We start from the raw sequence: 57,671 nt of genomic DNA on the forward strand, positions 1-57,671 counted from the left end.
TTCATTATATGAATACTATTCCATAAAATTGAAAACAGGAAAAATAAAAGGTTTTTTTGCCTATTGCCTATGCTTTTTTGAAAACTTCGTTTTTCTCAACCTACACAACCTACACATATTGTATTAGCTATTATTGTATTTATAGTCAGTATGTTAAATTTAATAATTATATAAAAAGGTGTAGTATAAGTGTAGGTTTGTGTAGGTCGGTGTATTTTCGAAAAAACGTAAACCTACACAAACCTACACAATTTAGCTTGTTTTTTGAGTTAACTTGTTGATTTACAAAACGTGTAGGTTGTGTAGGTTTGTAGGTTTTCGATTTTGCCCGTTTAAGATTTCTAAGCTTTTATTTTTTTCTGTTAAAAAAGTAGATTTTAGTGCGCGCCAGGAAATACTGAAGCTTGAAAATTTCTCAAAATAAATCTACATTTTGTTTTCTGAGTTTTTTTAATTGTCAATGAAGTAAAATAAAGCTTTTTAAGCAAGTTGTTAGAAGTCATAAAGATCAAATCTTTTTTAAGTAAGAAACTGTCTTAAAATTGTTTTTCAATCAAAATAACAAAATGCTATCTATTAAAAACTAGCCCATTAGACAAAACCATCTGTTTAGTGGGTTTATTTTTACAATTTTATTTTGAGTGATATTTTTAATCATGAGAAATTACCTAAGTCTTAAATAATAGCGTTTTATTTTTTTGTATGAAAAACATTATTATATTTGAAAAAATGAATTTGATTTTAAATACTTGATATAATAAAAATATGGCTGCTTTAGGAATATTAAAATTAGACAATATCGAATACAGGTTACTTGCATTTGACTACAAGTCCACACAACGACTCGATAGCACAGGAAAACCTTTTGGAGAGCCTACAGGATGGTTAATTGATTTAACAATTGAATCAGACAGTAGTAGCGCTCTTTTGCAATGGGCGCTAGGTAATGAAGTAAAGAACGGTATTATTACGTTTTACAAGCCTGACGGAATGAGTAGATTCAAAGAGGTAGAATTTAAGAAAGCGTATTGTATTTCACATCATGAAAAGTTTGAAGCTAACGGTACTTTGCCGATGCGTCAAATGATAACAATATCTGAACCTAGACAAGAAGTTGCAAAAGAAGTGATTGCACCGCCTAAAAAGGCACTACAGCAAGAGCCTGAGAAAAAAATCACAGAGATAACTTGGATGTGCGCAAAAATGAAAAATTCTATAAAGGAAGCGGGCATTGGTGAAAGAGCAAGTCTTATGGTGAAAACCGAAAATTACAAACAGGGAGAGACAATTACTATAATAGTTGATGAAGCAAACGGCAAAGACCTTAAAACCGATACTAAAGAAATTACCTATAGTGGAGAAGTAAATGCTGAAGGTATTGCAGAACTAAAAGAAGAAGTAACAATACAAACCGTATAAAATCAATCAAATGGATAGAACTTTTAGAATTAAATCAGTTAACGGAGATACAAGTTTTCAACACGTAACATTGAAAATTACCCCAAATGTCGATGGCGATTATTTTGACATGCAAGGGAATTATTTAGGCTCAACTGCCAATAGCCAGAAAAAAATTTATATTATTGGTCGTGATTCTTTAGCAATGCCATATTCTATGAGTAACATTCCCGAAGACTTCTTCGACAAACAAGTTTCATTTACAGGAACAGGAAATATTGTAAATTTAAGAGCAGGAACAAAATACGGCACTATGATAACTGATTTATCCTTTCAAACAAGAACTAATGTTGCTGAAAACGTTTATAACCATTATTATACAGAGGCAGGCTACAACTTAAACGAGTTGAAGTACAAAACCATTACTGATGCGACAAATGACCCTTCTAACACTGGATACGCTGTTACTAAATTTGGAGGAGTCACTCCGAATTCTGAATACTTGAAAGATAAAGAAGCAGATATCAGGATAGTTTATGGACACATAGGCTTGAATTTTGACACAGGGTATGACATAATGAGTGTTTGCGCTCATGAACATAAACACTTAGAAGAATTAAGAAGATTAGGTGTGAAATTTTATGATGATGAATATTTTGAAGATGTCGCATATAGACATCAGGCATTTGTTGATAAAAACTGGAAATATGTTTCTATTGGTTTTAGAAATGCAATGGTATCAATGATGAATTTGAAAATGAAATATGAATCAGATTTCATAAAAGCAAAAGGAGATATTGAACAATATAAAAATTTAAAAGGATGGAAAGAAGGAAAAAATATAACCTTATAACAGAGTTGATTATTATATTTTTGTTAGTTACGTCTTGTAATAATAAGACAGTAGAGGTGACTAAACCAATCGTTTGTGTTAATCAAATTTGGTATCATGAAGATAAACATTCATTAGGCTCGCCAACTGTAAATTTTACGATTAAAATTGAAGACACTATAATATCTAAAAAAATTAAATCGGGAAAATTAAATGATATTGTCATGTATAATTTAGATAAGCAATATAGTGATTTTGTTCATTTAGAGCCATTTGAAATAGGAAGACAATTTACAGAGAAAAAAAATATATTTTCATTCAAAATATTAACTGTACTTTTTGCACATAGCCCTAACAAGAATAGACATCGATGGACACCCGAAGAAATTAAAAAAGCAATACAAGGCGACGTGGGCTTGGTTTTTAAAAAAGATACTATTAGGGTAAAAATGTGTGAAAAGTAAAAAAATATTATAGTAACAGTTAATGATTAACATAAAGTAAAGCTCGAAAAGATCAATATTTACTTTTTCTGTAGAATATGGCTTTGCTCATAAAAAAAGCTAAACTTTCGGCAAAAATTCGGCAAAAAATAAAATAAAAAACCCTTAAAATATTGATTTTAAGGGTTTTAATTTATTATAAAGTGCGGATAATAGGACTCGAACCTACACGCCTTGCGGCACCAGATCCTAAGTCTGGCATGTCTACCAATTTCACCATATCCGCTCAATTGTGGGTGCAAAGATAAACATAACTTCTAATTTTCAAAGCATTTTTGTAAAAAAATATTAATTCTATTTTTTGTATTTTTGAAATTCTATAAAAATCACATAAATGGAAAATATAAAGTCATATGTTCAACAACATAAAGATCGGTTTATCAATGAATTGATCGAATTATTAAAAATTCCGTCGGTAAGTGCTGACACTGCATATTCGCAAGATGTTATTGATACTGCCGAGGCTGTTAAGGAAAGTTTATCAAAAGCAGGCTGCGATTTAGTCGAAATTTGCGATACTCCGGGTTATCCAATCATCTACGGAGAGAAAATTATCGACCCAAATTTACCTACCGTTTTAGTTTACGGTCATTATGACGTTCAACCACCGGATCCAATCGAATTATGGACTTCGCCACCATTTGAACCAGTAATCAAAAAAACCGAAATTCATCCCGAAGGCGCAATCTTCGCTCGTGGAGCTTGTGATGATAAAGGACAAATGTATATGCACGTAAAAGCTTTAGAGCTTATGGTGCAAACTAATACTTTGCCTTGTAACGTAAAATTCATGATTGAAGGCGAAGAAGAAGTAGGTTCGGCAAGTTTAGCCTGGTTTGTAGAACGCAATCAGGAGAAACTGAAAAACGACGTAATTCTTATTTCAGATACCGGAATGATCTCGAACCAACAACCGTCGATCACGACAGGTTTACGTGGTTTGAGTTATGTTGAGGTTGAAGTTACAGGTCCTAATCGTGATTTACATTCAGGTTTATACGGTGGAGCAGTAGCGAACCCCATTAATGTTTTGGCAAAAATGATCGCTTCTTTGCATGACGAAGACAATCATATTACCATTCCGGGTTTCTACGATAAAGTTCAGGAATTATCTGCAGAGGAAAGAGCCGAAATGGCAAAAGCACCTTTCAGCTTAGAAAAATATAAAAATGCATTGGCTTTAAACGATGTTTACGGCGAAAAAGGATATGTAACAAACGAACGCAACTCGATTCGTCCAACATTAGACGTAAACGGAATCTGGGGCGGATATCAGGGCGAAGGAGCAAAAACGGTGATTGCAAGCAAAGCTTTCGCAAAAATCTCTATGCGTTTGGTTCCAAATCAGGATTGGCATGAAATCACAGAATTGTTCACAAAACATTTCACCAATATTGCACCAGCAGGAGTTACGGTAAAAGTAACGCCTCATCATGGCGGACAAGGTTATGTTACGCCAATTGACAGCATTGGTTACAAAGCCGCAAACATGGCTTATACAGAAACTTTTGGAGTTCCGGCAATTCCGGTTCGTTCAGGCGGAAGTATTCCTATTGTTGCTTTGTTCGAAAAAGAACTCAAAAGCAAAACCATTCTTATGGGCTTTGGTTTGGATTCTGATGCAATTCATTCACCAAACGAACATTTTGGAATCTTCAATTACTTAAAAGGAATCGAAACTATTCCGTTGTTTTACAAATATTTTGTAGAACTTTCTAAGTAATAGTTTTGCCAAGAAGGCTTTAAGACACAAAGTTTTTTAGATTTCAGCTCTTTGTCAAAGTTTAGAATTCTGACAAAGATTAATTTCAAATATATAAATCCGTTCATAAATGAGCGGATTTTTTTTGTTTCAAAAATTTTGTGTCTTTGAATCTTCGTGGCTGAGAAAACCTTAGGTCCTTAGCGACTTAGTCCCTCAGAGCCTTTTAAAAAAAAAACTTGCATAATAAAAATTAATCTCTATATTTGTAGAGCGACATCTATAAATGTAGAAACAAAAAAAAGAAAGTATGCGTTATCTGTTTGTAATATTTTTTTTCGGAGTGATGCTTTTTGGCTGTAAAAGCAAACCCATCAATCAGAAGATCGATCATAAAAAAGAAGGGGTCTGGGTTGACGACTATACGCAAGATAATGTCAGATACAAATCGTTTGAATATTACAAGCACGATGAACCAGTAAAAAAGTGGAAATCCTTCATTGGAGGAAAAATCTACAAAACAGAGAAATACAAAAACGGAATCTGTACGGTTAAATATTATTATGAAAACGGAAAAGTTCAATCAACTGGGAAAACAAAAATGGAAACTAATTCAAAAGAAACCCATTGGTTCTATTTCGGAGATTGGAAATTTTATTCGGATAAAGGAAAATTAATTGAAGTCAAAAAGTATAATAATGGCGATTTGATCTCGGAACAAAAAATAGATTAGCCCACGGGTTTTTATGGATTAAACGGATTGACGCGGATTTTTTTTAGTATTAAGAAGTAAGAAGTAAGAAACAAGACGCAAGAATAAAGAAGTAAGACGCAAGAAGGCATAAATAATCAAAATTCGAGAAAATTAGTGTAATTCGTGGCAAAAAACCTTAGAATCTTAGCATCTCAGCAACTCAGAACATCAAAAATAAAAACATGCAACTATCAAACTCAGAAGAACAATTAATGGAACATCTCTGGAAGCTTGAAAAAGCTTTTATGAAAGATTTGCTTCAAGCATATCCAGAACCAAAACCCGCTACAACAACCGTTGCAACGCTTTTGAAACGAATGATCGACAAGAAATTCGTCGCGTATAACGAATTCGGGAATTCAAGGGAATATTATCCTTTGGTCGAAAAAACCGTTTATTTCTCTAAACATGTAAACGGATTAATTAGCAGTTTCTTTAATAATTCGGCGTCACAATTTGCTTCTTTTTTTACAAAAGAAACCAATTTGTCAACTTCAGAATTAGAAGAACTCAGGAAAATAATCGATTTAGAAATTCAAAAAAAGAAAAAATGATACTCTATCTTTTAAAATCAGGAATACTGCTTTTGATTTTTTATGCAGTATATAAATTAGCATTAGAAAACGAGAAAATGTTTCGTTTTAATCGCGCTTATCTGTTGGCGAGTTTGGTTTTTAGTTTCATGATTCCGTTGCAGATTATTTCGTTTGGTGCGGCATTTTCAGATAAAATTGGATTGATTCAACTGGACGAATTGGTAATTCAGAAAAACAATCAAAATATAGAAATGATTTCAATAAATGATTTTATAATTGTTTTAACTGGAGTTGTTTACACTTTTATGGTTTTGTTGTTGATGATTCGGTTTGTGTTTAATTTGTATTCATTTCATAAGAGAATAAAGAACAATGAAACGCAATTTATAAACGGAGAAAAAATAATTTTAACCGAAGAATCTATTTTGCCGCATTCGTTTTGGAAATCCATTTTCATCAATAAAAATGAATTCGAAAACGGAAAAATCCCGTCAGAATTAATAGCGCATGAAAAAGCACATTTAAAGCAAAAACATACTTTAGATATTCTTTTTATCGAAGTTTTGCAAATTGTATTTTGGTTCAATCCGTTGCTTTTGCTTTATAAAAAATCGATTAAACTCAATCACGAATTTCTTGCAGATGAAGCTGTAAATAAGCAGTTTAATTCTGTTAGAAATTATCAAAATTTATTACTTGACTTTGCATCCAATACAACCACTATTGCTCTGGCAAGCAATATTAATTATTTAATAACTAAAAAACGTTTACTGATGATGACCAAAAAAGAATCCCCGATTAAAATTGTATTTAAAGTATGTAGTGTTGGTGTTATTTCGGCTGTATTATTGATTGCCTTTAGTACAAAATCGATTGCCCAAAAAGTGACAAACAAAGCCGAAGTTAAGGACAAAGACCTTTATGAATTAGCCGATGTTGAAAAAATGCCTGAATTCCCAGGCGGTATTGCAGAGTTCTATATGTTTGTTGGCAAAAACTTTAAAATGCCAAAAGAAGTTGGTAACAATAAGATTGAAGGTAAAACCAATATGCAATTTATTATTGAAAAAGACGGAAGTTTATCAGATATTACAATTCTAAAAGATGCCGGTTACGGAATAGGTAATGAAGCAATTCGAGTCCTGAAACTTTCCCCAAAATGGATCGCTGCCACTCAAAAAGGAAAAGCCGTTCGAGTAATGTATAGTTTGCCAATTACGATTCAGCCTGAAAAGTAAAAAAAAAGGTTCAGAGGTTTAGAGGAACAAAGGTTCAAAGGTTTCTTTTAAGGATGAATAGGCTCCAGCTTTTGCTGGAGTTTTTTTATGGGAAGAATTGGCTTAGCCGAAATTTTAATCAGCAGATGTGTTTATTTGGCTAAAGCCATTTCCTGTTATTCTTTATTAAACCCCAGCTAAAGCTGGAGTCTATTCAACATTCAGCAAACTTGAAACTTGAAACAAAAAAACCTTTGAACCTTTGTTCCTCTGCACTGAACCTTTTTAAAAAAAAATCCGCTTCTAAAATGTAGAAGCGGATAAATAAAAAACTAAAAAAAAAATTCTAAAAAACTAACAAAACCAGAGCCTAAAAAAGGTCTGGATTATATCCAAAATAAGGCATTTCCTGTTCATTAAAAATAACCCCATATTCTTCTAACTCCTGTAAAATAGGTAAATACACTTCTTTTTTTATAGGAAGTTGTACGCCTGGAGTTGTGATTTTTCCGTTTAAAATCAATAATGTCGCCATTGCAACCGGTAATCCAACGGTTTTTGCCATTGCGGTATAAGTTTGATCGTCGCCGGTACAAACCATTTTTGAATCTATTTGCTGTTTTTTGCCATTTAATATGTATCCAAATTTGTGATACATGACAATCATATCCTTATCGTTGGGTTCTAAAGTCCAACTGTCTGATAATATTTTTTCTAATATTTGTGCCGGAGTTGCGTTTGGCAAATTCACCTTTTTGTCCGGATTAAATAAATCTAATTCCAAAAGTTTATCCCACATAATATCATCCTGATCAATTTTTAAAATCAGTCTGGTTTTGATTTCTACAGAATCTGTTGGATGATAAGGTAAAAACGAATTCACAAACTCACGATAACTCATGTTTTCAGAACCTTCCATGATATAACTATCATCGGTCATGCCTAATTGCACAAACATATTCCAAGCTTTTGAATATCCCACTCTTCTAATTGTTCCGCGATATAAAGTCAGGATATCATCTAAACCATAAATCGATCTGTATTTAAGCGAATCGCGGTTAGAATACGCTTCGAATTTTCCGTAACCTTCCACTTCAAGAAATTCAGTTCTGCGAAAAACCGTTCCGTATGGGATATATTTATAAGTGCCTTCCTGAATAAATTTTGCTGCGCCGCCTTGTCCCGCTAAAACCACGTTTCTAGGTGCCCATGTAAATTTGTAATTCCATAAATTGTTGTCACATTCCGGAGCTACTAATCCGCCGCAAAAAGATTCAAAAAGCAACATATTGCCGCCTTTTTCTCTAATCTCGTCAATAACTTTCATGGCACTCATATGATCGATTCCTGGATCAAGACCAATTTCATTCATGAAAATTAAATTGCTTTTCTTAACCTCTTCATCAAGTCCTTGCATCGCATCACTAATATAAGATGCGGTAACAAGATGTTTTTTGAATTCAAGACAATCTTTTGCAATTTCGATATGTAAATGAGCAGGCAACATCGAGATTACTATAGAGGCTTTTTCAATAGCCGATTTTCTTTCGCCCGTATCAAAAATATTCAAAGCAATTGGAGTCGCATTCGGGTGATTCTGTGTCTTTTTTTCGGCTAAAGCCAAAGATAAATCCGCTACAATAAGATGTAGATTTTCAGCTTCTGATTTTGATAGTAAATAACGTATCAGCGACGAGGCAGATCTACCGGCTCCAATGATTAAAATGCTTCTCATATTTTAAATATATAACACAAATATATTAAATTGTTAAATATGTAACAATTTTAATTTTGTAAAAATGCATTATTTTTTATTTTGAAGCCAAAACACAATGAATTTCTTTTTCCGTAAAAGTTTTTTGAAAACTAAAATGCTTTTTAAAATGTATTGAAGTATTTTTGCTGAAGAAATAAAGTATAGAAAACATGAAAAGAAAAATTGTTTTAGCAGGAGCTTTTATGGGAATGATCTCCATCATTTTTGGTGCTTTTGGCGCGCATTTGCTAAAGAAATATTTAGCCGTTGAAGAGTTAAATACTTTTGAAGTTGGTGTTCGTTATCAAATGTATCACGCCTTGTTTTTACTTTTTCTTTCTACCAGAAAAGACATTGCCGAAAAGACGGTTAAAACAATCTATAATTTAGTTGTTTCAGGCGTAATTCTGTTTAGTGGATCAATCTATTTATTAGCAACTAAAAGTCTTACATTATTCGATTTTAAAATTATCGTATTCGCAACTCCTTTGGGAGGATTTCTATTAATTATTGCTTGGGCAGTATTATTTGTCACAATTTTTAGGAAAAAATCATAAAATGCCGAATAAAAAATTCTATCTAAAAATTAATCTTTAATTTTGTCTCATAAATAACATATAATCTTATTTATGTGAATTTATTTTGTTTTTTGCTTTAATGGGTAAATAATATAACAAATTCACATACTGGATTATAAGAAAACAAATTAGAGGCGGTTATTTTTTTGTTTTACTAATTTAAAGGTCAGATTTTACTTTATTGATATAAATAAAAGTAAAATCTAAATATTTTTAGATGATTAATAATAAATCTATAATTTTGCATCTTATAAATTATCACACACAACTAAAAATTTATGGACAGTCACACAGTTTTCACGCAATCGATTTCGTTAAATAAATTAGGAATTGAAAATGCAAAAGTTCGTTACCAATTATCTGCTGATGAATTGCATGCGATCACTTTGCAATCAGGCCAAGGTGTTGAGAATTCTACAGGCGCATTGGCAATTAATACGGGTGAATTTACAGGACGTTCTCCTCAGGATCGTTTTATTGTAAAAGACAGTATTACAGAGGACAAAGTTTGGTGGGGAAATGTAAATATTCCGTTTTCATCTGAAGCTTTTGAGAAACTATATAATAAGGTAACTCAGTTTTTATCAAACAAAGAAGTTTTTGTTCGTGACTCTTATGTTTGTTCTGATGCCAATTATAGATTAAATGTTCGTGTAGTTACAGAAACTGCGTGGTCAAACTTGTTTTGCTACAATATGTTTTTAAGACCGGAAGAATCGGAATTAGCTAATTTTACACCGGAATGGACTGTAATTTGTGCTCCAAGTTTTATGGCAGATCCTGCTGTAGACGGAACGCGCCAGTCTAACTTTGCTATTTTGGATTTTACTAAAAAAGTAGCACTTATTGGCGGAACAGGTTATACAGGAGAAATGAAGAAAGGGATTTTCTCTGCTTTAAATTTCATTTTACCGGTTTTTGAAAATACATTGCCAATGCATTGCAGTGCCAATGTTGGTGAAGGGGGAGATACAGCAATTTTCTTCGGATTATCAGGAACAGGAAAAACAACTTTATCAGCGGATCCTGCACGTAAATTAATTGGAGACGATGAACATGGTTGGACTTCAGAAAATACGGTTTTTAACTTCGAAGGCGGTTGCTATGCAAAAGTGATCAATTTATCTGAAGAAAACGAACCGGACATTTTTAGAGCGATCAAAAAAGGAGCTCTTTTAGAAAATGTGGTTTTCAAAGCAGGAACAAACGAAGTTGATTATGATGATGTTTCAATCACTCAAAATACACGTGTAAGTTACCCAATAATACATATTGATAATATTCAGCCAGGATCTATTGGTCATAATCCAAAAAATATATTTTTCTTAACAGCAGATTCTTTCGGAATTTTGCCTCCAATCTCAAAACTAACTCCAGGTCAGGCAGCATATCATTTTATCTCAGGATATACAGCAAAAGTTGCAGGAACAGAAGCAGGAGTTACAGAACCACAACCTAATTTTTCGGCTTGTTTTGGCGCACCATTTATGCCATTACACCCAACGCGTTATGCTGAAATGCTAACGAAAAAAATGAAAGACGCAGATGTAAAAGTTTGGTTAATCAACACAGGTTGGACAGGTGGAGCCTACGGAACAGGAAGCCGTATGAAACTAAAATATACCCGCGCCATGATTACCGCTGCATTAAACGGAGAATTGGATAATGTAGAATTTAAAAATCATGCAGTATTTGGAATCGCAAAACCACAATCTTGCCCTAATGTTCCAAGTGAAATTTTAAATCCTAGAAATACTTGGGAAGATCCTGAGTTATACGATAAAAAAGCAATCGAATTGGCTCAGAAATTCAAAGCTAATTTTGCCAAATTTGAAGAGTTTGCCAATGCTGAAATTCTAGCCGGCGCACCGATTACAGAATAAGGAAGATTACTAATTCAAATTAAAAAAAGCTGTTCAGTGATGAACAGCTTTTTTGTTATGTCTCAGTTTCCAGTCACAGTTTCAGTTTTCAGTCTCAATTTTCAGTCTCAGTTTCCAGTCTCAGTTAAGAAATTGAAAACTGCGACTGAGACTGAAAACTATTTCTTAGCGTCGATACGTTTCTGCATTAAATCCCAGGCATAATAATGAAACGTCATTCCGTTGCTCATGGCTACGAAAAGTCCGTTTTTGAAATTTCCTCCCAAATTGATATTTGTAACATCTGCACCATCACATTCAATTGTTGATGTTGGGATTTCGGCTAATAAAGGATACTCGTTTGGATTGCCTTTTGAACCTTCTCTAGGATACACCATAAAAGTATTGGCTTGCTGATTCGATACTAAAATATATCCCGTAGAATCTGTTTTTTTGTAAATAGCAATTCCTTCGTTATCAGCTTTAAAACCGGTTTTTCCAAAAAGAGCCAGTTCTTTGTTGTCATTTAAAGCAGGATCAGCTTTGTATTTTCTGATTCCGAATTGTTCGTCGCAATACAAAATAGTTCCTAATTCGTTATCAACGGCAATCGCTTCTATTTCTTTCTTTCCGCTGTAAGCGCCAAATTTCCTAACAACTTTTGCTATAGCAAATTTTCCATTTCCGGAAAGTTCATATTGCCATAAATAACTTCCTGATGGTCCTGATTTTCTTCCTACGATAGCAAAAATTTTATGGTCGCTTGGGCGTGTGTACAAAGCAATTCCCATTGGGTCACGTAATTCTTCACCATCAAAAACTGAAATTCCACCATTGTCAATTGCCTTTAGATCAGGCAAACTAAAAATTCTGATTTTGTTTGATTCACGTTCAGTAGTTACAGCAACGTCAACTTTTTTTCCGTCGATTATTAGACCGTAAGCGATATCAACATTGTTGGGGCGTTTTAAAACTTCTGATTTTGCAATGATTTTTCCTTTTAAATCAAAAGCGTACAAACCTCCATCAGTATCTTTATCAGTTCCCACAATTATACTTTTTGAAGCATCTGTTGGGTGAATCCAGATAGAGGGATCGTCAGTATCGTGTGGCAAAGCTTCGGTAACAACAGTTGGTTTTACTGCATTTACAGCAATTGGCGCCAATTTATCATCTTTACAAGCAATAATTAAAGTACTTAAAAGTAAAAAAGCTATAAGAGATTTATTTTTCATTATGGATTTGATTTGAATAAAATTAGACAGAACCGCAAAGTCCTGTCTAATTTAAGAATTTTATAAATTGATTATTACAAGTCAAGTTTCAAACCAAAATTGTATCGGGCTTGGTAATATTCTGCTTGTTTAGTGTGCGCTTCAACTCCCTGATAGTAACGTAAAGGCTGATTAGTTAAATTGTTGGCTTCGGCAAAAAGACGAAGTTTTGGTGTAATTTTGAAAGAAGCATTTGCATCTAAGAAAAATTGTTTGTCGTAATAACTGTCTTTGTAAGATTCTGAACCTAATTCATCTAAATAATCTGAAGTAAAGTTTGTTGAAACTCTCGCAGAAAAACGTTTGTTTTCCCAAGATAATGATCCGTTAAACATATGTGGCGTTGTTCCCGGAAGACTAATATTATTTCTTTCATTTCCGTCTTCATCAGCAATTCCTTTAGCTTTTGATTTTGTGTAAGTATAATTCAAATAGATACCAAATCCTTTAAGAAATTTCCCCGGAAGAAAATCTAACTGACGCTGAAAAGCAAATTCAAAACCATATACATCAACTGTATCTCCGTTTCTTGATTGTAAAAACGACCAGTTTTCACCTGCCGGAATTGGGTTAGTCTGAGTTGGAAAATCAGCAGCAAATTTTGCATCGGTATATTGATTGTCGCTATAATTGTAAATGAAATTATCTAATCTTTTGTAGAAAATACCTCCTGAAATTAAACCAACAGACTTGAAATAATTCTCGGCCATGAAATCATAATTGTATGAATATGTGGCATCAAGATCCGGATTTCCGGCTGTAATTTCCTTGTCAGCAGCAATATTGTTTACGTAAGGAGCTAATGCGTAATAATTTGGTCTTGCCAATGCAGTTGTAGCAGCAGCCCTTAAAACTAAATCTTTTGTAGCATTATATTGCAATGTAATACTTGGTAATAAATTAGTATAGGAGTTTTTAGTGTTGATTTGGCTTTCTAATTCTTCTTCATCTAATACACGATTTCCTGTGTAATCAATATGGGTATTTTCAACTCTGAAACCTAGAACCATAGATAATTTATCATTAAAATCCTGATCCCATCGTACATAAGCTGCATAAATACTTTCTTTGGCATTATAATTTACCGCTAAAAATTCTTCAGGATTTGATGATTTATCAAATAAAGTGCTATTATTTAAGTCTAAACTTCCTAAGAAATTTGCCGACGCAAAACTTCCCGGAACATATTTACTTCCCGGATTAAAGTTAGTACCATCATAATTACTTGTTTGAACTTGCGATAATAAAGCCATATCATCATTTACAGGTTCGTACGAATAGAAGTTGTTGTTTCTTTCTTTTTCTTTTAGACGAAGTCTCAGACCGGTTCTTAATCTTCCTTTTTCTGATGGAATAATAGTAAAAGGAAAACGAATATTCACCTTTGCGCCAAATTCACTTTCGCTGGTTTCATCTGTGTTTTCTGTAACCGAATCAAATTTGAATTTATCCAAAGATTCTCCAACAGTTGTCATTAAAGGAAATCTTGGATCAGATAAATCTTCGGTCATTTCCAGACCTTTCTGGCGGTATTCGATATAACGTTCTCCCGGACGATATTCTCTGGCTTTTGCATAATTAGCAGACCAGTCTAAATCTAATTTTGAGTTGATTAAATGCTCTCCACGAATCGAATAATTCTGAACACGTTGATCTTCTAATCGTCTGTTTTTATCACGATTGTTATCAATTCCTCCTTTTGTCTGACGTTTTACACGACCTTCAAAACCAGTAATTTCTTCACCGTTATAAATAGGTTCGATATCATCATAAGTAGTTCTGAAACGGTTTTCTCTGTCGTCTCTCCAGTTATAAATAGCATTGGCAAAAATGGTGTTGTTCTCATCAAATTTATAGTCTAAAGCTATAGATCCGCTGCGGCGAATACGCTGTACGTCGTATTTTCTAATTTCTGATGCCTGAAGATATTCATTTCCAAAATCATCCTTTACCCATTCGTTTTCGATATTATCAGATCCGTAATTTACATTGTTATACGATCCACTAAAAACAGCACCCAGTTTATTATCTAAAAAACGATTTCCGTAAACTAAACCTGCTGTATAAGTAGCGTGTTCACGAATTGGCATATAGCCACCCGCAAGAGTTGCCGAGATTCTTTCACCATTGGGCGTTGCTCTTGTTACCAAATTTACCGAACCTCCAATAGCATCGGCATCCATGTCAGATGTCAGCGTTTTGTTCACTTCAATGGTAGAAATCATGTCAGATGGAATTAAATCCATTTGCACGTTTCTGTTATCTCCTTCTGCAGAGGGAATTCGGTCACCATTTAAAGTTACCGAGTTCAACGACGGAGCTAAACCTCTAATAATAATGTTACGCGCTTCACCCTGATCATTTTGCATCGTGATACCCGGAACACGTTTTAAAGCGTCACCAACGTTGGCATCAGGAAAACGACCCATTTGGTCAGATGAAATGATGTTTCCGATGTTTTTACTATTTTTTTGTTGATTCAAAGCTTTGGCCTGGCCTTTTAAAATGTCTCCAACAACTACTTCATTCAACTCAGTTCCTGAAGTTTTAAGCGCAAAATCAAGCACATTATTTTTGCCTTGTTCTACAATAATTTCTTGTGTTATGGCTGTATATCCTATATATTTTACTTCAACTTTATAAGTTCCAACATTGATATTAAGTAATTCAAAACGACCATTATAATCTGAAACTGTGTATTTGTTTTCACCTACAATTTGAATCATTGCTCCCGGTAAAGGAAGTTTGTCGTCAAGATCTAATACTTTTCCTGAAATTATGGCTTTTTGAGCATAACCCGAAAAAGCTAAGAGCATGAATGTTACTACTAAATAAATTTTTTTCATTGTGTTTTAGTTTGATTTGTTGCGAAACTAGAACCTTAATGTTATTAAAGACGTTGAAAAAAATTAAGGTAGTGTTATGATTGACCAACAAAAAACGGAAGAGATTAATGTTAAAATAACATTTGTTAGACTGTAATAATGTAAACGCAAGTAAAAACAAATCAACTAATTAACTCAGAATTAAATTTTTGGCGTTAAATTTGCCCTATCACACGAGCCCTTGGGGCGAACTGACGAAGTAATCATCAATCAAAAATCATCAATCATGTTAAAACAATTTTTTATCCTATGTTCTGGGGCTGATCGGGACTTACTCGAAGGCTGCTCAGAAGGCGAACAAACCAAATATGTTGGTATTGGTGCCACCGTTTTCTTTACGGCAGTTATGGCTTTCCTTGCCAGTGCTTATGCTCTTTTCACTGTTTTTGATTCTATTTATCCAGCTTTGGCTTTTGGTTTTGTATGGAGTTTATTGATCTTTAATTTAGACCGATTTATCGTTTCGACAATTAAAAAAAGAGATCGCTTTTTTGATGAATTTCTACAAGCGACACCTCGAATTATGTTGGCTGTTATCATTGCTATTGTAATTTCGAAACCTTTGGAAATTAAAATTTTCGAAAAAGAAATCAATACCGTTTTATTGAAAGAGAAAAACGAAATGGAATTAGCCAATAAAAAGCAAGTTGGTAATTATTTCAAATCAGATGTAGATAAAAACAGATCAGAAATCGCTGCTTTAAAAGATGATATTCTGAAAAAAGAAAAAGAAGTAAACGCACTTTACTCGACTTATATCACAGAAGCCGAAGGAACTACAGGAACTAAAAAACTAGGAAAAGGACCGGTTTATAAAGAGAAGCGAGAAAAACACGATGCTTCGTTAAAAGAATTTGCAGCTTTAAAAGCAGCAAACGAAGCTAAAATTGCCGAAAAGGAAAAAACGGGGCAAAAACTGCAAGCCGATCTTGATAAAAAAGTTTCACAAACTCAGCCTATTATTGAAGGTTTTGACGGATTAATGGCGCGTATTAATGCACTGGATAAATTACCGTGGCTGCCTTCATTCTTTATCATGTTGTTGTTTTTGGCTATAGAAACGTCTCCGATTATTGCGAAACTTTTAGCCCCAAAAGGCGAATTCGATTTTAAACAAGAAGAAGCCGAAACAGCAATGAAGGCAACTTTAACACAAAATAAATACCAACGTGAATTATTGGTAAAAACAAGTGCTCAAATGCATGATAAAGTATATGCGGATATTGCCGAAGATAAAAGCTTGTATGATCTTCAACGCAGAAAAGCAACGGAGTTATTAGAACTTCAGGCGCATAGTTTTGTGGAAAAACAGAAAGCGACTCTTTAGTCTGAAAGTCTGAAAGTCGAAAGTCTGAAAGTCAATTGGATTACATAAAAATAGAAGCCCGAAATAGAATTTCTATCTCGGGCTTTCTTTTGACTTTATAACTTTAGACTTTCAGACTAAATTACATATAACTCAATATTTCCTTTTTGTAAGCATCATATTCACCTTGCATGATTAATCCGTTATCAAGAAGTTTTTTATAATTCTGTAGTTTATCAAAAAGTTCTTCTTTAGATAAATCACTTAATTTGCGATCTCCTGTTGAAGGCTGAGTTTGTTGAATTGGCTCATAAGTTTCTGTGTAAGATGGAGTAGTAGCGGGCATAATTTCAGCATAATTCGTTACTTCTTCAGCTTCAACTTCTTCTACTTCATCTTCAAGATCGTCTTCTTCTTCGATGATTTGTGCAGTTTCTACAATTGGAGTTTCGGCAAAAGCAGGATTTTTAAGTAAATCTAATTGCTCTTTTGCGTAAGTATATATTTTTCTGGCCTGAATCTTTGGGATATAATCAATAGAAATCGATAAATCAGTATTGGTATTAAATGAGAATTCAGAGCCTAAAATGTTTTCCTTTACAAAAGCACCAGCTACAGTATCCCAGGTATAATCTGTAAAATTCATTGAAAGACCTAAATTTTTAGGTTCACAAATGATAATTCTTTTATTTGTTAATACAATACTATCAGGAAAAACAGTAATTGCCGGTTTTTTTTGAACAGCAATATATCCAACTTCTTCACCTTTCATCAATAAATCATTGAGTTTTGAAGTTATTTTTTCAATCGCTTTTGGATCTTGTTCTTCGTTCAGAAATTTTTTAAATTGTTCTTTCATGTTCTATAAGTTGCTAATTTGCAAATTAATTGAGTGGTTAAGTTTTTTATCTTATGTTACAAATGTAATGCCTAATTTTCTAATTCAATAATTTCATTCTGAATTTTCTTTGTCAAACTTTTGAAAACCAATTCATACGAATGATCGATCAATTCTTTGACAAAAGCAGTCGATAAACTTCCGTTAAGAGCAATTGTGTTCCAATGTACTTTACTCATATGAAAGCCAGGTTTTATCTCATCATATTCGGCTCTTAATTCCTGAGCACGTTCAGGATCACACTTTAAATTGACAGAAGCCTCGTTTTTTTCCCATTGAGATAACGAGGATAAAGCAAACATTTTACCGCCAACTTTAAAGACCAAAGTATCTTCGTCAAAAGGAAAATGTTCGCTGAATCCTTTTTTTGAAAGACAATATTTATAATACATTTCCAGATTCATATCATTTTTTATTTGCCAATTTCACCTAAATGCGTGTATTTAAAACCTTTTTCATATTTCAAACCATAACCAAAAATTCGATCCATTGCTGAATGCGAAAATAGAATAATTCCAATAAGTTGTAAGGTTTGCATTTGCAAATAACAACCTGTTATATAAAGCAAAACCGCGAGTCCTTTATGATGAAAGACATTGTAGAAAAAAGCGCCTGCTTTATTACCAAAGGCATAACCAATCATAGAAAGATCCGGAGCTAAAATTAAAACCAAAAACCACCACCATTGAAAATTTAAAAGGCTAAATAAATAAATTCCCAGAACAAATAAGGCCAATTCTTCAAGTTTAATAACAGTTTTCATCATAGTTTTTTCTCCATTAATTTTTCAGGATGTTCTAATTGTGTAAAACCAAATTTACGATATAAAAAATGAGCATCGGTTGTAGCCAATCTCCAAATTTGAATGTTTTTAAGAATTGGTTCGTTCATCATTGCTTCAATTAAAATAGACGAATATCCTTTTCCACGATGTTCTTCTATAATAAAAACATCCATGACATAACCAAAAACCACATAATCTGTGATTACTCTGGCAAAGCCAATTTGTTTGTCGTTTAAGTAAATTCCAAAACAAACCGAAGCATCAATTGTAGTTTGAACTTCCTCGATAGTTCGTCCCGCAGCCCAATAAATATCCTTTAAAAAGTTTTGTATAAAGGGAACGTCAAGTTTAGTTTTATCTGTAGAAACGTTAATCATTTTAATTGTAGATTTTAGAGTTCAGATTTTAGATTTTTTTTGCAGAAGTAGAAATCTAAGATCTACAATCTGAAATCTTAAATAATAAAGGTTTGCTTGGACTTGCATCATTTTCAAACGATGCGATTTGAAGATTTAGAATATAATTTCCATCTTCGATTTCGTCAGAAACATAAATCATTTCGGTAATTGTTGCATTCAATCTGGCATCTGAATTTAGGTTTACAGTATCTTTTACATTCCAGAATGCTTTGTGTGCCAATAATTTTCCTTCATCATGTTCTTTGTCAACGCTTGGCAAATCAATTAATAAATGCTGAATTTCGCTTTCGCGGATGAAAATTGCAGCCTCTTCAGACAAATAAGGAGGATTTGTATTCGAGTATTTTCTTGATTTTTTTGCTGCCTGATTTGGAATTGTTCGAATAATAATTGCTTCAATTTTCATGCTGAACGCTGTCGAAGTGCGCATTGCTTTTTCAATCTGGCTTTTTGTAATCACTAAATCATCTCCAACCTGTTCTGGTTCAACGGTAATCAATTTTGCAAAAAAGAAAAACTGCTTCAAAGATTGATTGATGCTGTAAAAATCATTCGTAATATGCCCCAAACATTCCGTATGCGTTCCATGACCATGCGGATTAAAGAAAATATTATTGAAGTTTGTCGATGATTTTCCTTCAGAAACTTTCCCAATCCAATCCCCAAAAACCACAGGTTCAATAACTGGTTTTTCAATATACCACGCAATCGGATTTTCGTCTGTATTCGTTAACGGAATTGATATATCAATGGGTTTTGATAAGTCTATTTGATATTTGTTGTCAATAAGTGCTAGCATAATGGAACGCAGATTTTACAGATATTCTAACGCAAGATTTTAACGGATTTTATCAGTGTTGCTTACATCCGTTTTATCAGCGTTCAATTTTTATTCTTCCAAATTTAGATAAAATAAATCTGAAGCAATTCCATCCGTTAAAAATTTTCCTTTTGCAGTTGGTTTTAGAATGTTATTTTCTATTGAAAGCAATTCATCATCCAAGAATTTCTGACTTTGTTTTTTGAGGTAATTCAGATATTCTAAACCAAATTCAGTTTCAATTCGTTTTAGTGAAACGCCCCAAATAGTTCTTAATCCTGTCATTATATATTCGTTATAACGATCAGAGATTGTCAGAATTTCGGTTTCCATAGGAAGAATATTATCTTGAATTGATTTGAGGTAAAGCGAATTATTAGCAATATTCCAGCCTCTTTTTGTACCATCATAACTATGCGCTGAAGGTCCAATTCCGATGTATTTTTTACCCAGCCAATACGCCGAATTATTTTTAGAGAAATAATTCTCTTTTCCGAAATTAGATAATTCGTAATGAATAAAGTCGTTTTTTTGAAGTGTTTCAACCAAAATCATAAAATGATTCGAAGCAACTTCGTCTTGAGGTTCGGCAATTTTTCCGGTATCGATTAGTTTCCTTAAAGCCGTTTTTGGTTCAACCGTTAAAGCATAACTTGAAATATGCGGAATGCCAAATGACAAAGCCGTTTCAATATTTTTTCTCCACATTTCATCTGTCAAACCCGGAATTCCGTAAATTAAATCAAGTGAGATGTTATCAAAATATTTAGTCGCTTCCGTCAAACAATTTATGGCTTCCGCCGAATTATGAGCACGATTCATCATCTTTAAATCTTCTTCATAAAAAGATTGAATCCCAATGCTTAACCGATTTATAGGACTTTTAGATAATTCAAAAATCCGTTCTGTAGATAAATCATCCGGATTTGCTTCAAGTGTGATTTCCGGGTTTTCTGCAACTCTGTAATTTTTGTAAACTTCTGAAATTAGAAAATTTATTTCTTCATTTGTTAATACCGAAGGAGTTCCGCCGCCAAAGTATATTGTTTCTACAACGTCATCTTTAAATTCATTTTTGCGCATAACAATTTCTTTGGCTAAAGCCAAAACCATGTCGTCTTTCTTTTTCATTGAAGTTGAAAAGTGAAAGTCGCAATAATGGCAAGCCTGCTTGCAGAATGGTATGTGAATGTAAATTCCTGACATTTTTTAGTATTCAGTTTTCAGTCTCAGTTTTCAGTCCCAGTATTAACTGTAAACTGCCACTGCGACTGAAAAATATTTTCAACTCGTTTTTTAGTCTTCAGTTTTTCATTCTCAGTATAACTGTAAACTGCAACTGCGACTGAAAACTATTTTCTAACTTTATCTTCATTTTGTTTTACAAAAGCATCCCAACCAGTATAATTTTTTCCTGCAACGATTTTTCCAGAATTAAAGAAATGACAAACCGCGGCCGCCAAACCATCTGTTGAATCCAGGTTTTTGGGTAATTCTTTTAATCCTAAAAGCTGTTGCAGCATTTTGGCTACTTGTTCTTTACTGGCATTTCCGTTTCCTGTAATCGCCATTTTGATCTTTTTAGGCTCATATTCTGTAATCGGAATATCTCTGGAAAGTCCCGCTGCCATTGCAACACCTTGCGCGCGACCTAATTTTAGCATCGATTGTACGTTTTTACCAAAGAAAGGTGCTTCAATCGCAATTTCGTCCGGATGGTGCGTTTCGATTAGCTCGATGGTGCGCTCAAAAATAATTTTTAGTTTTTGGTAATGATTGTCGTATTTAGAAAGTTGCAATTCGTTTAACTGCAAAAATTCCATTTTTTTATTGATGACTTTTATCAATCCAAAACCCATGATAGTTGTTCCGGGGTCAATACCTAATATGATGCGTTCTTTTGTCATTTTTCATTTGGTTACACAAAGTTTCGCCAAGTAGAGACAGAGATTCACGAAGTTTTATTTAATCTCTCCGTGGAACTTTGCGGTTACTTTGCGAATCTTTGTGAAATAGCTTTTTCGCAATAGTTTCCTTTACTTTGCAGCATGATTTCAATTCCTCACAAAGCTAAACAATTCCTTGTTCTTCTGGTCAAACTTTTGATTGTAGGTGGCGCATTTTATTTTATTTATAATCAGTTGGCGCACAACGATAAACTGGACTGGCACAAGTTCATTACGTTGTTTCGTAAAAATCAGTCGGTTTTGGGGATTGGGTTTATATTACTTTTAAGTGTTTTGAATCGCTATTTTGAGATTTTGAAATGGCAGAATTTAGCCAAAGTCATTCATGAGATTTCTTTAGGAGAAGCCACAAAGCAAGTTCTCGCAGCTTTAACTGCGGGGATTTTTACGCCAAACGGAGTAGGAGAATATGCAGGAAAAGCATTGTTTTATCCCAAGACAGAAGCAAAGAAAGTAGTTTTCCTGAACTTGATTTGCAACGGAATCCAAATGATTCTGACGGTTATTTTTGGGATTTTCGGATTGCTGTACTTTAATGCCAAATATGAAGTAATTACAGCCCAAACTGTTGCTATTTTGTTTGGAATTTTTGTGTTGCTTTTTATCATTTTGTTTTCGCTGAAAAAAATAAAAATCAAAGGGTATTCGATTGAAAAATTATTGCATAAGATTAATGAAATTCCAAAACCAATTCATCGAAAAAATATTGTTTTAGGAACTTTGCGTTATTTGGTTTTTTCGCATCAATATTACTTTTTGTTTTTAGCTTTTGATGTCCATTTGCCATATTTTACTCTTATTGCTACAATTGCAGTAGTTTATTTTTTAGCATCCTCATTGCCAACATTTCAGTTTTTGGACTTTGCAGTAAAAGGAAGTGTTGCGATTTATTTCTTCGGTATTTTAGGTGTTAACGAATGGATTGTTGTTTTTATAAGTACTTTGATGTGGTTCCTAAATGTGGTTTTACCAGTGATTATCGGGGCTTATTATGTGCTGAATTTTAAAACAAAAACTGTAGAATGATCTGGGTTTTTACAGCCATATTGACCATTTATGTAGTTGCTATTGCATTGCTTATTTATGGTTTTGCCAAAGTAAAAAAGTATCAAAACACAAATTTAAATCCTCAGACTAGTTTTACTATTATAGTTCCGTTTAGAAATGAAGCCGAAAATTTACCAAATCTTTTAAATAGTTTTTCAAAGTTAAAATATCCAACTGATTTGTTTGAAGTAATTTTTGTAGATGATAGTTCGAATGAAAAGTTTCAAGTTTCTGATTTTAGTTTTCAAGTTTCAATAATTGACAATATTAGGGTTTCAAATTCTCCTAAAAAAGATGCTATTTCAACAGCAATGCAACACGTAAAAACAAATTGGGTCATTACTACAGATGCAGATTGTTTGGTTCCTGAAAATTGGCTTTTGGCATTTGACAATTACATTCAGCAAAATGATGTTTCAATGCTTGCGGGCGCAGTTACTTATCAATGCAAAAACTCATTTTTGCATCACTTTCAGCAATTAGATTTAACAAGTTTACAAGGTGCGACAATAGGAAGTTTTGGACTCAAAAATGCTTTTATGTGTAACGGAGCTAATTTTGCATACACAAAATCATTGTTCGAAAAACTAAACGGATTTGATGGAAATGATAAAATCGCCAGTGGAGATGATGTTTTTTTATTACAAAAGGCAGCAAATTTATTTCCCGATCAGGTTCATTATTTAAAATCTGAAGAAGCTATTGTCGTTACAAAACCAACCGAAAGCTGGAAATCTTTATTTTATCAAAGAGTACGCTGGGCAGCTAAAACAACTGCTTATCAAAGTGGTTTTGGAAAGCTTTTAGGGCTGATTGTTTTCTTTGGGAATCTGAGTTTTGTAATTGGTTTTTTATTTTTTATACTCGGTATTTTGTATTACCAATTCTTCTTTTGGTTTACTTTTTTAAAGTTCACAATTGACTTTATACTGCTTTATAAAACAAATCAATTTTTGACTAAAACTAGAGTTAAAAATTTGGTTTTGAGCAGTTTGCTTTATCCTTTTTTCAGTTCGACTGTGGCTTTTTATAGTTTGTTTGGTTCTTATGAATGGAAGGGAAGAAGATTTGGGAAATAAAGATGGAACGCGGATCACGCGGATTCGCTTCGCGAAGACACGGATTTACACGGATTTTTTCTTTTAGTTTTTCTCGTAATCTTTTATCCTCAATCTTGTTATTTTGACCGAATGGAGAAATCGCAAAAGTAATTCCTGCCTAAATTTCTCTAATATTTGTCGAGTTTCCCTGTTCGAAATGACCAAAAATACCATAAAAACAATGCTTCTTATGAAACCGAGTGCCCTAGCCCTGATAGAAGCGGTATCCTTTTTCTTGCTCCTTTAGCAAGGAAAAGATACAAGCGGATAGCAGGAAATAGCTCCTGAAAACTCTAAGGAAAAAGTGTTTAGCCATTAATTTAAATGAACTTATATCAATTATATGCTTTTAAAAAAGCTATTTTTTCTCTTTAGCTTTTAAAATTACCGGCAAAATAAATTGGGTTTTTACCGGAAGCCCCCGTTTTAGAGCAGGATTTACTTTAGGAAAATCCACTAAACGAGCACGTAAGATACTGTCTATTTTAATGGTATCGTAAGCAACAGAATCCTTAGGGAATTGTGGTTCAAATTCCATAGTGGAATTAGGGAAAACGGTCACTTTTACTTCGATGGTATCCAGTTCCGGATATAATATTGAAAGTGTATCGATATCTAATTTTTCCTGGATAAGTTGTGCCATTACCTGAAAAAAACATTGCTGACGCAGTTTTTTATCGGGAATTTTTTCACAATTGGGTACTGAAGGATATTCATCAACTTCTTTCCAATTGATTGATTTTAATTCTTTTTGAAGTAATTCTTTTTCAGACGGAACCTGCTTCTCAAAATATTGACAAGAATTGAAAAATAAAATAACTAATAAAAGGAAAAACTGCTTCAAGGTATTGATGTTGATTGATGAACGGATTATTGGTATAAAAATACAATTATTTTTTTTGGGAAGCTTTGTATTGCAGATAATCTTCATAGCTTTCTGAAAGCCATTTTTCTTTGTTTTGTGCTGCAACTTCTTTTTGTTCAGGATATAATTTTGCCAATCGGTCTGAGAAAGTGGCAATTTGAACCGTGTAGATATAAAATTCTTTTCTGCTTAAAACAACATTTGGATCAATTTTGCGATTAAAGTATTCAAAGAAAAGTGTATCAAATTCTTTCATAGAAAAATTTAAAACTTTTTTCTTATTACTTTTATAGATGCTATCCTGAAGTAATTGATCGTCGATTGAAAGCTTTTTAACTTGTGCATAGCTGCTATCGTTGATTAAAAGAATCAAAGAAAAGAATAATACAAATTGAAAAAGTATACGCATTGACTGATTTTTTTACTAGACATTTGTAGGTGCAAAATTACAAAAAAATATGGATTTAATTTTATTAGTGCTCGGTTTTATATGTATGATTGTTGGTGTTTTTGGTAGTTTTCTACCAGTTGTGCCTGGTTTGTCCAGTTGTTGGGTTGGTTTGTTATTGTTGTATTTGACAAAAGCTGTCGAAAATAACTACTGGATTTTAGGAATTACTCTTTTGATAACGATAATTATTACGGTTTTGGATTATGTGATTCCGGCAAAAGGAACCAAGAGATTTGGCGGAAGCTCTTACGGGATTTGGGGCACAAATATTGGGCTAATTGTTGGTATACTGGCTCCTATACCCTTTGGAGTTATTATTGGTCCCTTTGTTGGAGCTTTTATAGGCGAATTAATTTACGATTCTAAAAATCATAAGCGAGCTTTAAAAGCTGCTACGGGTTCATTACTTGGTTTTTTGGCATCTAGCTTTATTAATTTTATGTTTTGTATCATTTTTCTTGGAATATTTTTGCACACCACATGGGAATATCGAAACCTTTTGTTTTAATTATGTAACATGTATTAAGCTTTTTTCCTATTTTTTATAATTTTCCTAAAAATTATTTTCACTTTGAATTGATACCTAAAGGGTTATATTTACTGGTTCTAGTTCATTTTTTAGTTAAACAACTGTTAATTGTACAATTGTATTTTTAAGCAGTTTTTTTGGAAATGTTAAAATATTTTATATTTTTATCCTGATAAACGATAAAAAGCCTCACTTTATCGGTTATTTTGAATAGATTTAAATAATTTTTAAAACAATTTAAGTATGACCCCAAACCTACAAATTGAACTTAGACGTTTTATTTCTTCTAATGTTGTTTCAAAGTTGAACAAATTTTATTTTGAAAATGATGCACTTTTAATTAAGGGAATCGATGTTTCAATAGGTACAGTTTTAATGGGTTTGTATAATAGGACCGAGGAATTGGATTTTTGCAAAGGAATTGTTTCAAACCTACAACAAGACTCGACATTTTATCAGGAGGTCGATTTTACATCTGGTAGAATTTTATCAGTAGATGATTGTTATCGTTTAGAAGGAAATGATTTGTTGAAAGAAATTTTTGCCAATAAAAAAGGAAGAATTTCTGAGATGGTTTCAAACGAAGTAGGTATCAAGAGTGAGACCGCAAGAGAGATTCTTAATTTTTCTGCTTTATTAGTTATCTCTTATCTTAAAAATAATATTCAAATTCTAGACAGTTTAAAACTATTATTAGAAGATCAAAAAAGAGATATTTTAAATAGTATTCCCCCTGGAATCAAAATTATCTTAGGTTTTTCCTGTTTCGAAACAGTAGAAGAGAAAAACCAATCCATCGGAAGATCAATTTTTACTTTATTTGGTCATAACTTTTTCAGTTTCTAGATAAAAAAAATCCCATCTTACAAAGTAAGACAGGATTTATATTTAAGTAATTTGAAGCGCGTTTTAAACGTTTTTCAAATTGATAATTTCTTGGTCGGTCAAAAGACGCCAGTTACCTCTGGGTAAATTCTTTTTGGTCAAGCCAGCAAATGATACACGATCAATGCGTAAAACATCGTAGTCAAAGTTTTCGAAAATAGCACGAACCACTTTTACATTTGATGAACGCAATTTAAGACCAACTTCGCTTTTTGCTTCTTTCTCGATATAACTAATTTCTTCGACAAATACACGGTGTCCGTCAAGAACTAAACCTTTGCTTATTTTTTCTAAATCTTCAAATTTCAAGTTTTTATCTAATGAAACCTGATAAATTTTAGATGATTTTTGACTCGGTAAAGTAAATTTACGAATCATATCAGTGTCATTAGTAAACAACAATAATCCAGTTGTGTTTTTGTCCATTCTACCAATCGGAGCAATTTTTGCTGTTGTAGAACCACGAACAAGTTCAAGAACGTTACGGTATTCCTGACCTTCGTCAAGAGCTGTTGTAAAGTTTTTAGGTTTGTTCAACAAGATGTATTCCTTCTTTTCAGGAGTCAAAACGACACCGTCAAAATTAATGACATCATTTAATTTTACTAAATAACCCATTTCAGTTACCGGAATACCGTTTACTTTAACGTTTCCAGACTGAATGTATATATCAGCATCACGACGTGAACAAACACCAGAATTAGAGATGTATTTGTTCAAACGAATTTCGTCTGCAGCTTTTTGTCTTTTTGGAGCCTGATTCTGTTTTTTGATTTTTTCAGCCTTTTCTTCTTCGGCAGCCTTAACAGCAGGTTTCACTTTTTTTGGCCCTTGAGCGCGCTTCGCCATAGGAGGTTTTGGCTTATTAGAGTTTGATCTTGAGCTGTTTGGTCTCGATCCACCCCCTTTATTATTGCCTTCCTTATTGTTCATAAATTCTGTAATTTGTGCAAAGATAGTTTATTCTTGCTAAATAATCATAAGTTCATTGTTCTTAGATTAATAGCTATTATTTTTTAGGGTTGCAGGAGCAGTACAATTGGCTTTTTTTCAGGCATATTGTCCCGCTTTTCGTTTCAATCTTTTATTTTTTTAAAGGAAAAAAATAAAAGGATTTCCACTTCAATCGGGGCTAGGTTCAAACAATTGGTTTCTTTTTAGACATTTCGAGAGGAGGGTTTTACCACAGAGATACACAAAGTTTATCGCCAAGATTCACAAAGAGATAGAAAAAAAACTCAGTGAATCTCCGTGAAACCTTTGTGTAGCTCTTTGGTATAACTATTTCAAACATAAAAATAATCTGTGCAAATCTGTTAAAACCTGTATCATCTGCGAGCTATTTTTAAGGATGTAAAAGCAAATTCTTCCCGTGCCATAAAACACTCGGATTAATCAATACAATGCAGCAAACACCTGAAACGATAAGGAATTTCAGTACGTTATGTAAAAGTAAAAACTGCCCTTTAGAATTTGATTTCCATAAATAAATCAGGAAAAACAATAAAACAGCAAAACATACATAAAAGTAAATATCCATATAACCCACATCATAAATATTGATCAAAATATAAACCGGAATAATTGTTAATAAAGTCAAAACTGTGATAATTTGCTTAGAAACCGTTTCATTATAAATTATCGGGATTGTTCTGTAATTATTAGCTAAATCACCTTTTAAATTTTCAAGATCTTTTATCATTTCCCTAATCAGCAATAATAAAAACAGAAATACAGCATGTGCTGAAATCACCATGAAATGACTCATATGGTCTTCTATTTCTTCAAATAAAATTTTATTATAGAAATACAGTAAAATCGCAAAAAATGGTAAGACTGCTAAAAAAGCTGCTGTCAGATTACCAACAATTGGATATTTTTTTATTTTGTGAGAGTAAAACCAAATTAGAAAAATATAAGCCGAAAAGAATAAAAAAGCACGCCAGGAAACAATTAATGCCATTAAAGCGGCAATAAAATTTAGCGCAAAATAAACTGATAACTTTGTCTTTTGACTCACCAATCGATCCAGCATTGATTTGTTGGGCCTATTAATTAAATCCTTCTGACTATCATAAAAATTATTAATAATGTATCCTGAGGCAATTGTGATAGCCGAGGCAAATACAATAAAGAATAAGTTGAGATCAAGTAAAATGTCAAGTGCTCTTTTTTCGGGAGCTAGTATAAAAATAGCAGATAAATATTGTGCTAAAACAATAATAGGAATGTTGTAACCTCTCACTACTGAGAACAAACTAACAATTTTCATTACTAAAAGTTTATGCTGTCTGCTTAACATTTTTAAAGTTAGTTTGGGGTTTTAATTTAAGGCTTATTTTTAAGGGAAGTTTTTGGCGTAATATTAAAGCTTATCTTTTAGTAATGCTTTAGAACCAAAACCTAATTTCCGAATGCAAGCTAAGGCTTCTTTTTGAGAAATGTCAACTTCTTTGATGTCTTTTTTTTCTACAAAGCAAACAGAGCCACTCCATGGATTAGGTGCAGCGGGGACAAAGACTGCAAAGTTGTTTTCATTTATTTCCTCAATCAAAAAAGCAAATTGCAAACCCGCATCTGTAGGAACTAAGACAACTTTTAAGTTTTCATTAGATTCCAGCCCCATAATGTTTTCATTCGTTTTCTTTATAAACGAATAACCGGGAACGAAGCTCAAAATTCCGTTTTCTAATCTTTGAATTAGTTTTTTTGCATAAGTTGTTCTGGCAATTAAGCCCGCACTAACACAAATAAGGAATATGATTAAAATTGCAACTATTTCCTCAATCGCCAATCCTAAAATTTTTACTTTAGGAAAATGGCTTATAATCGGAAGCGTAATTTTCTGAATTATGTGATAGCCTTTTTCAAGAATAATCAGTAATAAAACTAATGGTGCCAGAAATAGAATTCCACCTAAAAAAGTTGTTTTGATAATCTTTAAAATACTATTCATATTAAATAACTTTCAGGTCGTGATTTCTATTAAAGCATATTCAATAAGCTTGGTTTTTAAAGAAGTTTGAATTTAGAATTGATAGACAACCTCTAATTTATAATCTTTTAAAGATGCTTTTGCGCGCTCTAAATCCTCAGTAAACCCAAGAATGTAACCACCTCCGCCAGAACCACAAAGTTTTAAATAATAATCATTTGTATCAATTCCGTTTTGCCATATCCCATGAAATTGCTCCGGAATCATTGGTTTAAAGTTATTTAAAACGACTTTTGATAGCTTTTTAGTATTTGTAAACAACGATTTCATGTCGCCATGTAAAAAGTTTTCTACGCAAGCATCAGTATATTTTACAAATTGATTTTTAAGCATCGCACGGAAACCTTTGTCTTTCAGATTTTCCATAAAAATGTTAACCATTGGAGCGGTTTCGCCTACAATTCCTGAATCTAATAAAAAGACAGCGCCTTTTCCGTCAAAACTTTGAGTGGGAATTCCGGTTGCTTCAATATTATCTTTAGAATTAATTAAAATAGGAATGCTTAAATAACTGTTTAAAGGATCTAAACCAGAACTTTTTCCGTGGAAAAAACTCTCCATTTGAGCAAAAATATTTTTTAGCTGTAACAATTTTTCACGAGTCAGATTCTCTAAAACTGTTATTTTGTGTGTAGCATATTTGTCGTAAATAGCCGCTACCAGTGCGCCGCTACTCCCAACTCCGTATCCTTGTGGAATACTTGAGTCAAAATACATTCCGGTTTCTACATCATTTTTTAAAGTTAGCAAATCAAAAGTAACCAAATCAGGTTGCTCATTTTGTAAAGCTTCTAAATATGTAGAGTAACGTCTTAAACTTGCGTTTGATGCTATTGCTTCCGGCGAAGGATCTTCGATTTTTTTCAAAGCACCATTGTAAAAATTATAAGGAATAGAAAGTCCTTTAGAGTCGCGAATGATTCCGTATTCTCCAAAGAGTAATATTTTTGAGTAAAATAATGGTCCTTTCATGTTTATTTTATGTCTTTCTTTATTTTGTTTGGGTCTTGTCGTGTGTCAAAAATGGTATGAATTTTAATTTCATTAGAACCAAAACTATACAAGAGACTTGATTGTTTTGTTACAACACATTTTCGATATTTTTTACTTGCTGATGATTTAGGAAAAATTTCAGGATTCATACTTATTATTGAAATTGCTTTTTGAAATTTCACTAAAAATAATTCTTTCGATTTCTTAGACCATCTAGCTTCAATAAAATTTAAAACATTGTCTAAATTTTTCTCAGCTGTTTTTGAAATATTTACTTTAAGATTCACTACCTGTATTTTTTCATCACATCTTCAAAGCTTTTAAATTCTCCTCTTTCAAATTCTAATTCACTTTGAGCAACATCTTCTTTTTGCTCATCACTTAAATCATCCCACCAATCTTTTTTCTTTTTGGTTAACAATTTTTTGACCGCCAAAATGATTGAAAGGTCATCTGTTCCTTCCAGAATATCTATCACTTCACGTTTTTCTAATTGAATGTCCATAATCAAAATTTTAATTAAAGATACGTAAAATTATAATGCAATTGCACCATCTCCAATTTGGTCGCAAATGTACTGACGATTCTGACAAAATACAACTAATTCGTCCTGAATAAATTGTAATACTTTCTCGCTAACGTTTTCGGGATAAAGTACATGTACATTTGCACCGGCATCAAGCGTAAAACAAACCGGAATATGGGTTTCATTTCTAAATTTCCAGATCGCATTTATGATCTGCAAAGTATTTGGTTTCATCAAAATAAAATACGGCATCGAAGTCATCATCATGGCGTGCAAAGTCAAGGCTTCGCTTTCGACCACTTTAATGAATTCGTCTAAATTTCCACTTTCAAAAATGGCAATTAACTGATCCAGATTTTCATGCGCCTGAGCAAAACGTCTTTCGGCATAAGGATGATTGTGCATCAAATCATGACCAACAGTACTCGAAACCTGTTTTTCACCTTTGTCGACTAATAAAATAGTATCCTGATAATTTTTGAAATTGTCATGAATGGTATATGGAAACTCAACTCCAAATAAATCTGAACTTCCTTCAATATTTTTTTGATCTCCCCAAACCACTACATTTCCTTTTACACTTCTACAAGCACTTCCAGATCCCAAACGCGCCAGAAATGATGCTTTTTGATAAAAGTATTCCTCTGTCATTTCAGGATTCAGCATTCTTTCTAAACTCATGAAATTCATTGCCAGAGCTGCCATTCCAGATGCCGATGAAGCAATTCCTGAACTGTGCGGAAACGTATTTTGTGTATCGATCGTAAAATGATAGTCTTTCAAAAAAGGCAAATAAACTTCAATTCTTTCTAAAAACTTCTGAATCTTCGGTTTGAAATCTTCCTTTGGTTTTCCTTCAAAAAGTAAATCAAAAGAAAAACTGTTTGTCATGCTGAGCGATCCCGAGGCTTCGGCAGAAGCATTTTTTTTCACAAAACCCAATTTAGTAATCGTTTTACAATTATTAAGAGTAAAACTTACCGAAGGATTTGCCGGAATTTGATTGTCTTTTTTTCCCCAATATTTTACTAATGCAATATTGCTTGGAGCGCTCCATTCAAAGTTTCCATTTTCTATGGTCGAAGTATATTTTTTTGGAATAAAATCAGTTGCTGTAAACATGAATTATAAAATTTTGGCAAAGATAGTTTTTATAATATTTCACCCTATATGTTCTATAAGAAATTATAAGTTTGGCTTTGACTAAAATGAAGTTATATCACTTATATGGTTTAAACTTTCTTTTTAACTATTTTTGGATAAAAATTGAATAAAATGAATAAAGTTGTCAAAATTATAATAGCTCTGGTTATTTGTTTAATGGTAGGATATTCTGCCAGTACTGTAACAAGACCAAGTGTTGAAACCTGGTATCCAACTATTATAAAACCAGTTTTTAATCCGCCCAATTGGATTTTTATGCCAATGTGGACATTGCTATATATTTTAATGGCGGTTGCTGCCGGATTAGTCTGGGATAAAATAAAAGAACAAAACGAAGAAGTTAAAAAAGCTTTAGGTTTCTTTTTGATTCAATTGACATTAAACGCGATCTGGTCGTATTTATTCTTTGGATTAAAAAACCCGATGTTGGCTTTAATCGAGATTGCGCTTTTATGGCTGATGATTTACGAGACGTACTTAAAATTTATGAAAATAAATAAAACAGCCGGATATTTATTAATTCCATATATGGCGTGGGTTGCTTTTGCAGCAATTTTAAATGCTAGTATTTGGTGGCTAAACAGGTAATTTTTTTAGTTTTGAACTTCTGATTTTGCCTTCTTAAACATTTCGTTTTTAGCGTATAAAAAATCCATTGTAGTAAGAATATTGTTGTTTTCTATAAGTTTTGCAGATCTTGGATCAGCATCACAGAAATCAATAAACAAATCAACTTCTTCAGGTTTTAATTTTAATTCTTTTGTAAAAAAGTCACGAGGAATTGATGCTGCAACCAGCTTTTTGAAAACAGTTTCAGAAGTTTTCTTTTTAAGTTCGTCCTTATTGTCATTTTTAAATAAATTAAAAATTCCTTTACCCATTCTGCCAAAGTCCATACCATTGGCAATAGTTCCGTCGTAAACGCCAGTATATTTTTGTAAAGATTGATTGTCCTTTGCAAATTTTGTTGCATCTATATCTTTTTGAGAAATACGTATTGGATCAAATTTTATATTGGTTACTACAACTTCATTTAACTCAAATGCCTTTGCGCTCATATTGACAACCAGATTGTTTTGATCAATATTTTCCTGAGTTAATTTTAATCTTGTAAAGAAGTAATCTTTAGCAAAAAATAGTAAACTGTCTTTTGCTTGTACCTCAATTGAGAATTCTCCTAAGTAATTTGACGTTGTACTAGTTTTGGCTGTTTTATTTATAACCTCAACTTTATTAAGTGGATAATTGTTAGAAAAGACTCGTCCGTGAATTAATTTTTCTGTTTGAGAAATCGAAAATTGGTAGGTTAAAAAAGAAATTATTGTAAATAATATTACTTTCATTTAGTGGTATTTGTTTAATCTTGGTTTAGTTCTTTGGCTACTTTCTATTTAGATTTTTTCAGAGAAAATTTTTCTTTTTGATAAGTTTTTCTGTTTGAGAAATAGAAGTTGATAAGTCAAAAAATAAATTGTGGTAAGTAATTTTACTTTCATTTATTAGTATTTAACTGAGAGTAAAATTATTAGAATTGTCTTAATGAAAACTTAGGGAATCTGTAAAATCTTGTTAATTCGGATTTTAATAGTTTTCAGTTATATTCGCAGTTTCAGACCGTGACTAAAAACTGTGACTAAAAACTTTTTATAATATCTCAATTAAATCCAAAGGTATATTTATCACTGTTTTTGCACCACTCGCTATCAATTCTTTTTCGGTTCGATAACCCCAAGAAACTCCAACAGGAAACATATTGGCATTTATTGCTGTTTGCATATCAATATCAGAATCTCCTACAAAAAGAATTTCTTCTGGTTTTAAGTTCCAGCCTTTACTTATTTCTAAAGCCTCAAACGGATTAGGTTTTTTAAGAGCTTCGGTACTTAATCCAACGGCATTTTGAAAATAATCAGGAAATATTTCTGCCGTTATTTTTTTAGTAAGTTCATCAGCTTTGTTGGAGAAAACAGCTAACTTAATATTTTGTGAAACTAAATTATCCAATAATCCGATAATGCCTTCGTAAGGTTTTGTTTTGAGCGTGCAGATTTTACGATATTCATCCACCATAGATTCAAAACAGGTTTCAATTTGCTCGTCAGTATTGTTTGATGCCGGTAAAGCTTTACTAACCAGATTTCTGAGACCACTTCCAATAAAATATTGATAGGTGTCGTAAGTATGAGTTGGATGATTTAGACTTGTAAGTACAACATTCATCGCGTCTGAAATGTCTTCTAGTGAGTTTACTAATGTTCCATCTAAATCAAAAATAATTCCTTTAAATTTCATTTTTTATATATTATTTGCCAAAATAAACCCGCTTGTCCAGGCATTTTGGAAATTAAAACCTCCTGTAATCGCATCGATATTGACGATTTCTCCGGCAAAATAAAGATTTTGATGCAACTTGCTTTCCATGGTTTTGAAGTTAATTTCTTTTAAATCAATTCCGCCTGCAGTTACAAATTCTTCTTTAAAAGTACTTTTTCCGTTTACTTGAAAAGTTGCTTTTGTGAGTTGAGAAGCTAAGTTTTGTAATTGTATTTTAGATAAATCTGCCCATTTAGTTTCTGCTTCAATAGCTGAAGCTAAAACCAGACTTTCCCATAAACGATTTGGGAAATCAAAAGGAGATTTTTTTGAAACGGCTTTTTTAGCGTGTTCTTGTTTTAAGTCTTTCAGGATTTTTTCAGCATCTTCAGCATCAACATCATTTAACCAATTGACATAAATCGTAAACTGATAATTTTTATCGAATAAAGTACGTGCGCCCCAAGCCGAAAGCTTTAAAATAGCCGGACCGCTCATTCCCCAATGTGTAATTAATAAAGGTCCTGTTGATTCCAGTTTAGTGTCTTTTACGTTTACGGTAACTTGTGCCGCAACGCCGGGTAATTCCTTTATACGGGAATCTTTGATGTTGAAAGTAAATAAGGAAGGGACAGGGCTTACAATAACGTGTCCTTGTGTTTGCAGCATTTCCCAAATTTTAGGATTGCTACCTGTTGCCAAAACTAATTTTTCGGTAGCATAATTTTCATCCTGAGTATCAATTTTCCAGTGATTCTCAGCTTTAAAAATGGATTGAACACTTTGTCCAGTTAGAACTTTAATACCCAATTTTCCGGTTGCTTCTAAGAAACAATCGATTATGGTTTGCGATGAATTTGAAACCGGAAACATTCTTCCGTCGTCTTCGATTTTTAATTCTACCCCGTGTTTTTCGAACCATTCAATAGTATCTCCCGAACAAAATTGATGAAAAGGTCCACGAAGTTCTTTTTCGCCACGCGGATAAAATTTGACTAGTTCATTTGGTTCAAAACAAGCGTGCGTTACGTTGCATCTTCCTCCACCGGAAACACGAACTTTAGAAAGCACTTCTTTCCCTCTTTCTAAAATGGCAATTTTCAGTTTTGGATTTTTCTCTGCAATATTGATTGCTGTAAAAAAACCTGCTGCGCCTCCGCCAACAATGATTATGTCGAAATTTTTGATCATATTTATTTAGGTTGCCACAAATTACAAGAATTGGCACGAATTTTAAATTTTGGTTTGTATTTTTTTACCACAGATTACACAGATTAAAAGGATTTTGAAAATCTGTGTAAATTCTTTAATCTGTGGCTAAAATTTTAACTTTATAGTTTATCCGGAAAATCACTTATGATCCCGTCTACGTTATAGCTTTTTATTCTTCGAATGTCTTTATCTTCATCTACTGTCCAGGGTAAAACAAGAAATCTTTTTTCTTGCATTTTTTTCGTGTTTTCCAAAGTTAACAATTGAAAATCAGGATGGATGGCGTGCGCTTTTATTAATTCGGCGAAAGCCAAAGCTTTATCCAGATCTTCTTCTGTTAAAACTCCAATGGGAATATTTGAATTTAGATTTGATGTTTCTTGCAGTAAATCCCAATCAAAACTTGAAACAATGAAATCTTCATAACTCCAGTTTTTTTCTAAAATATATTCTTCAATTAGGGCAACAACTTTATTGGCAGTTCCTAATCCTTTTAGTTCTATATTGATCAGGCATTTTTTATCTACTAAATCAAAAATTTCTTTTAAAGTTGGAATTTCATATTTTCCATCAATCAAAAACGTCTTTAATTTGGATAAAGAAAAAGTATTTACAAAACCTTTTCCATTAGTCGTTCTGTCAATTGTTTCATCGTGAATTACTATTATATGTCCGTCAGAACTTAGATGAACATCAAGTTCAATTCCGTCCGCATTTAAGTCTAATGCTTTTTGGAAAGATCTTAAAGTATTCTCTGGTTCGTATCCTTTGGCACCGCGATGCGCTATTTTTAACATGTATGGAGAGTTTAATCGCAAAGGTCGCAAAGTTTTATGCAAAGTGCGCTAAGGATTAGATAAAAAGTTAGCCACAGATTATTGGATTAATAAGGTTTTTGTTTCACGCAGATTTTAAAAAGATTTAAGCAGATAATCTTTATAATTTAAATCTGCTCAAATCTGCAAAATCTGCGTGAAAAAAACTTTGGGACTTTCTATTATGCAAGTTCCAATAAAACAAGCCCGAATTCAGAATCGATGATTGCTTTTCCGTTTTGAACTTCTGTTTCTTTACCCGAAAAAGTATCTCTTAATTTGGTTCCATCCTTAAAAATAGAATCAACAGGAAGTTCTTTAACGCCAATTCCTAAATCTAAACCTATTACAACTTGATCGGTATAATTATCATTAGTATAGCTTCTCGAAAATATATATGGTTTTGCCGAAATTATATTATGTATTCCTGCCCCAACTGCGGGATGATTTCTTCGAAATTGCCCTAGTTTTTGCCAATGCCAAAGTATTCTTTGAGTTTCTTCATTTGAGTTAATATCATCCCAATTCATAAAGGATCTGAATGTTGCATCGCCTTCCGTTCCTTCAATTACAAGCGATCGACCTGATTCATCACCATAATAAACCTGAGACATTCCAAGCGAAAGCAATAATTTTGTTCCAGATTCAAAAGTACGGTTACGATTTGCATCAAAAGGATCGGGATCATCGTGAGAAGACACATAATTAAGAACGCTAAAACCTTTTAATTGATTTTGAAGTTGCTCTGAATATTTTGAAAATATTACTTCATAATCGTTTTGGGCATCTAGTTTAAATTCAAAATTGATCAAGCTATTAAAACCATGTTGAAAGTAATTTACTTTTCGATCTCCAAAATCATAATCTAATCCACCGCTTATTTCATAACCGTAAACTTCGGCAATCGTGTAAAACGCATTTTGATCCAGAACTTCTAAAGGATGATGTTTTTTCCAGGTTGCAAAAGCGTAATCACATTGTTTTTTAAAGTCTAACCAAACAATTTCTTCGGTATGTTTTACGGTATCACATCTGTAACCGTCAATTCCGAATTCCAGAATATAATCTGTTAACCATTTTATGATGTAATATTTTGGAGTTCTTGGATATTTTGTTCTTTCGAAAAATTCATTTAATGATTCAATTTCTTTATCATAACGATTTTCGTTTTTCCACTTTTCAATTAAAAAAGGAGGTAATTCCACTTCCTGCGTACTTTCGGTTCTTACGTCCGGAAGATTATCTACAAGAGTACACATTGTAGTGTTTTCGAATGATTTGTAATCACAAACAACTCCGGTTCTTACCCAGTCTTCTGGCCAGATAGGATCTTCGGGAGTTACGGGACCGGTATGATTGATAACTCCGTCAAGCATAATTCTGATACCTTTTGCGTGTGCTTTTTTAACTAGATTGGCAAGATCTTCTTTGGTTCCGAAATTGGGATCTAAGGTCGTCCAGTCTCTTGCCCAATATCCATGATATCCATAAGTAAGTCCGGTTCCTTCGTCAACGCCATCGTGAATTTGTTCCACAATCGGCGTAAGCCAAATAACATTTATTCCTAATTGATCGAAATAACCTTCGTCGATTTTTTTAATGATTCCGATAATATCTCCGCCTTCAAAACCACGTAGTTTTCCGGCAGTTTTGGTTCGGTTAAATTTGATATCATTCGAAGGATTTCCGTTATAAAAGCGATCGGTAAGTAAAAAATAAACATTTGCGCCTTCCCAAATAAAAGGTGTTTTTGAAGTATTGTCGTTATCCATTGAAATTATTATGAATCTTAAAGATAAAGAAAGAAAATTATAATAAAAAATTCCGCCACGAATTCACGAATTATTGTTTTATAAAATTCGTGAATTCGTGGCGGAAAAGTATGAGTTTAATTTTTAACACATAGAAACATAGATTTTATTCCTTATAAAAAGATTAAAATAAATGACAAATCATTTACGCATAGCTATGTTTGTTAATGTAAGTAAAACGCCTTTACTACGTTCGAAAAGCTATGTCTCTATGTGTTTAAAAAATTATTCCAATTCTAAAACAATAGCCGATTTAGGTTCTAAACTAATTTCAGTAGCTAAATCGAATGTTTTTCCGGTAAGAACATCTTTACCCGATTTAAAGTTTTTGATATTTTCTTTAAAACGATTAGTCTTCACAACCTGTTCTTTTGCGTTGTTATTGAAAACTACCATTACCGTTTTGGCATCAGTATATCTAAAATAAACATAAGTATTATTCTCTGGAATATAATGCGTCATTTTCCCGAAATGAACTGCTTCGTTTGATTTTCTCCAGTTGAATAATTTTGCAGTAAAATCGAAATATTTAGCCTGTTCAGGTGTTCTTCCTGCTGCGGTTAAAGCGTTGTTTTTGTCGCCAGCCCACCCACCCGGGAAATCTTGTCTGATGTCTGCATCGCCTTTGCTTTTATCGCCGCCCATTCCAATTTCTGAACCGTAATACAATTGTGGAATTCCGCGAACGGTTGCTAATAGAGTCATGGCCAGTTTATATTTTGAAAAATCATATTTGAACTTATCATTCATACGATCGGTATCGTGATTTTCGGTAAAAACTAAAATGTTATTCGTATTTGGATATAAATAATCCATTGCAAAATTGTTATAGAATTTAATCAGCCCATTGTCCCAGCTTGGTTCGTCTTCATTGAAAGCAGAAGTAACCTGACTTTGAAGTGTAAAATCCATTACACTTGGCAAATTCGAATTGTAGTTTTCAATCGCGCCAATTTTACTGTCTTTTTGCCAATAGGCTAGATTTGCCTGATTGTGCATCCAGATTTCTCCAACAATATTAAAGTTCGGGTATTCGTTTGTGATTGCTTTTGCCCAATTTGCCATTGCTGCAGCATCAGAATAATTGTAAGTATCAACTCTAAAACCGTCCAGATTAGCAAATTCAATCCACCAGATGGCGTTTTGAGTTAAGTATTTTGCAACTAGAGGATTTCTTAAATTCAAATCGGGCATAGAAGGAACAAACCAGCCATCAACGCAAACTTCCTGATCTAATTTTGATGCGTGAATATCTGTAATTACTTCACGTCTGTGATGCGTTTGTGTATAATTTTCAAATTGATTGATCCATGATTTTGTTGGTAAATCTTTAATCATCCAATGTGTAATTCCCCAGTGATTGGTCACGTAATCCATCACCAGTTTCATATCTTTTTTATGCATTTCTGCAGAAAGACGAGCGTAATCATCGTTTGTTCCATAACGCGGATCTATCTTGTAAACATCAGATTGTCCGTAGGTGTGATACGAATGCTGTTTGTCATTGTCTTCGCATAAAGGTGTGCTCCAAATAGTTGTTGCACCAAGAGATGAAATATAATCTAAGTTTTTAATGATTCCTTCGATATCGCCACCATGACGACCGCTTGGATCTTGGCGATTTCCTTTTTCAGTTAAAGTGGCATCGCTGTCATTTTTAGGATTTCCGTTTGCAAAACGGTCCGGCATGATTAGGTACATCATGTCTGATGCATCGTAGCTTTTTCTTTCTGCAGAATTTGCTCTTCTTTCTTTAAGGGAATATTTCTGCGTAAAAGCAACCTTATTTTTGGTTTTGAAAGAGAAAACCAATTCAGAAGCTTTTAAGTTTTGTGTGTCAATTGTAACAAAAAGATAATTTGGATTCTCTGTTTTTTCTACATTTTTAATTACCACATTATTCGAAACCGAAGCTTCGTATTGTGCAATGTTTTTTCCGTAGAACATAATTTGTACTTCTGGATTTTTCATTCCCGCGTACCAAAATGGCGGTTCTACTTTCTGAATTTGCGCTTTCGCGGAAGCAGAGAATAATAGAACAATAATTATTGTTTTTATTGAAAGGAGCTGTTTTGTAAAAAGTAATATTTTTGAAGTTTTCATAATAACTTTTAAGGTTTTACTATAAATATTTGAACGTGTGACTTCTCAATATTTATATTGTTTTTAATTCATTTTTAAGATATCAGGAAAATCTTCTGCTAAGACTAGTTTAGTCACAGGGAGTTCCAAATAAATCTAAGCCGTCAAACCAGAATTTCTTTATTGGTTTATCTTTTTTTACGATATATATAGTTCTTCCGGGAAATTTGTTTTTGCTTTTTTCAGGATCTTTTCCCCACATAAAATCATCGTTATAGGCAAAATAATAATCTCCAATATTGGCAAATACGTTGGTTTTGATATTGTCTTTATAATCATAATTTATGCTTTCCTTTTCATCATATTCGCGTATTCTTTTCTCAATGTCAAAATAGCTATTTTGATAGTTTATTTTTAATAATTGTGGAGAGCAAAAAATAGGTTTTCCATTTTTAGCGGTATCAAAATTTTCAATTGTAAGAGCAATAATGTTGGTTCGACATTCATCAATTCCACAAACGACGCTCTTTACTGTCATTTTAGAAAAACCCTTTGTGCCATAAACGTAGTAACTCTTATCTATGATTTTTTTTATTTCGCTTTCTAGTGTTTTGTTCTTTATAAGTCTGAAACTTCCTAAAGTATCATAATATTCAAAGTTTTGAATTTTAGTGGTGTCTCTGTATAAAACATTATTTAAAGAATCTTTTGCTTCGATTCGACTGAAAATCTCATCAAACTTAGCTCCGTTGTACGAATTCTCATCATTTAGATTAACTACGATTGCTGTTGTTGTTTTTGATAAATCATAAACAGAAAACAGCGTTTTGTCGATCTCATTTTTTTCTAAAGAATCTGATTTTTTTTCATTGCTTGTTTTAGAAATTGTTTCCTTTTTTTGATTGCAGGAAATAAGAAAGAGACATAAAAATAAGCTGATAATGTATTTCATTTTATATAGATTTAATTACAGCAAATCTAGATTTTTCTTATGGTTTTAAGGCTTCCAATTATAATATTTAATAATCTTAAAAAAAGACAAGTAATCCTGAGTGAATCACTTGTCTTTTAAAGTTTTATTTGGTTTCGATAATGCTAATGGCATAACCTCCGCCCGGAGCAGATAACTGCGATAATTTTGATTTGTTTGTTACAGCAATTTTTTTGATGGTGTAAGCTTGCGGGTTTGTTTTGTAATGCGCATCTTTTGCATCAGCATAAATTGTAGCGGTATATTTTTTACCTTTTTCAAGGAAACTGAAATCAATATTTGATGTACGAGGTGTTTCTCCGTTTACGTTTCCTACGAACCAATTGTTTGTTCCTTTTGCTTTACGGGCAACAGTGATAAAATCTCCTGGTTCAGCTTCGATATATTTACTTTCTGACCAATCTACAGCTACATCTTTAATAAATTGGAATGCATCAGGAAAACGGTTGTAATTCTCCGGAGTATCAGCTGCCATTTGCAACGGGCTGTACATCGTAACATATAAAGCTAATTGATTTGCAATTGTACTGTTTACATGAGACGTGTTTTCAGGATTCATTTTGCTGATATCCATTTCGAAAATTCCAGGTGTATAATCCATTGGTCCACCAATCAAACGTGTAAATGGTAAAACCGTTACGTGATTTGGTTTAGAACCTCCAAAAGCCTGATATTCTGTTCCTCTTGCTGCTTCGTTTCCAATTAAGTTAGGATATGTTCTTGCAATTCCAGTTGGACGAACTGCTTCGTGAGCGTTCACCATAATTTTATAATCTGCTGCTTTTTCGATAGCATATTGATAATGGTTTACAATCCATTGATCGTAATGGTTTTCGCCGCGAGGCAAAATATCTCCAACATATCCGCTTTTTACAGCATCATATCCGTTGTCTTTCATGAATTGATATGCTTTGTCCATATGGCGCTCGTAGTTACGAACAGAACCTGAAGTTTCATGGTGCATGATCATTTTGATTCCTTTTGATTTTGCATAGGCGTGTAGACCTTTTACATCAAAATCAGGATAAGGCGTTACAAAGTCAAAAACATAATCTTTTGAGTGACCAAACCAGTCTTCCCAACCTTCGTTCCAGCCTTCAACCAAAACAGCGTCGAAACCATTTGCAGCAGCAAAATCAATATATTTTTTTACGTTAGCATTGTTGGCTCCGTGAGTTCCGTTTGGTTTTGCTTTTGAGAAATCAGAAACTCCCAATTGTACCGTTGGGAAATCGTTTGTGTACGACCAAGAACTTTTTCCTGTAATCATTTCCCACCAAACACCAATATATTTTACAGGTTTAATCCAAGACGTATTATCAATTTTTGATGGATCGTTTAAGTTATAAGTCATTTTTGAAGCTAAGATTTCTCTTGCGTCATCACTTACCATAATTGTTCTCCAAGGTGAATGACTCGGTGCTTGCATATACCCTTTATCACCTTTTGCATCTGGCGTTAACCAGGATTCGAAAATCATGTTTTTATCATCAAGATTCAAATGCATACACGAATAGTTAATCAGAGCTGCTTCGTGTAAGTTGATGTATAAGCCGTCATTTGTTTTTAACATCAAAGAAGTCTGAACTCCTGTTGGTGAAAAGTTTTTTTGCGAAACATTTGCTGTAAATGCTTTTTCAGATAAACCTCTGATTTCAGATAATTTAGATTTTGTATAATCGTATTCCTGAGTATCATAATCTCCCGGAATCCAAAAAGCCGTGTGGTCGCCCGCCATAGCAAATTGAGATCTTTCTTCTTTAATTACGAAATAAGTAAGATTTTTTTGAGCTGGAAATTCATATCTAAATCCAAGTCCGTCATCAAACAAACGGAAGCGAATTACGATTTGTCTTTCAGTTCCTTTTTGATTCAAAGTAACAGCCAATTCATTATAATGATTTCTGATATTGTCAACTTCTCCCCAAACTGGTTTCCATGTTTCATCAAAAGTGGAAGTTTTTGTGTCAACAACTGTAAAATCATTCAATAAAGATTTTTTGTCATCTTTAAGTTCAAGACCTAATTTACTGGTTTTGATAACGTCTTTATTTTTGTATTTTAAAGTGTAAGTTGGAGTTCCGTCGTTTTGAAGAGAAAATTCCATTACGAACTTGCCTTCGGGTGACTTTAATTGTTGTGCATTTGCGATAGAGCTAAATGCAAACAAGATTAAACTTGCGAAAAATAAGTTTTTCATGTTTTTAAGTTTTAAAGTATTGTAGTTTAATTAATTTGTACAAGTCTACTTGCAATTACAGGATTTCCGTTAACCACAATTGTTAAATCTTGGTCGCCATCTACAGTAAAATTGGTTTCATTGTGATTCACAGACACTTTCAGAATTTGATTTCTGAAATTAATTTTAAAAGAATATCCTTTCCATTCTTTCGGGATTTTTGGAGAAAAATGCAATTGGTCATTTTTAACTCTCATTCCGCCAAAACCTTCCACAATACTCATCCATGTTCCTGCCATTGACGTAATATGACAACCTTCTTCAACTTCTTTGTTGTAATCATCTAAGTCTAGGCGAGAAGTTCTTAAATAAAAAGTATATGCCATATCCATTTTATCTAAAACCGCTGCCTGAATCGAGTGCACACAAGGCGAAAGTGAACTTTCGTGAACCGTAAACGACTCATAAAATTCGAAATTGCGTTTTAATTCTTCTTTAGAAAAATGATCTTCAAAGAAATAAAAACATTGCAAAACGTCAGCTTGTTTAATATAAGGCGAACGTAAAACGCGATCCCAAGACCATTTTTGGTTGATTGGGCGTTGAGATTTATCTAAGTCTTTTACAGGAACTAAATCCTTGTCTAAAAAGCCATCTTGCTGTAAATAAACTCCCAAATCCTCTGATTTTGGGAAATACATATTATCAGCGACTTTTTTCCATTCCTGAATTTCATTCGCAGAAAGATTTACTTTTTCTATAATTCGTTTGTGGTCTGCAGGATATTCGGAAGACACTTTTTTAATTTGTTCCGATGCATAATCAATACACCATTTTGCAATATAATTGGTATAGAAATTATTGTTGATGTTATTTTCGTATTCATTTGGACCTGTAACCCCCAGAATAACGTATTGATTTTTGTCTTTAGAGAAAGAAGCTCTTTGGTGCCAGAAACGTGCAATACCAATTAAAACTTCCAATCCTTTTTCAGGAATATAAGAGTAATCTCCGGTGAAACGATTGTAATTGAAAATCGCAAAAGCAATCGCACCATTTCTGTGGATTTCTTCGTGCGTAATTTCCCATTCGTTGTGGCATTCTTCACCATTCATGGTAACCATTGGGTACAAAGCCGCTCCATCTTTGAAGCCTAGATTGTCTTTGGCATTTTCGATCGCTTTATCTAATTGATTGAAACGATATGTCAATAAATTTCTTGCAACTTGCTGATCTTTAGTTGCCATATAAAACGGAATACAATATGCTTCGGTATCCCAATAAGTAGATCCGCCGTATTTTTCTCCGGTAAAACCTTTTGGACCAATATTCAAACGAGAATCTTTTCCTAAATAGGTTTGATTTAATTGAAAAATGTTGAAACGAATTCCTTGTTGTGCTTTTACATCGCCTTCAATGGTAATATCTGACATTTCCCAGATTTTACTCCAGGCATCGATTTGATTTTGAAGTAAAGTATGATATCCTAAATTAACGGCAGCTTTAATGCATTTTTCGGCTGCAGCCAAAGTATTATCGTGGTTTAAAGAAACAGTATATCCACCAATTTTTTGAATGGATGAGGTTTGTCCTTTTGCGATAATAGTTCCGTATGTAAACTGAACTCTATCTGATGTTGAATCGATTGTTGAAGGCGAAATATTTACGTTTTCTCCGTTTGCAAAAATCGTATTGTGCATGAAAGTCGTAACTTTAAAATGCGTTTTAAAAGTTTGCGCAGTTACAAAAGCGTCGCTATTTGATTTTTTTACCTCAAGAGGTTCCCAGAATTTTTCTTCCCAGTTGGCATCTTCATTCGTTACACCTGCATCAATATAAGGTTTGTAAACAATTTTGGCGTCTTTGTTTAAAGGCGTAATTTCATATTTGATAATTCCTACTTCATCCAAATCCAAAGAAAGAAAACGACGAATGTTTACAGAAATTTCGGTTCCATTTTTTAATGTAGCTTCAAAAGAACGATTGTACCAACCTTCTTTCATATTCAATTCTCTGCGGAAGTTTCTAACCTCGGTACAGGTATTTAAATCAAGATTTTCTTCGTTGATTTCAACGTCAATTCCAATCCAGTTTGGAGCGTTTAATACTTTCGCAAAATATTTTGGGTATCCGTTTTTCCACCAGCCCACTTTTGTTTTGTCTGGGTAATAAATTCCGGCAATATAACTTCCCTGAAAAGTTTCTCCGGAATAGGTTTCTTCAAAATTGGCGCGTTGTCCCATGGCACCGTTCCCGATACTAAAAAGACTTTCAGACGATTTTACTCGTTCGGCATCAAATCCTTCTTCTATGATGGACCAGTTGTCTGGTTTTATATAATCTTGATTCATTTTTCAAATTAGATAATATGGCAATTTGATAATTAGATAATTGCCTTAGTTTTTAATAACTTTTTACATTCATTTAGTAATTGCAGCATTAGAATATTTGTCGATAAGAGCATTATCTCATTGACACATTTTCTAATTATCCAATTAACTGCTCGATAAAGCTTGTTTCGATTTCGGTAAAATCTTTAAAAATATAATCAGCTTCATGTAAAATTGTTTTCTCACCAATTCCCACACTTACCATTTCACCTATGTTTGCTGCCTGAATTCCGGCAACAGAATCTTCAAATACAATTGAGTTTTTTGGATCAATATGGAGTAATTGAGCCGCTTTTAAGAAAACTTCCGGATCTGGTTTGGCATTGGTAACGTCGTTTCCGTCAACAATAACATCGAAATACGAAAGGATTCCGGTTTTTTCAAGGATTGGTCGTGCATTTTTACTCGCAGAGCCTAATGCAATTCCCTGGTTTTTTTCTTTCAATAGTTGTAGAATTTTAAAAACTCCTGGAAGAATCTCGCTTTCGTCCATGTCAACTAAATAAGATAAGTAATCTTCATTTTTTTGAATTAACCATTTGTCTTTGTCTTCCTGCGAAGCCTGAACGTTTCCTAATTCAAGTATAATATCTAACGAACGAACCCGGCTTACGCCTTTTAAAAGCTCGTTGTCTTCATGTGTAAAGTTTATATTTAGCGCCTGAGCAATTTTTTGCCAAGCCAAAAAGTGGTATTTAGCGGTATCAACGATTACGCCATCAAGGTCGAATATGAATGCTTTTTTGTTCATTATATTAGAGATTGTTCTTTATTATTTTTGAATAGTGTCGTCTACATCTTTTACTTTGTAAACTAAAAGAGCCGCGATTAAAAAGCTGACTCCACTTGTAATTAATGCGTAAATAGCGTCTCCATTGTAAAGGTATTTTACAATTGGACCTCCAATAAGTGCGTTTACAATTTGAGGAATAACAACAAAGAAGTTGAAAATTCCCATGTAAACTCCCATCTTTTTAGGGGCAATTGATCCTGCAAGAATTGCGTACGGCATTGCCAGAATACTTGCCCAGGCAACTCCAATGAGAATCATTGGCAATACAACCCAGTCTTCATTTGGCATGAAATAAATGGAGATTAATCCAATTCCTCCAATGATTAATGAAACTGCGTGAGTTGATTTTCGTCCGATTTTTTTAGCGATGTAAGGCAGGAAAAATAATGCGATAATAGCAGAAACTAAGTTGTAAACTCCAAATAAAATTCCAACCCAATCTCCCGCATCCTGATATTGCTGGCTTGAAGTATCGCTTAATGGTAATCCGTAAATGTGATGCGCAATGGCAGGAGTTGTAAAAACCCACATTCCAAATAATCCGAACCATGAGAAAAATTGTACCCAACTTAGCTGACGCATTGTTGTTGGCATTTTTGCAAAGTCGGTAAAAATGTCTGTAAGTTTTGATTTTTCTTCAGAAGGAACATCGACTTCACTTTGAGGATCTTCAAAATTGGCTAATTCTTCAGGAGTATATTCTTTTGTTGTAAATAAAGTTACCAGAATAGAAGCTATTAAAACTGCCGCTCCAATTATAAATGATAATTTCAGATTTAAAGGAATACTTCCGGGAACTGCATTGTTTGAAATCTGAAAATAATTGGTTAAGACATAAGGTAAAGCGGAACCAATTACGGCTCCAAAACCAATTAATGAAGTTTGAATACTAAAACCCGCAGTACGCTGATCTGTTCTTAAATTATCTCCAACCAAAGCACGAAAAGGTTCCATTGCAATGTTGAAAGATGCGTCCATGATCATTAACATTCCGGCTCCAACCCATAAAGCAGGCAAAACTGAAATGAAAATATTAGCTTGTGGCATTAAAATTAATCCAACTGAAGCTAAGATAGCACCAACAAGAAAAAATGGCTTTCGTCTTCCAAATCTTCCCCAGGTTTTGTCACTGTAATGACCAATAACAGGCTGCACTATTAATCCCATAAGGGGAGCAATAATCCAGAACCATGAAAGTTCATGTACATCGGCACCAAAAATTTGAAGAATTCTGCTGGCATTTGCATTCTGAAGTGCAAACCCCATTTGTATTCCCAAGAAACCGAAACTCATGTTCCAAATTTCCCAGAAACTTAATTTACGCTTTTCCATTATCGTAATTAAAAAATTAATTAGACGATAAGCGCTTTGCTTATCAAAACTTACTTATGGTTCGAAGTAAAAGTAAAAGCTTTGAGCAGGCGTAAAAGTATTAATTATTTTTTTAATTCAAATCATAAAAAAACCATAAATAAAATTTATGGTCTTAGAATGTGTTGATTTTAAGAAAATTAATCAGTAGATTCTCTTTTTATCAAATGTGTTTCTATAACTTCTGTAGTGTAATTTTCGTTTTCTTCTTCGTCATCATCGTGTCCTGCTTCTAGTCTTTCGATCAGCATTTTAGCGGCTTTATTTCCCATTTTTTCCCCACTTTGACTTACAGTTGTAATACTTGGCGTAGAATATTTAGATATAATTCCGTCTGTAAAAGCAATTACGGCGAGATCTTCCGGAACTTTTAGTCCCATTTTACTGGCCGTTTTGATAATTGTTACGGCAAAAAGTTCGTTTACAGCAAAAACAGCATCAAAAGCTCTGTCATGTAAAAGTTGGCTGATGGTGATTTCGCAAGTATCTACGTCTTCAATTTTTATGATTAAATCTTCGTTGAATGGTAATTCGTTGTCTAATAGCGCTTTTTCGTAACCATCGGTTCTTAATTTCCCCACACTTACATAATCGACTGTTGTAACAAGAGCAATCTTTTTTCTTCCATTGTCAATCAAACTTTGTACGGCTTCGTAAGCAGCTGCTTTATCATCAATAATTACTTTATCGCATAAAATATCATTTGTAACGCGGTCGAACATTACAACCGGCATTCCTTGATTGATAACTTCGGTAATGTGGTGAAAATCACCTTTGTATTGGGTTTCTTTAGAAAGTGACATGATAAAACCATCAATACTTCCATTGGCTAACATTTCCATATTCAGGACTTCTTTATCAAACGAATCATCAGATAAACAAATGACAACGCTGTAGCCATTTTCGTTCGCGACCTGTTCAATTCCGTTGATTACGGTAGAGAAAAAATAATGTACAATTTCCGGAATAATAATACCAATACTTTTGGTTTTTCGATTTTTTAAACTAAGAGCAATATTGTTGGGTTTGTAGTTGTAAAACTTTGCAAAAGCCTGAACTTTTAAACGTGTTTCTTCGCCTATTTCAAGACTGTTTCTAAGTGATTTTGAGACAGTTGAAATAGAGACGTCAAGTTCCCTTGCAATCTGTTTTAAGGTTATTTTGCGTTTCATAGTTATTATTGAAAAAAATCTAATTGTTAATAAAGGTATCTTTTATTTTTTGATTTGTCATTTTTTGACTGAAAAGATTACAAAATATAGAAAGTTTTCAACACTATCACGTTTTCGTAACTCATTAAAAATTGTAAGTGGTTGACCATGTTAATAAATTCCTAATTTTGAAATTCGAAGTAAAATTAAAAACTTAACTAACATTCAAAAACTCAAACTAATTTAAACAAAAAGTATGAAAACAATTTACAAAAAGTTGTTATTTTTATTCCTTCTGTTACCGTTTAGTGTACTAGCTCAAAGTACTTTATCCGGAACAGTTGCCGACTTGGCAACGGGACAACCAATCCCAGGAGTAAATGTAAGTGTACAAGGTGCTCCGGGTGGAACATCAACAGATTTTGACGGTAAATTTCAGTTATCGAATTTAAAAAATGGAGACAAAATTTTGGTTTCATTTATTGGATATAAAACGTCAACTATAGTCTTTAACGGACAAAAAACATTACCGGTTACTTTAGAAGAAGATACAAACCAACTTAAGGAAGTTGTTGTACAGGTAGGTTACGGTACTGTTAAGAAAAAAGATGCAACTGGTTCTGTATCACAAATTGCTGCTAAAGATTTTAATAAAGGAATTAACGTTACTCCAGAAAGTTTAATTAGCGGTCGTATATCGGGTGTTAATGTAACCGGTGGAGGAGCTCCGGGAGCAAAAGCTGATATTAGAATCCGTGGTGGATCCTCATTAAATGCTTCAAATGAGCCTTTAATTGTATTAGACGGACTTCCGTTAAGTAATGCAGTTCCAAGTGGTGCAACAAGTATATTATCTACAATTGACCCTAATGATATTGAATCATTTACGGTTCTTAAAGATGCTTCTGCTGCTGCAATTTACGGTTCTCGTGCTGCAAATGGTGTAATTGTTATTACAACTAAAAAAGGATCAAAAGGTGGTGTAAAAGTTAACTTTAGTTCTCAAATAGGTATCAATACTGTAGCGAATACTGTTGATGTAATGAGTGCAGATCAATTCCGTGAATTAGTAAATACAAAAGGTTCTCCTGCGCAACAAGCGTTATTAGGAAATGCAAATACAAACTGGCAAGATGAAATTTTTCATACTGCTTTGACAACTAACAATAATATCTCTGTAAGTGGTGCTTTGTTCAACAAATTACCAGTACGTTTATCTGTTGGAAATGTTGATAATCCTGGGATCCTAAGAAACACTTCTTTTGAACGAACTACGACATCGATATCGTTAAATCCGGTTTTATTTGATAATCATTTAAAAATCGATATTAGCGGAAATTTATCTTTCGGAAAAAATCAATTTCAGGATGAAGGTGCAATTATTGGAAGCGCCATCGGATTTGATCCAACTCAATCTGTATATCAGGCAGGTTCTCGTTACGGAGGATATTACGAATGGTTAGAACCAACCGGAAACTTACCGTTATTACCGGCAAGAAATCCTGTTGCAAGATTAAACCAAGATGACAGAAGAGCAACTTCTACCAGAAAATGGGGAAATGTTAGAGTAGATTATAAACTTCACTTTTTTGAAGATTTGAGAGTTGTTGCTGAAGCAGGTATTGATAGATTTGACAGTAGCGGTTATACTGAAGTAAGTACTCAAAGTGCTTTAGGATATCAGCCAAAAGCGTTTAGTGATCCGGCTTATGTTAATTTAGGAAACTACTCAAGTTATACTGATGCGCTTCAAAATAAAAACTTAAATGCTTATTTGAATTATACTAAAGATATTGGTAAAATTAAAATTGATGCAACTGCGGGTTATAACTACCAATTGTTTCAAAAAGAAAAATATTCATCTGGTGAAACAAGACAGCCAAATCCTAATGAGGATGTTGCTACAGATCCTGATGTTAACTTACAATCGTTCTTCGGACGTTTGAATTTAGGGTATGACAGCAGATATTTATTGACTTTAAATTACAGAAGAGACGGAACTTCTCGTTTCTCTGAAGATAACAGATGGGGAAATTTTGCAGGTGGTGCTTTTGCATGGAATTTATCTGAAGAAGCTTTCTTAAAAGATAATAACACTGTTTCAACTTTAAAATTAAGAGTTGGTTACGGTACAACGGGTCAACAGGATATCTCTGCTCAATATGATTATTTACGCAGAGTAACTTTAGGAACAATTAACTCACAATACGTTTTTGGTAATACTGTTTATTCTACGGCAAGACCAGAAGGATATAACGAAAACATCAAATGGGAAGAATTGGCAGAATCTAACGTTGGTATCGATTACGGATTCCTTAACGACAGAATTACAGGATCTATTAACTATTTTGATAAAAAATCAACAGATTTATTAGCAGATATTGCAGTTCCTGATGGTGCGAATCTTAGAAACCAAGGTTTCTTTAATATTGGTAGTGTAAGAACAAAAGGAGTTGAATTTAGTATCGCTTCTGATATTGTTAAAAATGATAATTTGACGTGGAATGTAGCTTTTAATACAACTTACATTGATCAGAATATTTCTGAATTAGGAATTACGGTTCCTGGTTTTCAAGGTTATTTAACCGGAGATAATATCGCGGGTGGAAACGGAAATAAAATCCTTATCAACTCAGTAGGATTTTCACCAAATTCATTTTTTGTGTATGAGCAATTATACGATGCTAACAAAAGACCTATTGCAGGAGCTTATGTAGACAGAAACGCAGATGGAAAAATTGATACAGCTGATCGTTACAGAGCAGGAAAAGCGGCTCCGGATTATACTTTTGGTTTGTTCTCTACTTTAAACTACAAAAAGTTTGATTTTACAATGAACTGGAGAGCAAGTGTTGGAAACAAAATTTTTGATAACGTAAGTTCTAATTTAGGATATTCTGATGCTGGATTAAGAAGACAAACTGATTTATCTAACGTAAGTTCAGATTACTATAATACTGGTTTTACTTTTGAAGATAATGGTACATCACGTTACTTGTCTGACTATTTTGTAAAAGATGCTTCTTTCATAAAATTAGATAACGTTACACTTGGATACACTTTTGATAAAACAATCATAAAAGCAGCTTCTTTAAGATTTACAGCTGGAGTTCAGAATGTTTTCATTCTAACGAAATACAATGGTTTAGATCCTGAGAAATTCAACGGAATTGATAATAATGTATATCCTAGAGCAAGAACATTCTTGTTTGGAGTAAATGCGAATTTCTAATAGTAGACTGAAATCAAAAATTTAAAAACAAACAAAATGAAAATATCATTTAAATATATATCTTATTTTTTCCTATTCGTTTTAGGGATTAGTATGACGCTTACTTCGTGTACGGACGACTTAAACGTGACGCCAAAGGATGATGATGAATTTTTATCTGAAACCTTTTTTCAAGATCCTAAATCGTACAAAGAAGTATTAGCTAAATTATACGCAGGTTTGTACGTAGGTGGTAATGATGGAGATGGAGATGCTACGATTCCTGGAAAAAATCCAGATATTGCAGGACTTGGCGGTGACTTTAGCAGTTACTTAAGATTACTTTTTGTAACACAGGAATTTAGTACAGACGAAGCAATTATTGCTTGGGCCGATGGTACTTTACCAACATTAAACGCTCAAACCTGGTCTCCTGCAAATGAATTTTTAGAAGGAACTTTTTCAAGAGCATTTTACCATATTAGTGTTGCAAATGAGTTTTTAAGACAAACTACAGACGAGAAATTAACTGAAAGAGGTGTTGATGCAAACTTAAAAGCTGAAATCGCTAATTTTAGAGCCGAAGCTCGTTTCTTAAGAGCTTTCTCTTATTACAACTTAATGGATTTATTCGGGAATGTACCAATTACAACTGAGAAAGATCCAGTTGGATTCTTTTATCCGGAACAAAAAACAAGAGCAGAAGTTTTTGCTTTTGTTGAATCTGAATTGAAAGACTTAGACAATAGTTTAGTGGCTTCAAAAGCAAATGAATACGGAAGAGTGGATAAAACTGCTGCTAAATTTTTATTAGCACAAGTTTATTTGAATGCCAAAGTATATGCGGGTGTAGACAAAAATAACGAAGCTGCAATATTATGTAATGAAATAATTACTGGTTCAGGATATACTTTTGCAAATGTTCCTTACAGTTATTTGTTTTCTGCAGATAATAATAGAAACGGTGCTCAATCTGAAGTTATTTTCCCAATTGTTGGTGATGGTAATGCGATTAGAGCAACAGGTGGAGGAATGAGTTTTATCATGCACGCTTCTATTGGAGGCAGCATGGATGCAGCGTCAAGAGGTATGGATGGTGGATGGCAAGGGATTAGAACTCGTAGAGAGTTTGTAAATCTTTTTCCTGACGCAACTGCAACCGGAGATAAAAGAGGTACGTTTTATACAAATGGACAATCTAAGGACATCAATAATGTTTCGACTTTTACAGATGGTTATGCGGTAACAAAATACATCAATAAAAATGCTGATGGTTCTGCTGCACAAAGAAATGATATCCCGGATATCGATTTCCCAATGTTCAGATTAACGGATGCTTATTTAATGTATGCTGAAGCAACTCTAAGAGGAGCTGCAAGCGGTAACATTACTACAGCTTTAGGGTATGTTAACCAAATTAGAGCAAGAGCAAATGCACAAGCAATTACACTTCCTCAATTAACACTTGATTTTATCTTAGATGAAAGAGGAAGAGAGTTATTCTGGGAATGTCACAGAAGAACAGATTTAATTCGTTTTGGAAAATTCTCAGGGGGTTCTAAAATCTGGCAATGGAAAGGTGGTTCTATAAATGGAAACGCTACAGAAGCTTTCAGAGATTTAATGCCTATTCCTGCAAGAAATATCCAGGCAAATCCAACTTTGAAACAAAATCCTGGATACTAACTTTATAAAACATTAAAATGAAAAATATATATAAAATTTTAATCGCATTTATTGGTGTTTTGGCGGTTTCATGTAATGCTGATGATGTTGAGAACAGACCTGTTATTGATGCAGGAACTGCTCCTGTATTATTAACACCAACCTCTGCTTTTAGTATTGTGCTATCAAAAGAAACTGAGAAAAACGTTGCCACAACTGTTACTTGGAATAAAGCAACGTATACCGGACCACAAACAATAGTAAATTATACTATTCAGGTTGCAAAAGCAGGAACTAATTTTGCTAGTCCGGTAACTGTAGTGAGCACAACTGCGGTTTCACAAGAATTGACAGTTGAAGAATTAAATTCAGCATTAGTGAATGGCGGTTTTGTAGAGAAAGAAGTAAACAATGTTGATATTCGTATTAAATCTGTTGTAGGAGCTTCAGGGATTCCTCAATACTCTAATACTTTTACAATTAAAGCTACACCTTATCACGTACCATTAGCTAGTTCTCACTGGTTAGTTGGAGCGGCTACACCGGGAGGATGGTCTTGGGAGGGAGATGCTGAAACTGAATTTCCTTTAGTTGCAGGTCAAACTAATATCTATCAGGTAACTATCGTTCTTAAAAGCGGAGAAGGATTTAGAGAATTTCTAAAAAATGACTTTACAAGCGGAGGGAACTGGGGTTCAGATAACAGTCATAACTTTCCATATTATAAAGATGCTGGTTATGCTATCGATTCAGAATTAGAAAATGCCGGTGATGGAGATCAGAATTTCAAATATACAGGACCAACCGGTTCAAGAGTATTGAAAATTGACAACGTTGCAAAAACGATAACATTAGATTAATTTTTAATGTACATATTAATTAGGGCTATCTATAAGGTAGCCCTTTTTTATACCAACTAACCAATCAACCAACCACATTATGAAAAAAACTGTACTATTATTTTTACTTCTACTGTCTGTTGTTGCAAATTCGCAGCAGATTACAGTTTCGCCAGCTATATTTCAGGTCGATGAACCTGTAACAATTACAGCTTCATTTGCATCGCCAGATTGTAATGAAATGGGAGCTAATCCCACAAAAGTATATATGCATTCCGGAATTGGATCAGAAGCAAATCCGTGGGCATCTGCAAAAGGAAATTGGGGAGCTGATGACGGAATTGGTTTAATGACCAAAAACGCAGATGATACATGGAGCATTACAATTACACCAAGCGTTTATTTTGGACTCACAACTATTCAGCAAAATGAAGCTACAAAAATGGGTTTAGTGTTTAGAAATGCAGCCGGTTCTCAAACATTAAAACAAGCTCCTTCGTGTTCTGATTTTTTTGTAAAAGTGGGATCGTTTCAGGTAAGTTTAACAACTCCTGCCGAAAATAGTGCTATAATTATAACTTCGGGTTCGGGGTTTAATATTACTGCTACAAATACAAATGGAGCAGCAAGTTATTTGTTAAAAGCAAACGGAAATCTAATCGACACAAACGCAAGCACTTCAAATTATTCGTATTCTCATACCGATATTACCAGCAATCAAACTTATGAATTATCGGTAACGCAAGGAGTTACGACAGTTGTAAAAAAGTTTTCGGTTGTTGTGAATCCCAATACGGTTTCAGAAACTATGCCGTCAGGTTTAGTTGACGGAATCAATTATAATGCTGCCGATGTTACAAAAGCGACGTTGGTTCTGGATGCACCTTTAAAAGATTTTGTTTACGTTGCCGGAAATTTCAATGACTGGCAGCCTTCATCGGCCTATGCCATGAAAAAAGATCCTGTTACGGGTAAATTTTGGTTAGAATTAACGGGATTGGTTTCGGGTGAAAATAATACGTATCAATATTGGGTGGTCGAAACAACGCCAATAGCAAATTCACCTTCATTAGTGAAAACCGCAGATCCTTATTCTACTTTAGTTTTGTCACCTTATGATGATGCTACGATTCCGGCAACTTCATATCCTAATATGCCTGTTTATCCAGCAGGACAAAGTTTTGAAGTTTCAGTATTAAAAACAGGACAAACTCCGTACAACTGGCAAGTAACCAATTTTGCAAAACCTGAAAAGGAAAAATTAGTAGTGTATGAAGTTTTGGTTCGTGATTTTGATGCCGCCAGAAATTATAAAAGTTTAATTGATAAGATGGAATATTTTAAAACATTAAAAATAAATGCAATCGAATTAATGCCTGTAATGGAGTTTGAAGGCAACGAAAGCTGGGGTTATAATACATCATTTCACATGGCTTTGGATAAGTTTTATGGAACATCGGATAAATTAAAAGAGTTGATTGATTTATGCCATCAAAACGGAATCGCAGTAATTCTTGACGTGGCGTTAAATCACGCTTTCGGACGAAATCCTATGGTGAGAATGTGGATGAATGATCCTGATGGAGATGGTTTTGGTTCGCCAACTATCGAGAATCCGTATTTTAATACCGTTGCAAAACATGCTTATAATGTAGGTGAAGATTTTAATCATCAATCATTAAAAACGCAGAATTATGTAGAACGCGTGGTCAAACAATGGATTGAGGAATATAAAATTGATGGTTTTCGTTGGGATTTAACCAAAGGATTTACGCAAAATTGTACTGCAAATGATGGTTCCTGTACAGATTCTTACCAACAAGATCGAGTAGATGTACTAAAGAAATATGCTGATTATTCCTGGAGTTTAGATCCTACACATTACACGATTTTCGAGCATTTAGGTTCAGATCCCGAAGAACAGCAATGGGCAAATTACAGAATTGCCGAAACGCCAAGTAAAGGAGTTATGATGTGGGGGAAAATGACAAATCAATACAATCAATTATCAATGGGATATGCATCTGATAGTGATATTTCAAGAATGACAAGTACAAGTCGCGGTTTTACGGCAAATCGTTTAATGGGTTATGCAGAAAGTCATGACGAAGAACGCCTCATGTATAAAAACGTGCAATACGGAAATTCTGGCGGAACTTATAATGTGAAAAATATAGATACTGCTCTGTCAAGAATGTCTGCAATTGGAGCGGTTTCATTATTAGTTCCGGGTCCTAAAATGATTTGGCATTTTGGAGAATTAGGTTGGGAAAATTCAATTTTTACTTGTAATGATAATACAGTAAATTCAGATTTTGATGCCATTTCAGGAGATTGTAAATTAGATAAAAAACCACAGCCTCAATGGTTAAATAATTGGTTAGGAAACTCAAACCGAAATAAAATTTACAACGATTGGGCAAAAATGATTACGCTTAAAATAAAAGAGCCTGTGTTTTCAGGAACTGCTACAATGGCAAGTGTAAGTTCATTGGCAGTCAACATAAAAATAAGCGATAATAATTTATCTGCAACACAATTAAAAGATGTATTAATCCTGGCAAATTTTGATGTAATTGCACAAAATATTCCAACAGCATTTCAATATGCCGGAACGTGGTATGATTTAATGGATAATACAATGATTAATGTTACAGATGTAAATTTGGCTATGAATATTCCTGCCGGCGAATACAGAATTTACGGTAATAAACCAGCCAATTTAGCAATCGCCGATTTCGAAAAAGGAAATTCAGTTAATCTATATCCAAATCCCGTTTCAGATTATTTTACCCTGAATAT

50 protein-coding genes and 1 tRNA gene (1 of these 51 running past the window's edge) are annotated in these 57,671 nt (G+C 33.4%); 19 read left to right on the forward strand and 32 right to left on the reverse strand.

The annotated features are described in order from the left end of the window. The first annotated feature begins 765 nt into the window (after positions 1–765). From tssD to KHA90_RS01845, 3 genes are read left to right on the forward strand one after another with little or no spacing between them, the layout of a single operon-like run. Positions 766–1,419 (forward strand): type VI secretion system tube protein TssD, encoded by a 654-nt coding sequence (gene tssD, locus KHA90_RS01835; protein ID WP_213294388.1) that lies wholly within the window; start codon positions 766–768, stop codon positions 1,417–1,419. A 10-nt stretch (positions 1,420–1,429) separates the two neighbouring features. Then, the gene (locus tag KHA90_RS01840) at positions 1,430–2,251 is read left to right on the forward strand and encodes a hypothetical protein (protein WP_213294390.1); all 822 of its coding nucleotides are present in this window, start codon (positions 1,430–1,432) and stop codon (positions 2,249–2,251) included. Continuing rightward, a complete protein-coding gene (locus tag KHA90_RS01845; RefSeq protein ID WP_213294392.1) occupies positions 2,221–2,694 on the forward strand; it encodes a hypothetical protein in 474 nt (157 codons plus the stop codon). The genes KHA90_RS01840 and KHA90_RS01845 overlap by 31 nt, the downstream gene beginning before the upstream one ends. A gap of 183 nt (positions 2,695–2,877) precedes the next feature. Here KHA90_RS01845 and KHA90_RS01850 read toward each other — a convergent pair. Continuing rightward, positions 2,878–2,959, reverse strand: a tRNA-Leu gene (locus tag KHA90_RS01850). Positions 2,960–3,067: 108 nt separating this feature from the next. Here KHA90_RS01850 and KHA90_RS01855 point away from each other — a divergent pair. The 4 genes from KHA90_RS01855 (at position 3,068) to KHA90_RS01870 (ending at position 6,963) form a co-directional block, all read left to right on the forward strand. Beyond that, entirely contained in the window at positions 3,068–4,456 is a 1,389-nt protein-coding gene (locus KHA90_RS01855) for a dipeptidase (protein WP_213294394.1), read from the forward strand. 289 nt (positions 4,457–4,745) lie between these two features. Next, the gene (locus KHA90_RS01860; protein WP_244860231.1) at positions 4,746–5,168 is read left to right on the forward strand and encodes a toxin-antitoxin system YwqK family antitoxin; all 423 of its coding nucleotides are present in this window, start codon (positions 4,746–4,748) and stop codon (positions 5,166–5,168) included. A 203-nt stretch (positions 5,169–5,371) separates the two neighbouring features. Further along, the gene (locus KHA90_RS01865) at positions 5,372–5,743 is read left to right on the forward strand and encodes a BlaI/MecI/CopY family transcriptional regulator (RefSeq protein WP_213294401.1); all 372 of its coding nucleotides are present in this window, start codon (positions 5,372–5,374) and stop codon (positions 5,741–5,743) included. Beyond that, positions 5,740–6,963: a M56 family metallopeptidase gene (locus KHA90_RS01870; protein WP_213294403.1), complete on the forward strand. Its 1,224-nt coding sequence runs from the start codon at positions 5,740–5,742 to the stop codon at positions 6,961–6,963. The genes KHA90_RS01865 and KHA90_RS01870 overlap by 4 nt, the downstream gene beginning before the upstream one ends. Positions 6,964–7,312: 349 nt before the next feature. Here KHA90_RS01870 and KHA90_RS01875 read toward each other — a convergent pair whose 3' ends face one another. Then, on the reverse strand, positions 7,313–8,677 hold the full coding sequence (locus KHA90_RS01875) for a saccharopine dehydrogenase family protein (protein ID WP_213294405.1): 1,365 nt from the start codon (positions 8,675–8,677) through the stop codon (positions 7,313–7,315). Between the two features lie 191 nt (positions 8,678–8,868). Between KHA90_RS01875 and KHA90_RS01880 the strand changes: the two genes are divergently transcribed. Both KHA90_RS01880 and pckA read left to right on the forward strand, forming a co-directional pair. Further along, on the forward strand, positions 8,869–9,255 hold the full coding sequence (locus tag KHA90_RS01880) for a DUF423 domain-containing protein (protein ID WP_213294411.1): 387 nt from the start codon (positions 8,869–8,871) through the stop codon (positions 9,253–9,255). Positions 9,256–9,554: 299 nt separating this feature from the next. Next, entirely contained in the window at positions 9,555–11,159 is a 1,605-nt protein-coding gene (gene pckA, locus KHA90_RS01885) for a phosphoenolpyruvate carboxykinase (ATP) (RefSeq protein ID WP_213294414.1), read from the forward strand. A gap of 158 nt (positions 11,160–11,317) precedes the next feature. Here pckA and KHA90_RS01890 read toward each other — a convergent pair whose 3' ends face one another. Further along, positions 11,318–12,373 carry a phytase gene (locus KHA90_RS01890; RefSeq protein WP_213294415.1) on the reverse strand — a complete coding sequence of 352 codons (1,056 nt, stop codon included), beginning with the start codon at positions 12,371–12,373 and terminating at the stop codon, positions 11,318–11,320. A 74-nt stretch (positions 12,374–12,447) separates the two neighbouring features. Next, positions 12,448–15,258 (reverse strand): TonB-dependent receptor, encoded by a 2,811-nt coding sequence (locus KHA90_RS01895; protein ID WP_213294418.1) that lies wholly within the window; start codon positions 15,256–15,258, stop codon positions 12,448–12,450. A 265-nt stretch (positions 15,259–15,523) separates the two neighbouring features. Here KHA90_RS01895 and KHA90_RS01900 point away from each other — a divergent pair, with 265 nt between their 5' ends. Further along, positions 15,524–16,624: a DUF4407 domain-containing protein gene (locus tag KHA90_RS01900; RefSeq protein ID WP_213294421.1), complete on the forward strand. Its 1,101-nt coding sequence runs from the start codon at positions 15,524–15,526 to the stop codon at positions 16,622–16,624. 121 nt (positions 16,625–16,745) lie between these two features. Here the strand turns inward: KHA90_RS01900 and KHA90_RS01905 are convergent, their stop codons facing one another. From KHA90_RS01905 to ruvC, 7 genes are all read right to left on the reverse strand, one after another. Continuing rightward, positions 16,746–17,462, reverse strand: coding sequence for a PH domain-containing protein (locus KHA90_RS01905; RefSeq protein ID WP_213294424.1), 717 nt, complete (start codon positions 17,460–17,462; stop codon positions 16,746–16,748). Positions 17,463–17,533: 71 nt separating this feature from the next. After that, the gene (locus KHA90_RS01910; RefSeq protein WP_213294434.1) at positions 17,534–17,905 is read right to left on the reverse strand and encodes an MmcQ/YjbR family DNA-binding protein; all 372 of its coding nucleotides are present in this window, start codon (positions 17,903–17,905) and stop codon (positions 17,534–17,536) included. 8 nt (positions 17,906–17,913) lie between these two features. Next, positions 17,914–18,264 (reverse strand): DUF4260 domain-containing protein, encoded by a 351-nt coding sequence (locus KHA90_RS01915; RefSeq protein ID WP_213295631.1) that lies wholly within the window; start codon positions 18,262–18,264, stop codon positions 17,914–17,916. Next, the gene (locus KHA90_RS01920) at positions 18,264–18,662 is read right to left on the reverse strand and encodes a GNAT family N-acetyltransferase (RefSeq protein WP_213294436.1); all 399 of its coding nucleotides are present in this window, start codon (positions 18,660–18,662) and stop codon (positions 18,264–18,266) included. The genes KHA90_RS01915 and KHA90_RS01920 overlap by 1 nt, the downstream gene beginning before the upstream one ends. Before the next feature lie 55 nt (positions 18,663–18,717). Further along, positions 18,718–19,503, reverse strand: a complete 786-nt coding sequence (locus KHA90_RS01925; RefSeq protein ID WP_213294439.1) for a cyclase family protein — start codon at positions 19,501–19,503, stop codon at positions 18,718–18,720. Between the two features lie 90 nt (positions 19,504–19,593). Continuing rightward, on the reverse strand, positions 19,594–20,730 hold the full coding sequence (hemW, locus tag KHA90_RS01930) for a radical SAM family heme chaperone HemW (RefSeq protein WP_213294441.1): 1,137 nt from the start codon (positions 20,728–20,730) through the stop codon (positions 19,594–19,596). Positions 20,731–20,876: 146 nt separating this feature from the next. Continuing rightward, a complete protein-coding gene (ruvC, locus tag KHA90_RS01935) occupies positions 20,877–21,431 on the reverse strand; it encodes a crossover junction endodeoxyribonuclease RuvC (RefSeq protein WP_213294444.1) in 555 nt (184 codons plus the stop codon). Positions 21,432–21,572: 141 nt separating this feature from the next. On the opposite strand from ruvC, the gene KHA90_RS01940 reads away from it, so the two are divergent. Both KHA90_RS01940 and KHA90_RS01945 read left to right on the forward strand, forming a co-directional pair. Continuing rightward, positions 21,573–22,517 carry a lysylphosphatidylglycerol synthase transmembrane domain-containing protein gene (locus KHA90_RS01940; protein ID WP_213294446.1) on the forward strand — a complete coding sequence of 315 codons (945 nt, stop codon included), beginning with the start codon at positions 21,573–21,575 and terminating at the stop codon, positions 22,515–22,517. Further along, positions 22,514–23,617 carry a glycosyltransferase family 2 protein gene (locus KHA90_RS01945; protein ID WP_213294448.1) on the forward strand — a complete coding sequence of 368 codons (1,104 nt, stop codon included), beginning with the start codon at positions 22,514–22,516 and terminating at the stop codon, positions 23,615–23,617. Before KHA90_RS01940 ends, KHA90_RS01945 begins: the two co-directional genes overlap by 4 nt. A 379-nt stretch (positions 23,618–23,996) precedes the next feature. On the opposite strand, the gene KHA90_RS01950 is transcribed toward KHA90_RS01945, so the two are convergent. Both KHA90_RS01950 and KHA90_RS01955 read right to left on the reverse strand, forming a co-directional pair. After that, positions 23,997–24,482 carry a hypothetical protein gene (locus KHA90_RS01950; protein WP_213294450.1) on the reverse strand — a complete coding sequence of 162 codons (486 nt, stop codon included), beginning with the start codon at positions 24,480–24,482 and terminating at the stop codon, positions 23,997–23,999. Positions 24,483–24,528: 46 nt separating this feature from the next. Continuing rightward, positions 24,529–24,912 (reverse strand): hypothetical protein, encoded by a 384-nt coding sequence (locus tag KHA90_RS01955; RefSeq protein ID WP_213294453.1) that lies wholly within the window; start codon positions 24,910–24,912, stop codon positions 24,529–24,531. Positions 24,913–24,961: 49 nt separating this feature from the next. Here KHA90_RS01955 and KHA90_RS01960 point away from each other — a divergent pair, with 49 nt between their 5' ends. Both KHA90_RS01960 and KHA90_RS01965 read left to right on the forward strand, forming a co-directional pair. Then, a complete protein-coding gene (locus KHA90_RS01960) occupies positions 24,962–25,462 on the forward strand; it encodes a DUF456 domain-containing protein (protein ID WP_213294461.1) in 501 nt (166 codons plus the stop codon). Positions 25,463–25,726: 264 nt separating this feature from the next. After that, a complete protein-coding gene (locus tag KHA90_RS01965; protein WP_213294463.1) occupies positions 25,727–26,329 on the forward strand; it encodes a DUF937 domain-containing protein in 603 nt (200 codons plus the stop codon). 63 nt (positions 26,330–26,392) lie between these two features. Here the strand turns inward: KHA90_RS01965 and KHA90_RS01970 are convergent, their stop codons facing one another. The 7 genes from KHA90_RS01970 to KHA90_RS02000 all read right to left on the reverse strand — a co-directional run bounded on the left by KHA90_RS01970 (position 26,393) and on the right by KHA90_RS02000 (position 32,004). Continuing rightward, complete coding sequence (locus tag KHA90_RS01970; RefSeq protein ID WP_213294466.1) at positions 26,393–27,301, reverse strand: pseudouridine synthase; 909 nt, start codon at positions 27,299–27,301, stop codon at positions 26,393–26,395. A gap of 412 nt (positions 27,302–27,713) precedes the next feature. Next, on the reverse strand, positions 27,714–28,670 hold the full coding sequence (locus KHA90_RS01975) for a geranylgeranylglycerol-phosphate geranylgeranyltransferase (RefSeq protein WP_213294469.1): 957 nt from the start codon (positions 28,668–28,670) through the stop codon (positions 27,714–27,716). Between the two features lie 63 nt (positions 28,671–28,733). Further along, positions 28,734–29,324 carry a DUF502 domain-containing protein gene (locus KHA90_RS01980; protein WP_213294472.1) on the reverse strand — a complete coding sequence of 197 codons (591 nt, stop codon included), beginning with the start codon at positions 29,322–29,324 and terminating at the stop codon, positions 28,734–28,736. A gap of 72 nt (positions 29,325–29,396) precedes the next feature. Continuing rightward, positions 29,397–30,335: a mevalonate kinase family protein gene (locus KHA90_RS01985; protein WP_213294474.1), complete on the reverse strand. Its 939-nt coding sequence runs from the start codon at positions 30,333–30,335 to the stop codon at positions 29,397–29,399. 2 nt (positions 30,336–30,337) lie between these two features. Continuing rightward, on the reverse strand, positions 30,338–30,643 hold the full coding sequence (locus KHA90_RS01990) for a type II toxin-antitoxin system RelE/ParE family toxin (RefSeq protein WP_213294476.1): 306 nt from the start codon (positions 30,641–30,643) through the stop codon (positions 30,338–30,340). Next, the gene (locus KHA90_RS01995; protein WP_213294478.1) at positions 30,643–30,861 is read right to left on the reverse strand and encodes a hypothetical protein; all 219 of its coding nucleotides are present in this window, start codon (positions 30,859–30,861) and stop codon (positions 30,643–30,645) included. Before KHA90_RS01995 ends, KHA90_RS01990 begins: the two co-directional genes overlap by 1 nt. Before the next feature lie 30 nt (positions 30,862–30,891). Then, positions 30,892–32,004: a diphosphomevalonate/mevalonate 3,5-bisphosphate decarboxylase family protein gene (locus tag KHA90_RS02000; protein ID WP_213294480.1), complete on the reverse strand. Its 1,113-nt coding sequence runs from the start codon at positions 32,002–32,004 to the stop codon at positions 30,892–30,894. A 153-nt stretch (positions 32,005–32,157) separates the two neighbouring features. Between KHA90_RS02000 and KHA90_RS02005 the strand changes: the two genes are divergently transcribed. Next, positions 32,158–32,634 carry a TspO/MBR family protein gene (locus KHA90_RS02005; RefSeq protein ID WP_213294491.1) on the forward strand — a complete coding sequence of 159 codons (477 nt, stop codon included), beginning with the start codon at positions 32,158–32,160 and terminating at the stop codon, positions 32,632–32,634. Positions 32,635–32,639: 5 nt separating this feature from the next. On the opposite strand, the gene KHA90_RS02010 is transcribed toward KHA90_RS02005, so the two are convergent. The 12 genes from KHA90_RS02010 to KHA90_RS02065 all read right to left on the reverse strand — a co-directional run bounded on the left by KHA90_RS02010 (position 32,640) and on the right by KHA90_RS02065 (position 49,175). Beyond that, the gene (locus tag KHA90_RS02010; RefSeq protein WP_213294493.1) at positions 32,640–33,389 is read right to left on the reverse strand and encodes a hypothetical protein; all 750 of its coding nucleotides are present in this window, start codon (positions 33,387–33,389) and stop codon (positions 32,640–32,642) included. 301 nt (positions 33,390–33,690) lie between these two features. Beyond that, the gene (locus KHA90_RS02015; protein ID WP_213294496.1) at positions 33,691–34,338 is read right to left on the reverse strand and encodes an HAD family hydrolase; all 648 of its coding nucleotides are present in this window, start codon (positions 34,336–34,338) and stop codon (positions 33,691–33,693) included. 3 nt (positions 34,339–34,341) lie between these two features. Continuing rightward, on the reverse strand, positions 34,342–35,550 hold the full coding sequence (locus tag KHA90_RS02020) for a BaiN/RdsA family NAD(P)/FAD-dependent oxidoreductase (protein ID WP_213294499.1): 1,209 nt from the start codon (positions 35,548–35,550) through the stop codon (positions 34,342–34,344). 140 nt (positions 35,551–35,690) lie between these two features. Further along, positions 35,691–36,368: a glycerophosphodiester phosphodiesterase gene (locus tag KHA90_RS02025; protein ID WP_213294502.1), complete on the reverse strand. Its 678-nt coding sequence runs from the start codon at positions 36,366–36,368 to the stop codon at positions 35,691–35,693. A 200-nt stretch (positions 36,369–36,568) separates the two neighbouring features. Beyond that, the gene (locus KHA90_RS02030; RefSeq protein ID WP_213294504.1) at positions 36,569–38,158 is read right to left on the reverse strand and encodes an alpha-amylase family glycosyl hydrolase; all 1,590 of its coding nucleotides are present in this window, start codon (positions 38,156–38,158) and stop codon (positions 36,569–36,571) included. A gap of 264 nt (positions 38,159–38,422) precedes the next feature. Then, complete coding sequence (locus KHA90_RS02035; protein ID WP_213294506.1) at positions 38,423–40,300, reverse strand: glycoside hydrolase family 13 protein; 1,878 nt, start codon at positions 40,298–40,300, stop codon at positions 38,423–38,425. A gap of 109 nt (positions 40,301–40,409) precedes the next feature. Next, positions 40,410–41,231 (reverse strand): hypothetical protein, encoded by an 822-nt coding sequence (locus KHA90_RS02040; RefSeq protein WP_213294508.1) that lies wholly within the window; start codon positions 41,229–41,231, stop codon positions 40,410–40,412. Between the two features lie 124 nt (positions 41,232–41,355). Continuing rightward, on the reverse strand, positions 41,356–43,470 hold the full coding sequence (locus tag KHA90_RS02045) for a glycoside hydrolase family 97 protein (protein WP_213294510.1): 2,115 nt from the start codon (positions 43,468–43,470) through the stop codon (positions 41,356–41,358). 26 nt (positions 43,471–43,496) lie between these two features. Continuing rightward, the gene (locus tag KHA90_RS02050) at positions 43,497–45,800 is read right to left on the reverse strand and encodes a glycoside hydrolase family 65 protein (protein WP_213294512.1); all 2,304 of its coding nucleotides are present in this window, start codon (positions 45,798–45,800) and stop codon (positions 43,497–43,499) included. Between the two features lie 136 nt (positions 45,801–45,936). Beyond that, positions 45,937–46,590, reverse strand: a complete 654-nt coding sequence (gene pgmB, locus KHA90_RS02055) for a beta-phosphoglucomutase (protein ID WP_213294514.1) — start codon at positions 46,588–46,590, stop codon at positions 45,937–45,939. A gap of 21 nt (positions 46,591–46,611) precedes the next feature. Beyond that, positions 46,612–47,964 carry an MFS transporter gene (locus KHA90_RS02060; RefSeq protein ID WP_213294522.1) on the reverse strand — a complete coding sequence of 451 codons (1,353 nt, stop codon included), beginning with the start codon at positions 47,962–47,964 and terminating at the stop codon, positions 46,612–46,614. A gap of 179 nt (positions 47,965–48,143) precedes the next feature. After that, complete coding sequence (locus KHA90_RS02065) at positions 48,144–49,175, reverse strand: LacI family DNA-binding transcriptional regulator (protein WP_213294525.1); 1,032 nt, start codon at positions 49,173–49,175, stop codon at positions 48,144–48,146. A gap of 235 nt (positions 49,176–49,410) precedes the next feature. Here KHA90_RS02065 and KHA90_RS02070 point away from each other — a divergent pair, with 235 nt between their 5' ends. The 4 genes from KHA90_RS02070 to KHA90_RS02085 form a co-directional block, all read left to right on the forward strand. Continuing rightward, positions 49,411–52,386, forward strand: coding sequence for a SusC/RagA family TonB-linked outer membrane protein (locus KHA90_RS02070; RefSeq protein WP_213294528.1), 2,976 nt, complete (start codon positions 49,411–49,413; stop codon positions 52,384–52,386). Positions 52,387–52,422: 36 nt separating this feature from the next. Then, a complete protein-coding gene (locus KHA90_RS02075; protein WP_213294531.1) occupies positions 52,423–54,051 on the forward strand; it encodes a RagB/SusD family nutrient uptake outer membrane protein in 1,629 nt (542 codons plus the stop codon). A gap of 17 nt (positions 54,052–54,068) precedes the next feature. Further along, complete coding sequence (locus tag KHA90_RS02080; protein WP_213294534.1) at positions 54,069–54,890, forward strand: SusE domain-containing protein; 822 nt, start codon at positions 54,069–54,071, stop codon at positions 54,888–54,890. A gap of 79 nt (positions 54,891–54,969) precedes the next feature. Then, positions 54,970–57,671, forward strand: the 5' portion of a protein-coding gene (locus KHA90_RS02085) for an alpha-amylase family glycosyl hydrolase (RefSeq protein WP_213294543.1). 175 nt of this gene lie beyond the right edge of the window; the window shows 2,702 of its 2,877 coding nt (coding positions 1–2,702); it begins with the start codon at positions 54,970–54,972; its stop codon lies beyond the right edge, outside the window.

This window comes from Flavobacterium psychroterrae (assembly GCF_018380615.1).
GTDB lineage: Bacteria > Bacteroidota > Bacteroidia > Flavobacteriales > Flavobacteriaceae > Flavobacterium > Flavobacterium psychroterrae.

Coding starts and splice junctions, on each gene's coding strand:
- KHA90_RS01910 (WP_213294434.1), bottom strand. CDS start 17,905: ATGAATCTGGAAATGTATTATAAATATTGTCTTTCAAAAAAAGGATTC.
- KHA90_RS01845 (WP_213294392.1), top strand. CDS start 2,221: ATGGAAAGAAGGAAAAAATATAACCTTATAACAGAGTTGATTATTATA.
- KHA90_RS02000 (WP_213294480.1), bottom strand. CDS start 32,004: ATGTTTACAGCAACTGATTTTATTCCAAAAAAATATACTTCGACCATA.
- KHA90_RS01855 (WP_213294394.1), top strand. CDS start 3,068: ATGGAAAATATAAAGTCATATGTTCAACAACATAAAGATCGGTTTATC.
- KHA90_RS01985 (WP_213294474.1), bottom strand. CDS start 30,335: ATGAAAGGACCATTATTTTACTCAAAAATATTACTCTTTGGAGAATAC.
- KHA90_RS02010 (WP_213294493.1), bottom strand. CDS start 33,389: ATGAAAGTAATATTATTTACAATAATTTCTTTTTTAACCTACCAATTT.
- KHA90_RS01860 (WP_244860231.1), top strand. CDS start 4,746: ATGCGTTATCTGTTTGTAATATTTTTTTTCGGAGTGATGCTTTTTGGC.
- KHA90_RS02080 (WP_213294534.1), top strand. CDS start 54,069: ATGAAAAATATATATAAAATTTTAATCGCATTTATTGGTGTTTTGGCG.
- KHA90_RS01965 (WP_213294463.1), top strand. CDS start 25,727: ATGACCCCAAACCTACAAATTGAACTTAGACGTTTTATTTCTTCTAAT.
- hemW (WP_213294441.1), bottom strand. CDS start 20,730: ATGTCAGGAATTTACATTCACATACCATTCTGCAAGCAGGCTTGCCAT.
- KHA90_RS01995 (WP_213294478.1), bottom strand. CDS start 30,861: ATGGACATTCAATTAGAAAAACGTGAAGTGATAGATATTCTGGAAGGA.
- KHA90_RS01905 (WP_213294424.1), bottom strand. CDS start 17,462: ATGAAAGAACAATTTAAAAAATTTCTGAACGAAGAACAAGATCCAAAA.
- KHA90_RS01895 (WP_213294418.1), bottom strand. CDS start 15,258: ATGAAAAAAATTTATTTAGTAGTAACATTCATGCTCTTAGCTTTTTCG.
- KHA90_RS02060 (WP_213294522.1), bottom strand. CDS start 47,964: ATGGAAAAGCGTAAATTAAGTTTCTGGGAAATTTGGAACATGAGTTTC.
- KHA90_RS02070 (WP_213294528.1), top strand. CDS start 49,411: ATGAAAACAATTTACAAAAAGTTGTTATTTTTATTCCTTCTGTTACCG.
- tssD (WP_213294388.1), top strand. CDS start 766: ATGGCTGCTTTAGGAATATTAAAATTAGACAATATCGAATACAGGTTA.
- KHA90_RS02065 (WP_213294525.1), bottom strand. CDS start 49,175: ATGAAACGCAAAATAACCTTAAAACAGATTGCAAGGGAACTTGACGTC.
- KHA90_RS02015 (WP_213294496.1), bottom strand. CDS start 34,338: ATGAAATTTAAAGGAATTATTTTTGATTTAGATGGAACATTAGTAAAC.
- KHA90_RS02040 (WP_213294508.1), bottom strand. CDS start 41,231: ATGAAATACATTATCAGCTTATTTTTATGTCTCTTTCTTATTTCCTGC.
- KHA90_RS02005 (WP_213294491.1), top strand. CDS start 32,158: ATGAATAAAGTTGTCAAAATTATAATAGCTCTGGTTATTTGTTTAATG.
- KHA90_RS01980 (WP_213294472.1), bottom strand. CDS start 29,324: ATGAATAGTATTTTAAAGATTATCAAAACAACTTTTTTAGGTGGAATT.
- KHA90_RS01925 (WP_213294439.1), bottom strand. CDS start 19,503: ATGCTAGCACTTATTGACAACAAATATCAAATAGACTTATCAAAACCC.
- KHA90_RS01920 (WP_213294436.1), bottom strand. CDS start 18,662: ATGATTAACGTTTCTACAGATAAAACTAAACTTGACGTTCCCTTTATA.
- KHA90_RS01945 (WP_213294448.1), top strand. CDS start 22,514: ATGATCTGGGTTTTTACAGCCATATTGACCATTTATGTAGTTGCTATT.
- KHA90_RS02045 (WP_213294510.1), bottom strand. CDS start 43,470: ATGAAAAACTTATTTTTCGCAAGTTTAATCTTGTTTGCATTTAGCTCT.
- KHA90_RS02075 (WP_213294531.1), top strand. CDS start 52,423: ATGAAAATATCATTTAAATATATATCTTATTTTTTCCTATTCGTTTTA.
- KHA90_RS01865 (WP_213294401.1), top strand. CDS start 5,372: ATGCAACTATCAAACTCAGAAGAACAATTAATGGAACATCTCTGGAAG.
- KHA90_RS02050 (WP_213294512.1), bottom strand. CDS start 45,800: ATGAATCAAGATTATATAAAACCAGACAACTGGTCCATCATAGAAGAA.
- KHA90_RS01970 (WP_213294466.1), bottom strand. CDS start 27,301: ATGAACAATAAGGAAGGCAATAATAAAGGGGGTGGATCGAGACCAAAC.
- KHA90_RS01890 (WP_213294415.1), bottom strand. CDS start 12,373: ATGAAAAATAAATCTCTTATAGCTTTTTTACTTTTAAGTACTTTAATT.
- KHA90_RS02025 (WP_213294502.1), bottom strand. CDS start 36,368: ATGTTAAAAATAGCGCATCGCGGTGCCAAAGGATACGAACCAGAGAAT.
- pckA (WP_213294414.1), top strand. CDS start 9,555: ATGGACAGTCACACAGTTTTCACGCAATCGATTTCGTTAAATAAATTA.
- KHA90_RS02035 (WP_213294506.1), bottom strand. CDS start 40,300: ATGAAAACTTCAAAAATATTACTTTTTACAAAACAGCTCCTTTCAATA.
- KHA90_RS01975 (WP_213294469.1), bottom strand. CDS start 28,670: ATGTTAAGCAGACAGCATAAACTTTTAGTAATGAAAATTGTTAGTTTG.
- KHA90_RS01915 (WP_213295631.1), bottom strand. CDS start 18,264: ATGAAAACTGTTATTAAACTTGAAGAATTGGCCTTATTTGTTCTGGGA.
- pgmB (WP_213294514.1), bottom strand. CDS start 46,590: ATGAACAAAAAAGCATTCATATTCGACCTTGATGGCGTAATCGTTGAT.
- KHA90_RS01960 (WP_213294461.1), top strand. CDS start 24,962: ATGGATTTAATTTTATTAGTGCTCGGTTTTATATGTATGATTGTTGGT.
- KHA90_RS01880 (WP_213294411.1), top strand. CDS start 8,869: ATGAAAAGAAAAATTGTTTTAGCAGGAGCTTTTATGGGAATGATCTCC.
- KHA90_RS02020 (WP_213294499.1), bottom strand. CDS start 35,550: ATGATCAAAAATTTCGACATAATCATTGTTGGCGGAGGCGCAGCAGGT.
- KHA90_RS02030 (WP_213294504.1), bottom strand. CDS start 38,158: ATGGATAACGACAATACTTCAAAAACACCTTTTATTTGGGAAGGCGCA.
- KHA90_RS01870 (WP_213294403.1), top strand. CDS start 5,740: ATGATACTCTATCTTTTAAAATCAGGAATACTGCTTTTGATTTTTTAT.
- KHA90_RS01940 (WP_213294446.1), top strand. CDS start 21,573: ATGATTTCAATTCCTCACAAAGCTAAACAATTCCTTGTTCTTCTGGTC.
- ruvC (WP_213294444.1), bottom strand. CDS start 21,431: ATGACAAAAGAACGCATCATATTAGGTATTGACCCCGGAACAACTATC.
- KHA90_RS01955 (WP_213294453.1), bottom strand. CDS start 24,912: ATGCGTATACTTTTTCAATTTGTATTATTCTTTTCTTTGATTCTTTTA.
- KHA90_RS01840 (WP_213294390.1), top strand. CDS start 1,430: ATGGATAGAACTTTTAGAATTAAATCAGTTAACGGAGATACAAGTTTT.
- KHA90_RS01875 (WP_213294405.1), bottom strand. CDS start 8,677: ATGAGAAGCATTTTAATCATTGGAGCCGGTAGATCTGCCTCGTCGCTG.
- KHA90_RS01900 (WP_213294421.1), top strand. CDS start 15,524: ATGTTAAAACAATTTTTTATCCTATGTTCTGGGGCTGATCGGGACTTA.